This is a genomic window from Niallia sp. Sow4_A1 (assembly GCF_052116745.1).
In the GTDB taxonomy this organism is placed as follows: domain Bacteria; phylum Bacillota; class Bacilli; order Bacillales; family Cytobacillaceae; genus Niallia; species Niallia hominis.
Window position 1 is genome coordinate 1 of the sequence record NZ_JBQKKM010000019.1, and the last position, 57,219, is coordinate 57,219.

Here is a 57,219-nt window from a genome sequence, read left to right on the forward strand (position 1 = left end):
TACAGTTTTTTTGCCCACGCAAAAACACCTCCGAATAATGTCACAATACTTATCTCAAGTATTGCCATTTTGGAGGTGTTTTATATTGTCTCACTATTTTAGGTTAGTCCAGACGAAGGGCAGACTGCTCTTCGTTTTTTTATTGCCCCAAACAATTTTGGAAGGTGAGAAAAATCTTATTCTATGTGAAAAAGAACAACATTTGTGATTAAGGGCAAACGCTTCCAAATCCATTGTTGCTGTTACTGTCCTATGTTATAAATGATGTATCATAGTAAGGGAGGAAGACAATATGAAAAAATTTTCCGTTGTTATTGCAGGGGGAGGAAGCACATTTACTCCAGGGATTGTATTAATGTTACTTGATAATCTTGATAAATTTCCACTTCGAACATTAAAGTTTTATGATAATGATAAAGAGAGACAGGACAAGGTCGCTGGGGCATGTGAAATTATTGTGAAGGAAAGGGCACCAGAAATCGAATTTGTTTCAACAACCAATCCAGAAGAGGCATTTACAGATGTAGACTTTGTTATGGCCCATATTCGAGTCGGTAAATATGCGATGCGTGAATTGGATGAAAAAATTCCATTAAGACACGGGGTTGTAGGTCAAGAAACTTGCGGACCTGGTGGAATGGCATATGGAATGCGTTCTATTGGTGGTGTTTTTGAAATAATCGATTATATGGAAAAATACTCGCCAGATGCATGGATGTTAAATTACTCCAATCCAGCGGCAATCGTTGCAGAGGCATGCAGAAAGCTTCGTCCTAAATCAAAAGTACTTAATATTTGTGATATGCCTGTAAGTATTGAACGAAGAATGGCAGAAACACTAGGATTAGCATCGCGTAAAGAATTAGTTGTTCGTTATTATGGTTTAAATCATTTCGGATGGTGGACAGATATTCGAGATAAAGAAGGAAATGATTTAATGCCAAAAATAAAAGAGCATGTAGCTAAGAATGGATATGTTGTAACTAGTGGTGATAGACAGCATACGGAAGCAACATGGAATGATACTTTTACAAAAGCAAGAGATGTATTTGCTCTTGATCCCAATACATTACCGAACACTTATTTACAATATTATATGTTTCCAGATTATATTGTAGGTCATTCGAATAAAGAATACACACGTGCCAACGAAGTAATGAATGGGAGAGAGAAATTTGTCTTTTCCGAATGTGAAAAGATTGTTGCCAACCAATCAACAGAAGGTAGTGCACTTCATGTAGATATGCATGCTTCTTATATCGTAGACCTAGCACGGGCAATCGCTTATAACACACATGAAAGAATGCTACTAATTGTAGAAAATAAAGGAGCAATTGAAAACTTTGACTCAACAGGAATGGTTGAAATTCCTTGTATTGTAGGATCAAATGGCCCAGAGCCTTTATCGATCGGTAGAATTCCTCAGTTTCAAAAAGGTTTGATGGAACAGCAAGTGTCTGTAGAAAAATTAGTGGTAGAAGCATGGGAAGAGGGTTCTTACCAAAAATTATGGCAAGCATTAACTTTATCAAAGACAGTACCAAGTGCATATGTAGCAAAACAAATATTAGATGATTTAATCGAAGCAAACAAAGAGTACTGGCCAGCTCTAAAAACAGAAACAGAAGAACGAGAGCATGTATTAAACTAATGATATTCAACCCTCTTTATTTGTTGGAAGAGGGTTGTCTCTATTTGGGGTATTCGCATAAAGCATTTTCGATTTCTCCTCCAGTTTGTTTTATATTATGATAATAGTATATTAGGAGGGAAAATATGAAATTAGAAGAATTGATTAATAAAAACTATAACCAATTTCATGAAAATGATTTTCACATTTTGAAATATATTTTAAATAATCGCAGTACATGCTATAGATCCAACATAAATGAACTAGCGAACAAATGTAATGTTTCCCGTTCTTCTGTTCTACGATTAGCACAAAAATTAGGATTCAGCGGATATAGCGAATTTCGGGTCTTTTTAAAATGGGAAGATGAAGAAGAAGAAGTTAGTCAAAGCTATATCGGTACTTTAACAAATGATCTTGAAGCTACATTGAAACATTTGCAGGATAAAAACTTTGATGAAATCTGTGAGGTAATAGATCGATCGGAACGAATTTTTGTTTACGGAACAGGTTCTGCCCAATTAAATGCAGCCCATGAACTCCAACGTGCCTTTATCGTTCAGCACAGATATTTAACGATTATCCATGATGAAACAAAGTTTGAAGTTATCTTGCCTGATCTCAGCCCGACAGATTTAATGATTGTTATTTCTTTGTCTGGAGATACACCAACACTAATACCGAAGATTCAAAAGCTTGTTACGAAAGGAATTCCCTTTATTTCGATTACGAATATGAAAAATAACAATTTGGCACGAATGACTCCTCATAATCTATATGCTACAACTACTTCTGTTCCGACTAACAGTGGAATTGATTATACGTCATTAGCATCCTTTTTTATCGTTGGAGAAGTACTAGCAAGTCAATATTTGGAGTATAAGGAGAGCAAAAGAAAGGAATAGTGAGGTGCTAACATGTTTTTAAAATTTGCGGATAAAGAAACTGTTAATCAAAAAAGGGTATTTTCTATAAAAAATACTGCTATTTTAAATACTGCAAAATATGTTTGCTACACGATACCGATTTTATTTATTGCCTATATTTATCTAGCAGCTATACAGACAAATCAGCCATTTTGGCGATATATTGAACAAAATCCATTTATAACAATATTATTTGTTATAGCGATGATACAGCCATTTGTTAGCTTGGCTATTGAATTGGGCATCAAATCGTTAGCTAAGCCTACCTCTTTTATCTATGGGTCCTTTATTGTATTGGCTGCTGCTGAATTTTTGATGGGCAATATTCTTGCATGTGTGTTAATTGTATGGGGGATATTCCATTTTAGAAAACAAAGTCGAAGCACGAAAAATACACAGGAAATAACAAAAAATAACACGATGTATGTTTTCTTCAGTTTATCGGCTATTCTTTTCTTTTTGTCTTTTATCTGTATTTGGGCGTTCCTGCGAATTAGTGGAATATAAAGTTTAATTAGCTGTATTAGTAAATGGTGTCTTATTCATAGGCACTATTTTTTTCGACTAAGATAGGCAAAATCCACTTTTGTTACCTTTCTTCTATCCTAATACTTTCATCCCAATTCCTTATCTGCATGTTCAGCCAACACTTGAACGAATAATTTGTGTAATGAACTCCTTTTTCCTAATAATTAATTATCCCATTCGCCTATTTTTACATATAGTATAGCAAGAGCAAGTTTAGAAATGTGGAACGTTCATTGAAAATCTAGAATTTCTATGTAAATAATACGCAAATACAATGAATATTTCAGAATGGGGAGGGATGCAGGTTGTACAAATTAGAGGTAATAAAAAGTAGTAAGGTTTTTCGGAAAAATGGAAAAGAATTTTTCGCATTAAAGGATGCGAATTTGCAGATTCCAGAGGGGAAATTTGTCAGTATCATTGGTCCTAGTGGTTGTGGAAAATCAACGTTATTTAATATTATTGCTGGATTAATAAAACCATCTACTGGTCATGTCTTTTTAGACGGAAAAGATATTGTTGGTAAAAGTGGGCATGTCGGCTATATGCTCCAAAAAGATTTGCTCCTGCCGTGGAGAAATATTCTCCATAATGTGATTTTAGGATTAGAAGTAAAAGGTGTTCCGAAAAAAGAGGCAATCCAAAGAGCCTTGCCTTTGTTAGAAAGATACGGATTAGAAGGATTTGAGAAACATTTCCCAGAGGAATTATCTGGAGGGATGAGACAACGAGCAGCTTTGTTAAGGACTTTGCTTTATGATCAAGATGTTATTTTATTGGATGAACCTTTTGGAGCATTGGATGCACAAACGCGATTGCTTATGCAGGAATGGCTTTTACAAATATGGGGAGATTTTAAGAAAACGATTCTCTTTATCACACATGATATTGATGAAGCCATTTTTTTATCTGATGAAATATATATTCTCACACCAAGACCGGGAACGATTAAGGAAAAGGTATCCATTCATTTACCGAGACCACGAACTGAACAAACCCTTCTGGACCCTGCGTTTATTCAATTAAAGGAATATGTTCTACAAGCGCTGAAGTCGAATGAAGAAACAGAATAAGGAAGGAGGGCTATGTATGGAAACAAAAAGAGAATTTTATATCGAGGATGAAGAAGCCATTGCGAAAAGGAGAAAGAATTTTACCCGGATAGGACAATGGAGCTTTGGAATTCTTTTTCTTCTAGCATGGGAACTGCTGTCCAAATGGAAGGTTATTGATTCCTATTATTGGAGCAGTCCAACTACGATATGGAAAACAGGTTATATAGCTTGGACAGAGGGCTCGTTATGGAATGATTTAATATACACATCAGGGGCAACCATCTTTGGTTTTGGATTAGGAACCTTTTTTGGCGCCTTATTAGGGCTTTCCTTCTGGTGGTCCTACTATTATTCTCGTATTTCAGAACCGTATTTAATTGCATTTAATGCCGTCCCGAAGCTAGCTTTGGCACCGGTCCTTGTTATTTTATTTGGAATAGGCTTTGGCTCCAAAGTAGTTCTCGCTTTTATGATGACCATTATTACTACAGCTCTTGCGGCATATAGTGGTGTGAAGGCAGTAGATAAGGATTTGGAAAAATTAATGTATTCTCTCGGTGCCAAGAGATGGCATGTCTTCACAAAAGTTGTCATACCAACTACGATGCCATGGATTGTAAGTAGTTTGAAAATAAATATTGCTTTAGCTTTGGCAGGTACCATCGTTGGCGAATTTATAAGCTCCAGACAAGGCATTGGCAGAATGATTCTATATGCAGGCCAAATTATGAACATTAATCTCGTCTGGGTCGGAGTAGCAGTATTGTCCATCTTATCGATTGTTATGTACTTTGCTACTGTATGGATAGAAAAGCTTCTGTTAAAAGGGAGAAATGTTGAATAAGATATTTTCCTTTTGGAAAGCACATAATGAGAAAAAATGCTCCATATATATGAAATAGAATAGTTAGTTCCATCATCCACATTATACTTCTTATTCATCTTCCTTTTTCAATCCACTAATCATTTTTCCCATTCTATTTATATATAAAAAGGGGGCATTACCTTTGAAAAAGTGCAGGATTTTTTTACTTGCATGTCTTAGTATTGTGTTGATCCTTTCTGGATGTAGTTCACATGAGGGGGCAAATGAAACGAAGGATGGTTTGCGAAAGCTTGTTATCTCTGAGCCCGTTCACTTGATTGGCTATCTTCCACTATATGTTGCGATAGAGGAAGGTTATTTTGAAGAAGAGGGACTGGAGGTAGAAGTTATAACAGCAACAGGAGGTGCTCATGTTACTTCTGTTGTGAGCGGAGATGCTTGGGGAGTAATTGGCGGACCAGATTCCAATCAAATGGCGAATCTGGGAAGCTCTGATCCTATTCAGTCAGTAGTCAATGTTGTCAATCGAGCAAATGTCTATTTGATGGGAAATTCAGATGAACCAGTTGATAGTGAGAATGAGGAAGAGCTGGCAAATTATTTAAAAGGAAAAACGATTGCTGCGGGTCGATATGGAGGAAGCCCCAACCTGTTGACAAGATGGCTGTTAATGGAGTTAGGATTGGATCCTGAAAAAGATGTAACACTAGAAGAACCAGCTGATGCAAGTGCAGTTGTGTCCCTAGTGGAATCTGGGAATGCTGATATTGCAAACGGAGGAGAACCACAAATTACAGAAGGAATGAACAAAGGCGTCTGGAAAGAACCGTTTTATAGCTTCGCTAGTTTAGGAGATTATCCGTATTCAGTTGTCAGTGTCAAAAAATCCACAATAGAAAAAGAGCCAGAAGTAGTGGAGAGCTTTGTCAGAGCAGTATTAAAGGGATTAGAAACAGTGGAGGATAATCCGGAACTATCCATGCAAGTGCTAAAAGCGGAATTCCCTTCCACATCAGTGGAAAGTCTGCAGGCTTCGCTAGATCGAGCTTATGCAGATGAATTATGGAGTAAAGATGGCTATATTTCCGAAGAATCTGTAGCAAAACCAATGGATGTCGTAGAAAAGACGGGTGTATACACAGAAGGCTATTACTACGATGAATTAATCGACATGCAGTTTGTGGATAAATTGTCAGAAGAGTAAAGTAGTCTAGAAGTGTTCTATACTAGTTAGTTGAAAGGATACTCCAATACCTTTAATTAAAGAAAAATAGTGCTTTTTGTTAGAAAGGAAATAAGTTACAATAAAGAGCATAAGCATATATTGACTACTAGGGGTGCCAGGTGATGGCTGAGAGAAAAACCTGTTCGTTTTTTAACCCTAAAGACCTGATCTGGATTATGCCAGCGTAGGGAAGTAGCGGATTACTCTATTTCTTTTTGACTTTATCAGTCAGGTCTGTTTAGATCTGGCTTTTTTGTTGTGTGGAAAAGGTCAGAGTGCAAACAGACTTTAGCGCTTATTCTTTCCTGTATATCAGTCAGTGCCGTTACTTTTATGCTTAAAATGATTAAGAGGAGGAAATGAATTTGAAAAGAACGAAACTTCTAGTGTTAATGGCTATGTTTACTGCTATTGGCACATATGGTTCCACCCTTCTTTGGTTTCCAGCAGGTATTGCCAAAGCATACCCAGTTCAACATGCGTTAAATGTAATAGCTGGAGTCATACTCGGTCCAATTCCGGCAGTGATCATTGCCTTTGCAACTTCACTGTTAAGAAATTTATTAGGAACTGGATCTTTATTAGCCTTCCCAGGAAGTATGATTGGTGCACTTTTGGCAGGTTATCTATTTCATAAAACCTCGAAGCCGATTTTTGCTGCATTAGGAGAATTTGTTGGAACAGGAATCATTGCTTCTTTAGTTGCAGTGCCTTATGCTTCCGTTTTGTTAGGCACAAAGACAGGGGCATTATTTTACCTGCCATCCTTTGCTGTTAGTAGTTTTGCAGGGGCTATTATCGGTTTAGTGCTAGTCAGTCGTTTGGTAAAAATAAAGTCGTTTCAAATGTTAAACCAAAATTAATAGAATAGATATTAGGACCGGTTAGGAAAGTCATGTGACTTGTGCTAATCGGTTTTTTTGTGAGTAAGTCGACTGCTTTTGTGGATAAAATGTGGATAATATAGTAAATTTGGTGCTTCTGTGGAAAAATAAGTGGTAATGAGAAAGAAATATTCGGTCGGAAAACTGGCATTAGGAATTTATTGTGGAAAAAAACTGTTTGGTGAAGAGCTGAAAGGGTGTAATGTGGATTATTTGTGGAAAAAAGAGTTTTCATAAAGAGGATGAAAGCCATATTTAATAGGTTGGTTGAGAAAAAGGGTGTTCATAAAGAGCAAGCAAGCTTTTACTAGATTCGTATAGAAAAGAAGAGTTTATAAAGAAAAATAACTTTAGCCAAATCCCGGAGTAAAAGTCACCAGAAGTTACTTCATTAGAAAACCATCTTTTAATCCAGGCGGATATTTGTAGTAACAAATACCCACCTATTCTTACTAATTAATAATTCCGTTCAATGACAAAGTGCGCTCTGTCACCTCTATAAATCGTCTTTGAATATTCAATAGCTGTTTCATCCTCTGCATAAGCAAAAGTTTCCAATAAAAAACAAGGGGAGCCAGCTGGTATCTTTAACATCTTAGAAATCGTGTCATCTGCCAAAATCAATTCAAGATGCTCTACTGTTTTGCTTATCTTAATATTGTATTTTGTTTCAAGCATTTTATATAAGGATTTTTCACATGCCGAACTATCTAATCCAGGTACTTTATACCAGGGTAGATAAGAGATTTCATATTGAAGAGGAGCATCGTTTACATAACGCATCCGTTCTAGGCAGTTAACTGGTTCTCCTATGTTTTGGTTAAATTGTTTGGCAAGGAAGTCTGTGGCTTCTATGACTTTAAGCTGTAGTACTTTTATAGATGGATCTTTCCCCTGCATCATAATTTGTTCAGAGAACTGTTCCACTGTACTAGTTAAAGATTGTTTTACTTTATTTTCCGCAACAAAGGTACCTTTCCCTTGCACTCGGTACACATATCCTTCCACCGTTAGCTGTTGCAGTGCAGTGCGGATGGTTGTTCTACTAACTCCAAACGTTTTGCAAAATTCTGCCTCAGTTGGCAATTTAGTATCCGGTTGATATTCGCCACTTTTAATCATGTTGATAATAGACTCTTTTACAATGGAGTGCAGTGCAGCTTCTTTGTTTATTTCTTCCACAATCGTTTCCCTCCGTAATATCTATATGTATAGAATATCTTTTCTAATCTTAATAAGCAAACAATTAATAAATTTGTAATAACAAATAAAAATATATTGAAATATAAACAATTTGTTATTACAATATAGACAAGGGTTTTCCCTATTTCTTTATCTCACTTAAGAAAGCAGACTAGCCGAGGAATTCGCAAGTAAAATAATCAGAAGGGATATCCGTTTTTTTAAAATCAAAAGTCAGAATAATCTATCAATTAAAAGGGGATGAATTATTGAATATTCTATTATGTTGTTCAGCTGGAATGTCTACAAGTTTATTAGTTTCGAAGATGGAACAAAGTGCAAAAAAACAAGGGATAGACTGCAAGATTTGGGCGATAGCAACCTCTGAAGTGAATGACGAGATAGAGAACGCTGATGTCGTTTTGTTAGGCCCTCAAGTACGATTTCTATTGCCTCAAGTAAAAAAAGCAGGCGATCAAAAAGGGATTCCTGTTGCAACCATTAACCCGCAAGACTACGGACTATGCGATGGTGAAAAAGTGTTGGAACAAGCCACTACTTTAATTAAGGGGGAATAAAGAAATGATGGGATTTATTGAGAAATTTATTATGCCATTTGCATTAAAGCTCGGTAATCAAAGACATCTGCTTGCGATTAGGGATACATTAATTGGTATGATTGCTATTACTATTGTAGGTTCCTTTGCAGTACTTTTTAATAATCTTGGGCAAATTATTCCGCCATATGGAAGAATGATGGAAGCAATATTTGGTCCAAACTGGTCAACGCTAGGTGGGGATATATGGTTTGGAACATTTGCTTTTCTTTCTGTGTTTGCAGTGTTTGGTATCTCCTATAAATTAGCTAAATCTTATGGAGATGAGGGCTTTGAAGCAATGCTTATATCCGCAGCCTGTTTTTTCTTATTATTGCCCCAAACAGCAAATGTCACATTACCAATAGATGAAGCTGCGACTGAAACAGTTGCAGGTGGAGTCTGGGGGTTAGTCTCTGTTGATTATTTCAACGCCACTGCTCTATTTACAGCCATTATCGTAGCATTGATTACAACAGAAATTTTCTTACGTTTATCTAAAATTAAAGCATTGGTTATAAAAATGCCAGATGGGGTACCGCCAGCTGTTTCTAAGTCATTCGCAAAATTAGTGCCAGGTATGGGAACTATTTTTTTAGCAGGACTATTTGGGGTAGTTTTCAGAATGGTTACAGATGGAAAGGTACTAAATGATTGGTTAAATACAGTGATGTATCCCCATTAACAAATGCTGTTGATTCTCTTCCTTTTGCCATATTAAGTGTATTGTTAATACACTTATTCTGGATGTTAGGCTTACACGGGACAAATGTATTAGGTGGAATTACGACGCCTTTGTTTGAAAAAACAGGAGCTGAAAACATCGATTTAGCTCAAGCGGGAGTAAAAGCATTAGGAGAATATCATATCCTTGCAGGTTCATTTCTCGATGCGTTTGTGTTTTTAGGTGGAGCCGGTGCAACCTTAGGATTAATTATTGCCATGATTATTGCAGGAAGAAAACGATATAAGCAGATGATTGGGCTTGGTGGGGCTCCGGGTGTTTTCCAAATTAATGAGCCAATTCTATTTGGTCTACCAATTGTTTTAAATCCAATTTGGTTTATTCCGTTTGTACTTGGACCTGTTATTACAACTATTATCTCGTATCTTGCAGTTGAATACGGAATTGTCCCACCAGTAACTGCAAAAATTCCGTGGGTAACACCACCGATAGTCGGCGGCTACTTAGCGACTGGGGGAAGCTTTCTGGGGGCTGGCTTGGCTGCTTTAAATTTACTTATATCAACGGTTGTTTATTTACCATTTGTTTATGCGCAGGTCAAAATTGATTCAAAAAATAAAACAGAGCTTGCAAAAGATTCCGATTCTGTAAGTGTCTGAAAGAAAGTAGGGAAATAAGGTGAATACGGAAGAATTATACCAACTCTCCTTTCAGCTGATTTTACATAGCGGAAATGCGAGAAGCTTTGCGATGGAAGCCATACAGGATGCGAAAAAAAAGGATTTTCATGCTGCCAAAAAGAAGTTAACAGAGTCAGATACGGAACTATCAGAGGCTCATAAAATCCAGACAAAATTACTCCATCTGGAGGCTGGTGGGGACCAATTTATGATTCCGATTATCCTTATCCATGCACAAGATCACCTAATGACAGCAATGACATTGAAAGACCTTGCTCTTGAGATTATTGAATTGCGAGAAGAAGTTTTGCAACAGACAACGAGAAAGGGGATGGCAGAATGAGCCAAGGCTTAAAAATAGTTACTATAGGTGGAGGCTCAAGCTATACGCCTGAACTAATCGAGGGCTTTATTAAGTACCATGAAGAATTACCTGTAAAAGAAATATGGCTTGTTGATATTGAAGAAGGTAAAGAAAAGTTGGAAATTGTCGGCGAATTAGCGCGTAGAATGGTAGCAAAGGCGGGTGTTTCGATTGATATTTTTCTCACATTAGATCGGAGAAAGGCGCTTAGCGGGGCTGATTTTGTTACAACCCAATTGCGGGTGGGGCAGCTTGCAGCAAGAGCGCTTGATGAGAAAATTCCGTTGAAGCATGGCGTCATTGGTCAAGAAACAAACGGACCTGGCGGATTATTTAAAGCGTTTCGGACTATTCCAGTTATGTTGGAAATAGCGAAAGAGATGGAAGAACTCTGTCCCGATGCTTGGTTAATTAACTTTACAAACCCTGCTGGAATGGTAACAGAAGCAGTTTTGCGCTACAGTGGGATTTCAAAAGTTGTTGGTTTATGCAATGTACCGATTGGAATGGAACGAGGGGTTGCGGATTTATTGAATGTCGATCCTGCAAGAGTAAGAATAGATTTCGCAGGTCTGAATCATATGGTTTACGGAATTGATGTGTTTGTTGACGGCAAAAGTGTGAAGAGTGAGATAATCGAATTAATAACAGACCCTGACAAAGCAATTACGATGAAAAATATTCATGCGATGGGCTGGGAGCCTTCATTTTTAAGAGGATTAAATTTATTCCCTTGTCCATATCACAATTATTATTACAAAACAGGAGATGTACTTGCACAGGAGTTAAAGGATGCGGAAAAAGGGGAAACTCGTGCGGAAGTGGTGCAAAAATTAGAAGCGGGATTATTTGAATTATATAAAGACCCAGAACTTGCTATAAAACCTCCCCAGTTAGAAAAACGTGGAGGCGCATACTATAGCGATGCTGCTGTTCGTCTAATTCGTTCTATGTATATGGATAAATGTGATATCCAAGCAGTCAATACAGTGAACCATGGTGCAATTACGGGAATTCCATATGAATCAGCAGTGGAAGTCAGTTGTATTATTACGAAAGACGGTCCGAAGCCGATCACGGTTGGAGAGCTTCCAATAGCGGTTCAAGGATTAGTTATGCAAATCAAATCCTTTGAAAGAGTAGCTATTGAAGCAGCTATTTCTGGCGATTATGAGAAAGCGCTGCTTGCCATGACCATTAATCCACTCGTGCCAAGTGACCGAGTTGCTAAGCTAATTCTTGATGAAATGCTAGAAGCACATAGAGCGTATTTACCACAGTTTTTCCGGAAAAAAGTGTTTGTATAAAAAAAGCTGAGCTGTGTATATAAATTGATGGCTCCATAGGCTTTAAAAGGAGACGAATCCATGACAAAAGTGATTATTAATGCAGATGATTTCGGTCTTAGTCGAGGAGTTAACTATGGAATCATTGATGCCCATCTCAAGGGACTTGTTACGTCTGCAACGATGATGATGAATGCAAAGGCAACAAAGCATGCCATTTCCTTAGCTAAAGATACACCATCTTTAAAGGTAGGTGTCCATCTTGTGTTAACATGGGGAAGGCCGCTTTTAGAGGATGTTCCAAGCCTTATAGATGAAGCGGGGAATTTTAAAAAGCAAATCTTTGTTTACGGAAATCCGGTTTCAATAAGCTTGGATGATCTAGAAAGAGAATGGACAGCGCAAATTGAAAAATGCTTTGATGCCGATCTTACTCCATCACATTTAGATAGTCATCATCATGTGCATGGAATAAAAGAATTTTATCCAGTAATAAAAAAGCTTTCAGAAAAATACGGGTTACCTGTAAGAAATGCAGGCACTCATTTTACGGATATTCAAACATTAACAGATGTCTTTTTAGATGATTTTTATGGTGATGGAGTTACGGATAGCTATTTTGAAAATTTACATGAGCAAGTAGAAGGTGGAAAAAGCATCGAAATAATGACCCATCCTGCTTATTTGGATGAAACATTAATGAAGGAATCTTCTTACAATATGCAAAGGCTCAAGGAAACAAGGATTTTAATGGATGCAAAGTCTATAAAACAGAAAATATAGCAATAACAAGGAACTTTTGAAGGAGGAGCACTCTTTTGAAAGGTCTTTTTTGGTTTGTAATTTGATAAGAACGCCCTATTTAATGACAACAAGCCAATCTTTTAAAGGAGCTAATAGAAGATCATTAATGGAAAATAACCGATCCTTCGACTACACAACTTTGTTAGCTTTTATAAAAGTGGCAGAAGGAGCGAAGGGAAAATTAGTTTATGTATTTTTCTAAAGATTCTTATTGTTGAATGCCCTCCAAACAAGATAAAATATAGATAACGTTTTGAACGATTTCAGATTGTTTTTTGGAAAGGGGTAGATGAATGACAAGTGAGCCGCGAAATCCGTTTAGAAGGGATATGTATGATTCCCTCGAAAGCTTTGCAGATCATGTTAGTGAGCTATTAGGATGTCCTATCACGTTGGAGGATCCCCATCATCGTGTGTTAGTATACAGCAGTCATGACGAAGAAACGGATATGGTCAGAATTTCTACCATTATTAGTCGCAGAGTTCCAGAGAAAGTAATCAATCGCTTTTGGAAGGATGGAGTGATTCCACAGCTTCTTCAAAGTAAAAAGCCAATTCGGATTAAGGGGAAAGAGGATATTGGTCTTGGAAACCGGGTTGCTGTTTCCATTTGGAGAGGGGATGAGGTAATCGGATATATTTGGGCCATCGAAATGGGAACCCCCTTAACGGAGGAAAAGATGGGGTTTTTAGAGAACGCGGCATCGGTAGCACGGCATCTTTTGTCCCGTTTTACAACAAGCAAAACCCCTACTTTACAGGATAATCAAGAATTCTTTTGGAGGATGTTAACGGGATATGTGAAAGAGACGGACGTTAACGAAAAATTAAAAGAAATGGGGGTACCTTCCTTAGCTTGTTTTACGGTGATGATTTTCCCGTTTTCTAAAATGATTACAAAGGAAATAGAAAAGCATATACTTTATCTACTGAAAGTATCCCAGGATGTGAAAATTTCCTTCTCAACTATTGAAGATAATGAATTAGTTATTTTGGCAACACCTCTTGAGGATAACGGGAATTCAATTGCTTGTTTTACAAAATTCATCTGTAGTTTTCAGCAAAACTTAGAAGACAGATTTTCTATTAAAGAAGTGAAGGGTACCTTTGGGGGAGTTTACAAACAGTATCGAGATGTACCAAAAAGTTTCAGAGAGGCGAGAACTGTTTTAGAGGTGCGAGAGAAATTTCCTCAGGAGGCAGGTGAGTTTTACCATTATCAAGAACTAGGTATCTATCAGTTTTTAGATATCCTTTTAGAAAAGAGAAGGCAGGATGGATCGGAAAATATCGCTATTCGAAATCTAAAAGAATATGATAAAGCGCATAATACAGAATTATTAGCAACACTAGAAGCATATTTAGATGAAAGTGAAAATATACAAAAGACTGCCGCTCGTCTGCATATTCATCCCAATACGCTTGCATATCGTTTAAAGCGGATGGTAGAAATTATGGAAGTTGATTTATCAATGCCTAATCAAAAGTTTATGATCTATTTAGATTTAAAATTAATGCATTGGCAGAAAGAATAGCGATTGGGCACGACAACCAGTCCTCTTTTCTCTTTGTGTTTTTTCACAAAGGAGTAGTTTTTGATTCATTAATTTTAACAAAGATAATTTTCAGAATTCGTCCTATTATATTAATAAGATATCTAACAAAATATGTTAGATTTTATAACAAGGAGGAATTCTGATGATTATTGGTATCCCAAAGGAAATTAAAAACAATGAAAATAGGGTCGCAATTACTCCTTCCGGTGTGTCTTATTTAAAAAATGGTGGCCACGAAATTTTAGTAGAACAAAATGCAGGATTCGGAAGTGGCTTTACAAATGAAGAATATGCTGCAGCAGGTGCGAAAATAATCGATTCAGCAGCTCAAGTATGGAATACAGCAGAAATGATTATAAAAGTAAAGGAACCATTAGCATCCGAGTACCAGTATTTCCGTAAAGGACTTATTTTGTTTACGTACTTACATTTAGCAGCAGAACCGGAATTAGCTAAAGCTTTAACGGATAACGGTGTAATTGGAATAGCTTATGAAACGATAGAAGCAAATGGTAAATTACCATTATTAACACCGATGAGTGAGGTTGCTGGAAGAATGGCTGTCCAAATTGGTGCTCAGTTCTTAGAAAAGCCGCATGGAGGAAAAGGAATCTTATTAGCGGGCGTTCCTGGTGTGAAAAAGGGAAATGTAACAATCATTGGTGGCGGTATTGTTGGGATGAACGCTGCAAAGATAGCGATTGGATTAGGAGCAAATGTAACGTTATTAGACTTAAATCCTGAAAGATTAAGAGAATTAGATAATCAATTTGGTGCAAGCTTAAGCACTGTAATTTCTAACCCTGCGAATATTGAAGACGCAGTTGTGAATGCAGACTTAGTAATTGGTGCTGTATTAATTCCAGGTGCAAAAGCACCGAAACTAGTAACGGAAGAAATGGTCAAGAAAATGATGCCAGGTTCTGTTATTGTGGATGTGGCAATTGACCAAGGAGGAATTTTCGAAACAGTAGATCATATTACAACACATGATAATCCTACCTATGTGAAGCATGGAGTTGTGCATTATGCTGTTGCTAATATGCCTGGTGCGGTTCCAAGAACATCTACAATTGCTTTGACGAACGTAACAATGCCATACGCACTTCAAATTGCAAATCTGGGAGCAGTAGCAGCAATTGAGGGTAATTATGCTATTAAACAAGGTGTAAATACATTTGCCGGAAAAATCACCTATGCTCCTGTAGCAACAGATCTTGGCTATGACTATACACCTGTCCAAGAAGTTATTAATAATTTATCAACAGCAACTGTCTGAACAAAATAAATGGAAGCTTATCCACAACCGTTCTCCTTTAAAAAACAAGGGAGAGCGGTTTTTTTAGATGGTTTCAGGAAAATTACAATGAGAGTGGGAGAAAGGCAATACTTTTTGCGGGTAAATATTTTCCAAAAAAGTTCAATTAATTGAAACTTTTTCTAGTAAAAATCGTATTAGTAAAAGAAATGTGTAGTAATACATCTTATGGGGAGCGAAAGAGGTTTATAGTGATGATATAGAAGGGAGAAAAAGATGAGCTTAAATGCATTGGAAGTCAAAAATCTTACAAAAAGAATCAAAGGTAGGAATATTGTTGATGATGTGAGTTTTTCTGTTGAAAAAGGAGAAATATTTGGGCTGTTAGGACCTAATGGAGCAGGGAAGACAACCATTATCCGAATGATTGTTAGTCTGATTAATAGAACAAATGGTAGTGTTGTTATTGATAATTATAATCTTGATAATAACTTTTCAGAAGCAATGAGCAGCTTAGGGGCAATTGTAGAGAACCCAGAGTTCTATAAATATATGAGTGGATATAAGAATCTAAAGCATTATGCCAGGATGGCGAAGGAATCAATAACCGAAGATCGCTTCAATGAAGTTATTAAATTAGTAGGATTAGAAAATGCCATCCATCAAAAAGTAAAAACCTATTCGCTGGGCATGAGACAGCGTCTTGGAGTAGCACAGGCATTATTACATAAACCAGCTCTTCTGATTTTAGATGAACCAACAAATGGGTTAGACCCACAAGGGATTCGGGAGTTTCGAGATTATTTGCATTTATTAGCAAGGGAAGGAATTTCTGTTTTAGTGTCTTCCCACCTTTTATCGGAAATGCAGTTAATGTGTCATCGGTTTGCAATTATTGAAAAAGGAAAGTTAATTCATATTTCAAATATGGACGAAACAGTTTCGGAGGAAGAAGTAAGTGTAAGAGAAGTAACGTTTGAAATAGAGGAACTAGAAAAAGCTGTTGATTTGCTTGCAAGTAGTGGAATGAAAGTAGATGTTATGTCTCGAAAAGATAGTGCGTTGGTCGTGAAGGTGGCTAAAGAAGTGATTCCGCTAGTAAATAAGCTGTTTGTTGAAAATCAAATTGCTGTATACGGAATTTATGTAGTAAAAGCAACGTTGGAAGACCGTTTCTTAGAAATTACCAATCAGAAGCGAGAGGAGGAAATAAAATGATTGGGTTAGTACAAAATGAATTAATCAAGATTTGGGAAAAGAAAAACAGTTGGATATTCCCTATTATACTAATAATTGCCCTTATTGGTGGAAGTGTTCTAGAGATGAAAATGACTCCGCAATATAAAGGGGATGACTGGCGTGCAGCAGTCCAGTCAGAAATAACAAAGCTTGAAAAGAAATTGCCTACAGCGAAGACGGAAGAAGAATTAATGAACAGTGAAGGAATTTTTGATTGGGAAGATACAAAAGAATCAATTGAAATGAACATTCAAGATTATAAAACTAATTTAGAGAATGATGTTAGTCCCTATACAACCGCTTGGTCAAATATGAACGGAATGGTTATTGGAATGAAATCTTTAATTACCTTATTCGTGGTAATTATTTGCGCTGGAAGTGTATCCTCTGAATTCTCTGATGGAACAATTAAGCAATTACTTATTAGACCACATAAACGCTGGAGAATTCTCTTGTCCAAATATATTGCTGTATTAATTTATACTGCCAGTTTAATTGTCTTTTTAATGATTGTCGGGTACTTGATAAGCATAGCATTCTTTGGCATAGGAAGCTTTGGAGATAATGTGCGTGTTATGGGGCAGAGTGGTGAAATCATCGCAAATGGTGGAACGCTATTTTTGAAAATGATTCTTTATTACTTGCCTGGATTAATGCTTGTATTAAGCTTGTCCTTTATGCTATCCACATTATTTAAGAATCAGGCGATAGCTGTTGGGGTCGGGGTGTTTGTGTTGTTTGTTTCCTCAACAATTGGTCAGATTATTCAAATGTTAGCGACGGAATACGCTTGGTTAAAAGTATTGCCATTCCCACATTTGGATCAAACCATTTTCCTATTCCAGGACAAAATAATCGAGACAATAACGATGCCAGCCTCTTTAGGTATCCTATTTATCTATTATGCTCTATTTATGATAATCACCTTTTGGTTTTTCCAAAAGAAAGATGTTAGTATTTAATTAATAAGGGTCATCTATTCCAATCCTGCATTTACGGGAATTAGGATAGATGGCCTTTTTTTGTTAGAGTATTAAAAAAATTCAAACGTTCACTTGCAGTAATGGAAGTATTCTTATAAAATGATGTTAGATTTATTAACAGCAGATAGGAAGAAATATCACTTGGTTGGAGAAGTTTATGGAAGTGAAGCGGAAAAATTTAATGCGGAGCAGATTCGAGTCTAAATAAAACGCTAAAATAAAAGATGGGGATCTCATAAACCTTGTTTGGTTTGGAGATCCCCATATATAAAGAACATGAATTGTGAAGGTTATACAGTTTATTTAGCTATTTTGAACCATTCGAAGAAGTTCGTGGGCGTGTTCACCAGCAACCTCTGCTAAGTGTTCCCAAATCTCGTCTCTCATAAGATCCAGCTCCACAATCTTTTTAGCTAAATCAACTGCTTCTTTGGTTATCATGTAAGAAGGCTCCTCTCCGTTCATAAAAATAATACCTAATACCTATTCCTTGCAAAGAACTTCAAGTAATAGTTTATACATTTAGCATTTTAACGGAAAATAAATAAAAAATCATTAAAAATGTAAGGAAATCTTACCTATTTTTTGATTTTTGTGTTAGGAAATATAACAAATAGTGTTCTGTTTTATCTGAAAAGTATTATAATTAAAATAAGAGAGATTAATATTTAACTTCATGAGGTGAGATGTAATGGATCATGAGCCATCCTATAAGAAAAGAAAGGTAATAACGATTGGTGTCGTAAGTGAACTAACTGGTTTAACAGAAAGACAGATTCGATATTATGAACAAAGAAAATTAATTTTTCCAGAGAGGCCAGAAAGAGGAAATCGAAAATATTCATTCTCCGATGTAGAAAGACTCATAGAGATTGCTAATAAACGAGAAGAAGGCGTTCGTACACACGAAATCAGACAAGAAATTATGAAAAAGAACAAAGAAGAAGAAGAGCGCAAAATAAAAAAACAAATGCTTCGTGGTCAAATTAATGCGAGATTTGGGATTCAGAACGATTAGTGAAAACGAATATATGTCCTTTTGTTAAGTCCATTTTAATACGATAATGGACTTTTTATTTTGGAAAAAAATTTTTTCACCTTCCTTTTCTTCTCTGTAAAAATTCCATCATTTTAATTCTGCTCAAATATTGATAAAATAACCATATTTCATATAAACTGTAATTTGTTGATAAAGATCCAAAAGTATATTTTAGCGTACACGATTATTCTAAAAGATAAGTGTCGTTTCGATAGAAAATATTATGAAGTATTGCGGAGCATGCTAAATGCATAGGCCAACTAAAAGGGCAGTATATGTAGGCCCATTGAACAACATTTATTTTTACAAAAACATCCCGATAGAATGACTTGGATGTAAATTTTATGAGAATTGCTTTGCACCAAATGACATGTAAACGTAATTGATCTTTCATACATAGATGTAGACAATAGCTGTTCCTATTTGTATTTTATGGCCAGTTTGCTATCTTTTATTTTTACAGCGATTGTCTGTTAAAGTGGTGCCAATGCTTTTCTTCAATGGAGAGATAGTATGACATATATTTCGGTGGAAAAAACATACGACATTATGGAGATTTGCATATTAGCAGGGAGTATCATGTTACAGAATGGTGCAGAAACACATCGGGTGGAAGATACGATGACAAGAATTGCCACTGCTTATGGGGTGAAAGACTCCGATTGCTTTGTTACGCCAACAGGCATTATCTTATCGTTAGAAGGAGAAGAACCAACAAAGACAAAATTAAATCGCATTATTGAGCGAACTACTAATTTAGAAAAGGTTGTTCGAGTAAATGATATATCTCGTAGAATAAGTACGGGGACGGTAGGCATGAATGAAGCATACCATTTATTGAAAGATGTAGAAGATGAAAAATGTACGTATTCTGATTTGTTTCAAGTAATGGCCGCAGCTATTGCAAGTGGCTGTTTTTTAATCATGTTCGATGGTGTTTGGCGAGATTTTATTCCAGCATTTATAGCAGGTGGGCTAGGGTTCTTGTGTTCCTTGTATTTTCACAAAGTCTTGCAAATAAAGTTCTTTGCTGAAGTCTCTGCCGCTTTCGTGATTGGAGTGGTTGCTTTTCTTGCTGTTTCGACTGGATTTGGCTCGGAAGTGGATAAGATTATTATTGGGTCTGTGATGCCTCTTGTTCCAGGCTTGCTCATAACAAATGCAGTAAGGGATTTGATGGCTGGACATTTAGTATCTGGTATCTCAAAAGGAGCGGAGGCGATTTTAACCGCTACAGCTATTGGTTCAGGAATTGCTGTTGCATTTTTGGTTTTTTAAGGAGAGGAAATAGAAATGAGTGAATTTTTTGCACAGGCAATCACTAGCTTTGTTGCGACATTTGGCTTTGGAATTATCTTTCATATTCCTCGAAAGCTATTAGTCCAATGTGGGTTTATAGGGATGCTTGGCTGGATGGCCTATTGGGCAATTGTATTTTTTTATCATAATGAGGTGCTAGCAGCGTTATCGGGTTCCTTTCTTGTAGCGGTTATAAGTCAACTGTTTGCTAGAGTATACAAATCTCCAGTGATTATTTTTAGTGTTGCTGGGATTATTCCATTAGTACCCGGAGGAGCAGCCTATAATGCGATGCGTCATTTTGTAGAGAATGACTATTATGTAGCTGTTAGTCTTGCAGCGAAGGTATGTTTAATATCTGGTTCCATTGCAATGGGACTAATGTTTTCAGAAGTTATCAATCAATTAATATTTAGGGCGCATGCTCGGAAGAAGGGGCTAAATAAGGTGTAAATGACCTTTATTCAGCTCCTTTTTTGTATAAAATATTCCTTCTAATCTTTATTGAAACACAGCGTTCCTATTTTGGAACACGTTCCATTCTGTGTGAAAAAGTCCTAAAGATCCTGATTCTATTTACTTAAAATGGGTTAGAAGGTAACGTTGTATACGAAAAAACACTTGCGGGCTGTTAAATTTGTAAGGGATTGCAAAAATAAAGGGAAGAAGGCGATCGGTTGTGAGAAAAGGAGTTAAAATTGTTACCATCGGCGGAGGTTCGAGCTACACACCTGAATTGGTAGAAGGTTTTATTAAAAGATATGATTCATTACCTGTTCGTGAACTATGGTTAGTAGATATTCCTGAAGGGGAAGAAAAGCTAAATATTGTAGGGAATTTGGCAAAAAGAATGGTGCAAAAGGCTGGAGTACCGATTGATATTCATCTAACATTAGATCGAAGAGAAGCGCTTAAGGATGCTGATTTTGTTACAACACAATTTCGTGTTGGTTTGCTTGCTGCTCGTGCAAAAGACGAAAGAATTCCATTAAAATATAATGTAATCGGCCAAGAAACAAATGGTCCAGGAGGATTGTTTAAAGGTTTACGAACAATTCCGGTTATTTTGGATATTGTAAAGGATATGGAAGAGCTTTGTCCAAATGCTTGGCTCATTAACTTTACAAACCCAGCAGGAATGGTGACAGAAGCAGTTCTTCGCCATAGCAACTGGAAGAGAATCATTGGGCTATGTAATGTGCCGATTTCTATTCAAATGGGTGTTGCAAAGCTTTTAGAAGTTGAATCTAGCCGGGTACATGTAGATTTCGCGGGGTTAAATCACATGGTATTTGGGCTAAATGTATACTTAGACGGCAAGAATATTACGCAAGTATTTTTAGAGGAAATGACGAAGCATAAGAGTGATACGATGAAAAATATTGCAGCCATCGATTGGGAACCAGATTTTATTAAAGCGTTAGGGGTTATTCCTTGCGGATATCATCGTTATTATTATAAACAAGCAGAAATGCTTCAAAATGAGTTACAAGAGGCGGCAGAACAAGGTACTCGTGCTGAAGTAGTTCAGCAATTAGAAAAAGAACTATTTGAGCTTTATAAAGATGAAAATTTAGCGATAAAACCACCGCAGCTAGAAAAAAGAGGAGGAGCATACTATAGTGATGCTGCTTGCAGCCTTATTGATTCGATGTATAACGATAGAAGAGACATTCAACCAGTGAATACAATAAATAATGGGGCAATTGCTAGTATTCCAGATGAATCAGCAGTAGAAATTAGCAGTATTATTACGAGAGATGGACCAAAGCCAATTGCTATTGGCGATTTACCTGTAGCAGTACGCGGACTGGTTCAACAAATTAAATCCTTCGAAAGGGTGTCGGCAGAAGCGGCAGTGACCGGAAATTATCACACAGCATTGCTAGCAATGACAATCAACCCATTGCTTCCATCTGATAAAGTAGCAAAACAAATTTTAGATGAAATGCTAGAGGCACATAAAGAGCACCTACCACAATTCTTCAAAGAAGAAGTAATTTACTAAAAGAAAAAATGGCTATATATTCGGGCAACCGCTTATATAGCCATTTTTTCCTTTGTATATGTAAATTCGCCCTTATCGATTAGGGAAGGAAGAATAAGAATCAATTCCCCGTAAAAACTAAAGAAATCATTGAATGGAAAGAAGGGACATGAAGATGACCAGAACTTTTGATTGCATTATTATTGGCGGTGGCATTGCTGGATTACAGGCGGCAATTCAATTAGGAAGATATAACCATGAAGTGCTTATTATCGATGCAGAAGATGGTCGCTCTACTTTATGTAAAAGCTATCATAATATATTGGGTTATCCAGATGGCATAAGTGGTGATGAATTGCGAAGCTTAGGAAAAAAACATGCAGAGAATTTAGGAGTAAAGTTTATTAAAAGTACTGTCATGGCTATAAAAAAAGAAGGGAATTATTTTACTGCTCAAACAGAAACAGATATTATTCGTTCTCGAAAAATCTTGATTGCAACAGGAGTAATGGATAATATACCTCCCTTTCCTGAATTGTATCCTTGTCTAGGAGTAAGTGTCTATTTATGCCCAGATTGTGATGGCTATGAAGTAAAGGATAAGAAAACAATCGTAATCGGTAACGGAAATGTTGGCGCAAATATGGCAATGACTTTAATGTATTGGACAAAGGATATTCTATACATTAACCATGGGGGAGAAGCGGTAGAGGAAAAATTGGAAAAGCAATTGGCCGCAAATAATATTCCTATTTTTACAGCAAAAATAAAACAAGTGATAGCAGATGATTCCCAAATAAAGGGCTATGAATTAGAGGATGGAAAGAAAATAGAAGCACAATCTAGTTTTATTGCATTTGGTGGGAATAAAGTAAAATCAGACCTTGCAGTTCCTTTAGGAGTTGAAATAATGGCAAATAATCACATTATCGTAAATCCGCGCACGAAAATGACGAATATAGATGGGGTTTGGGCGGCAGGAGATGTAGTTGCCCATTCTGAACAGGTTACAATCGCAATGGGAGAGGGTTCACAAGCAGCTATTTGGATTCATAAAGCTTTATTACAAGAGGGTGGAAAATAAAAAGAGGTCTCTTAAATAGGAGAACCTCTTCCTTCTTAAAGGCTAGCTCGATATACACGGTAGCCGATTATATTTCCATACGTATAAAGAATATAGGAGTGATCCATCAGCTTTCCTTCTAACTGCATATTAACAGGCACAGATGTATCGATTGCTTCGTCCTCTGGTTCCATTCCTGTCATCATATGAGAAAAAACAGAGTGGCCAAGCGTTACTTCTACTTTTGGGAATCCTGCTTCCTTCATCAAATTGATCCATTCCTTTTCTGTATAAACTTTCTCAATCCCATATACTTCACACATATTCTGGTGTTCCACTGCATAAAGAGCTCTTTCAGCTGTCATTTCTACCAAAAGAAGGACACCACCAGGTTTTAGCACTCTTTTGATTTCGGCAAGAGAGTTTTTGCAATTAGTAAAAATAAGCACGGATTCTACTAATATAATGTCGAAACTATCGGAAGGAAAGGGCATTTTTTCTAAGCTGCCTTGAACTAATTGGATGGAAATATGCTCTTTTTCAAAACGTTTATTTGCTCTTTTTACCATAGTGGGATGGTAGTCAATACCTGTTACAGAACAAGGGTAATTCTTTTTTATATAGGCAGCTGTCTGGCCAGTACCACAGCCGCCATCTAGGAGTGTTGTTTCTTCGGTGATTTTTTCCTGCTCTAATAAGAACTTTGTTAACGTTAATCCACCTGGATGTGCACCACTTACCCCAAAATAAGCTAGGGCATCTTGATAGGTCGGTTTCATCTTTTTCCTCCCAACAAGTCAATTTCTACTTTTCCATACTATATGAGGAATAAGCTGCATTGGTTCGAGATTATTTAACACTCCTTTTCACTTTGTTATGATAAGGTTTAATAAGGGAAGAATTTACACTTAGTGGGGAAAGGAAGAGAATACATGGCTATTACTAAAACAAATGCAATGCGAATATTGGACGCCGAAAAGATTCCATACAGTATTCATACATATGACAATAAGGATGGGAAAATTGACGGCGTTTCCGTTGCGGGCAAGATTGACAAAGAAATAGAAATGGTGTACAAAACACTTGTGGTGAAAGATGGTGGCTCGGGAGTTTATGTATTTGTTATCCCTGTTGCAGCAGAGCTTGATTTAAAAAAAGCAGCTAAAGTAGTAAAGGCTAAAAAAATCGAAATGATTGCAGTGAAGGATATTCAAAAGTTAACTGGCTATATTCGGGGAGGCTGTTCACCAATTGGTATGAAGAAAAAGTATGAAACCATCTTAGATAAAAGTGTGGACAAGCAATCTGCGATCATTGTTAGTGGCGGAAAGATTGGTGTTCAAATCGAAATAGCTGTTGAGCTGTTAATCCAGGTTACAGATGCAAAGGTGGAAGAGGTTATTCATTGAGGAAATGGTTCGGCTCATGCACTTAACTAATCTCTGTGCTTGAGCCTATAACTTTACTAAATCGGCTTCTCTGCTAATTCTCTTTCTGTGCTTCTACGTTTAAGAGAAAGCAATAAAATGGTGGTTAAAATAAAAAAAGCGCCTATCCATTCATATATATTAAATGGAACCTTTAACCATATAACGGCAAGGAATGCTGCGGATAATGGCTCTGCACATGATAGCAAACTAGTCTCCGCTGCCTCCAAATGCTTTAAGCTTTCTAAATAACAGAAGAAGGCGATCAAAGTACCAAATAATATGACAAATACAATTGCTAGGATAGAAGATAAGGTAAATATCCCATCTCCGGTCTTCCAAGGCGGATAGAAAAACGACATTCCAAAACCACCAAGGATCATTCCCCATGCGACAACCACTGTAGAGCCGAATTCCTTCAACAACTGAGCAGGCTGTAAGGTGTACAGGGCAAGAAAGAAGGCAGAGCTTAATCCCCAGGCTAAAGCTTCAGGTTTAATGGAAATGGTCGAAAAACTCCCAGCAGATACTAGAAAATAGGTCCCTAATAAAGCAGTAATGATTCCAACTATATGCTGAAAGGGAGGGATAGCTTTTCTGATAAGAGCAGTATAAAGAATAATAAGGACAGGTGCTAAGTACTGCAATAACGTGGCTGTTGCTGCATTGCTGCTTTCTATCGCAGCAAAATAAGTAAACTGAACTCCAGCCATTCCCAGCAGTCCGAAAATAAGTATATTTACCACGCTAGCTCTTCTTTTCCAAATACCCCATATGTCTGTTTTACTTGTTAAGCCTAAATAAAGCAGTAGTAAAGCACCGCTAGTAAGAAGGCGAATACACACAAGCCAGCCAGTGCTAAATTGCTTGTGAGTGAATAAAAATTGTGCTACAGAGCCAGAAACTCCCCATGAAATAGCGGCAGTTAGAACAAGGAATATCCCAATAGACTTTCGTTTCATTTATATTTCCTCTTTTGTCGTAATAGATTTTGTTCCTATTATATAAAAAATATAGAAGTTTGAATATACAGAAAAGTATATTTTGTTCTTACATCTTTGGGGTCTAAAAGAAATAGGGAATCGATCGTTTATTCGGAGTAGTTTTCATCCATTTCTTTTCATAACGGGAGGCGATCTTCGATAGAAAATCGCCTCCCATTATGATAGATGAAAATCTGGATGGTCTAAGGCATACAGGTTTTGATAGCGGCTACTTGTTTCAAGAAGTTCTTTGTGGCTTCCTCTTAGAACAATTTCGCCATGATCCATAAAAATGATTTCATCCATTTCTTCCACACCTACTAAATGGTGGGTAATCCAAATCAACGTTTTTCCATTTAATGAGGAAAAGATTGTATTAAGTAATGCTTTTTCTGTCTTTGGATCAAGACTCGCATTTGGTTCATCCATAAGGACAATAGGAGTTTTTTGTAGCAAAATTCTTGCTAATGCTACTCTTTGTCTCTCTCCGCCAGAAAAGCGTTGCCCAGTTTCCTCCATAAAAGTATCCAAGCCGTTCGATAAAGAGGAAACCAAATCCTCTAATTGTGCCAATTTAATGGCGTTTGCCAGTTCTTCCTCTGTCGCTTCTTCTACACCTAGTAAAATATTATTTCGGAGCGTCGTAGCAAACAGGTGAGGTGTTTGATTTAGTACAGAAATAATGGAAGAAGTATCTGCCTGAAAGGAAGCAGCTGATTCTCCGTTAAATGTTACACTACCTGCTGTTGGCTCGATAACTCCTTGTATTAATTTTAATAAGGTCGACTTACCAGCACCACTTCGTCCAATTACGGCTATTTTTTTTCCTTGTGGAATGTCCAAGCTTACATTTGATAGAGAAAATGCTTGCTCTTGATCATAGCGGCAAGAAACTTGATTTACCTGAATATCCACCTGATCCGTTTCGATTGCTACACGATTAGGTGCCTTTTTTTGTATAGGTACTTCTAGCTTTCTAAGTCTGGCTAGAGAATCTTGATAAGCAGGCAGCTTTTCAAACGCGTCAGATACGACTAAAAAAGCATCGAGAATTGGTAAGGCAACAAGAATGATAGCAGCAATTAAGGTAACAGGTATATTTCCTTCTACATATTGTTGACTAGACCAGAATACGAGAGAAAGGATAATAAGGGCAGCAACTGCCTGTGAAACTAAGTTGCGCCAAAGAGTAAATTGAACAAGCTGATGATTGATCTTTGCAACAATCGCTTCCTCTTTTTCGTACTCTTTTATAAAGCTTTTGGAACGACCACTAATCACCCAATCACTTATTCCTAAAATACTATCTGTTAGTTTTTGATAGAGTCCATTTCTTCTTTGTTTAAATGCTCTTTGTTTTTGGCGCATAAGTACTAAAGAAAGAACAGGGAAAAAGAATAATAACAATCCTAAATATAGTGCCATAAGGAAAGCGAAAGGAACATCTAAAATGCCAATCGCACAGACAACAATGATATACAATACGATTGTTGCAAAAGTCGGGAAAATAGTCCGCAAATAAATATTTTGTAGCTTCTCAATATCTTCAGAAAGAATACCTAACATATCGCCTACTTTAAATCTGTTCTTTAAAAATAAAGCCTGTGGTTCTAAAATTTGGTAGAGCTTTAAGCGCATTTTCGATAAAATACGTAGGACGGTATGATGACCAGCTAACTTTTCCAAATAGCTAAACACAGCTCGGCTAATACCAAAGGTTCTTACACCAACAATCGGCACATATACCATCAAAATATTTTCAACAGGAATGGCTGATTTAGAAATAAGATAGCCAGACGTAAAGGTAAGCATCGCAGCTGTAAGTAAAGCAAGGATACTCAAAAAAAGTATGAAGGTAATACGGCTTTTATTTGCTTTTAGAAATGGGAAAATCCATTTGTTTTCATTCAACTGAGCTCCTCCTTACTGCTGTAATAGCTTATAATAGTAACCTTTGGCTACCATTAATTCTTCATGTGTGCCTGTTTCTACAATTTCGCCTTGATTCATAACAAAGATATAATCCATGTCTTTCATCCAGTGAAGTCGATGTGTCGCAAGGAAAACAAGCTTATCGCTAAATAGTGGCAGCATCGTTTCCTTTAATTCAAATTCAGTTTCGATATCTAAATGGGAAGTAGGTTCATCTAACAGCATGATTTTTCGATTCGTTAAAAACGCTCTAGCTAAAGCAATTCTTTGTTCCTGTCCACCACTTAAATTCCTTCCCCCATCGCCTAGCACTTCATCTAGACCATTAGGGAAGGTTGTGAAAATATCATATAAACCAGTTGCTTTTAATGCTTGGATAATTTCTTCATCTGTAGCTTCTGGATGGTAAAAAGCAATATTCTCCCGTAATGTCATGCTAAAGATATAAGGAGATTGTGGGATATACGTAGTAAGCTGTCTCCATTCATCTGCCATTAGACTAGGAATAGCATCGCCATTTAAAGAAATGGTCCCATTACAATGGTTTGAAAATCCGCTTAGCAGATCAATAAGAGTAGACTTACCAGCACCACTTTCACCGACAATGCCAATTTTTTTATATCCATCAATCATAAATGAGAGATTTTTTAAAGTTACTGCTTCCTCTGGACGGTGTCGAAATGCAACGTTATGAAAGGCAAGGGATGGTTTGTCACCTAGAGAAATGGATGGACCAGTTCCTTGTTCAGGTGTTGGAATTTGAATGATTTGTTGAATTGCTTCCCCAGCTTCCTTTCCGTCTAATGTTGCATGAAAATCTGCTCCAACCATCCGCACGGGTAGAAAGAATTCTGGTGCCAAAATAAGAATCATTAAGGCGGGCAATAACACTAATTCACCATTTATTAAGCGCAAACCTAAATTAACAGCAACAACTGCAACAGAAAGGGACGTAAAGAAGTCTAAGGAAAAAGAGGATAAAAACGCTAATCGCAATGTTTTCATCGTTGCTCCCCGATATTGTTCACTAACCTTTTCGATTTTTTCACTGTGCTGTCTGCTTCTTCCTAAAAATTTAAGTGTTTCTAACCCTCTTAATGAGTCTAAGAAATGATTGGATAGGACTTTGTATGTTGCTAGTTGGCGATCCATTTGACTGCTAGCTGCCATGCCAACAAGTATTAAAAAAACGATTAAAATCGGCATTGTAACTGTTAGGATTACACCTGAGAGCCAGTCATTCCAATATACAAATAGAATAATCATGCCAGGAATAACCCCTGTAGCAAGCATTCTTGGTAAGAAAAGTTCCAAGTAGGTTCTATATTGAGTTACGCCTTCAAGGACAAGGGTCGCAATGTTCCCGCTGCCTTGTTTTTTTGTGTATTTTGGCCCAAGCTCGAATAGTTTTTGCATTAAATGAAAACGTAGCTCCTTGCTTGTTTTTTTAGCAAACGATGTCGCGATATTTTGTTGAACCGTGTGCAAGAAGTGTCTGCCTAAAAAAGCTAATAAGAACAATATGATTTTTACATACTGCTCTTGAAAGGTGTTTCCGTTATATAAAGAGGCTATTATTTCTGCAAGCCATTTGGCCTGCAGAATAATAGCAGCTCCTTCTACAATTGTTAATATTCCAATAAGAACAAGAATCGGCTTGATTCCATTAAGTTTTAATAGATTTTTATCCATTAGTATTCTAAATGGGACTTTTCAGTAATACGTTTCCGGAATACAATATAGCTCCAAATCTGATAGCCTAAAACAAAAGGCAGAAGAGTTAAAGCCACAATCGTCATTACTTTTAAAGAGTAGTTACCGGAAGCTGCGTTTTGAATCGTTAAGCTAAAAGCATCACTTATCGAACTAACCATTACTCTAGGAAATAAGCCGATGAAAATAGAGGCAAAGGATAAAGTGATAACTGCACCAGTCATTCCGAAAGCCCAGCCGTCCATTTTTCGAGAAATAAAGAATCCACCAACTACAAAGGCAATAACCCCTAAAGAGAAGATAAAGGAAAGGATTAAGCCACGTTCTTCGAAAATATCTGTTTTGATATACGTTAGGGCAGAAAACAATGTTAATAAGATACCTAGTAAAGGTAAAAGTTTTTGTGCTAAGTTACGTGCTCTTTCTTGTAAATCACCAACAGTTCGTAATGTGGTAAATACTAATCCATGTACAAGGCATAGGACAAGGACAGTAAGACCGCCTGTTAATGTATAGTAGTTTACAACATCAAAGAAGCCTGCTTTTAATTCCATATTTTGATCAATTGGCAAACCTTGCATGAAACAAGCAAATACCACTCCAAATAATAATGGAGGAAGGAAACTACCTAAGAAAATACAAACATCCCAGGTTTTTTTCCATGTTGGATGGCTATCTTTTGCACGGAATTCGAACCCTGTGGCCCGAACAATCAGTGCTAATAAAACAACTACAAGTGGTGTATAAAATCCACTGAACATTGTAGCATACCAATGAGGGAAGGCTGCAAACATGGCACCTCCTGCAGTAATTAACCACACTTCATTAGCGTCCCAATAAGGACCAATCGAATTAATGAGAATCCGTTTTTCTACATCGTTTTTTGCTAATAGTTTTGTTGACATTCCGACACCAAAATCAAACCCCTCTAAAAAGAAGAATCCGATAAATAAAACCGCGACTAAAATAAACCAAAGGACATTTAACTCAAGCATGGAAACCCTCCTTCGCAAACGGGTCATTCGTAACTTTTGCATCTTCTTTTTCCATCATGTATGGCCCTTTTTTAATAACTTTTACATATAGATAAACCATGATTGCACCTAATACAGCATAGATCGTACAGAATGCAATAATAGAGAATAATACTTGACCTGCTGAAACACTTGGAGAAATACTATCTTCTGTTGTCATTAATCCGAAAACAGTCCACGGCTGTCTGCCAATCTCCGTCATAATCCATCCGGAAGTATTTGCAATAAAAGGAAGAGATATCCCTGCAACCATCAAACGGTAGAACCATTTATTTGGCTTAGCCACTAATTTCTTTTTCCATGCTAAAAATACGCCATAGATGCCGAGGAGAATCATTGCTACTCCTGCTGCAACCATTATTCTAAAGCTCCAGAAAGTAGTTTTGACTGGAGGAATATAATTACCGTCCCCATATGCCTGAACATACTCTGCTTGAAGCTCATTCATCCCTTTCACACTTCCATCTAATGTGTTATAAGAAAGAATGCTCAATAGATAAGGAATCTTTAGTTCGGCACTATTTTCTTTATTTTCTACATCGATATTGGCAAAAACAGTCCAAGGTGCTGGATCTTCACTGTTCTCCCATAATCCTTCACTAGCAGCCATTTTCATTGGTTGTGTTTCTACTAAAAATTGTGCTTGAGCATGCCCTGCAACAAGTGTTAAGAATGTAGAAGTTAAGGCGACTGTAATACCGATTTGAAAGGATTTCTTAAAGAAATCTACATCTTTTTTTCCTAATAATTTAATCGCACTAATTCCACATACTAAGAATGCCCCTGTAGCTAATGCGGCAAATACGGTATGAGGGAATTCGACAAGAACCTGGCCGTTTGTAATAAGTGCGAAGAAGTCATTCATTTCTGCTCGACCATTATTAATCTCAAAACCAACTGGCCGTTGCATAAAACTATTTGCTACTAGAATCCAGAAGGCAGAAATAGTTGTTCCAAATGCAGTTAACCAAATACATGCCAAATGTACTTTTTTCGATAAGCGATCCCAACCGAATATCCATAATCCGATAAAGGTACTTTCCATAAAGAATGCAAGTAATGCTTCAATTGCAAGTGGTGCACCGAAAACATCACCAACAAAACGAGAGTAATTAGACCAGTTCATTCCAAACTGAAATTCTTGAAGAATTCCTGTAACAATTCCGATAACAAAGTTGATTAAAAATAATTTGCCCCAAAATTTAGCCATTTTCTTGTATTCTTCATTTCCTGTCTTCACATAAAAAGATTCCATGATTGCGATAATAAATACTAAACCGATTGAAATAGGAACAAAAAGAAAGTGGAAAATGGTCGTTGAAGCAAATTGCAAACGTGATAGAAAAATCATATCCAAGGATTTCTCCTCCTTTTTTTGGTTTTTTGAATAAAATTGTGAATCTTATTGTGCGCAAAAGCGATAAAAATCATTGCATAAGATGAATAGGAATAAGCTGCATGCTAAATAGGAAGCTTGAATAACAGATAAAATTGTTATTTTCTTGATGATCATCCTATGTAATTAGATGATGAAAAACGTCGATAAACATTGTTGTGAAAGGTTTTAACAGGTTTCTTTTTCCGATCGTCCCCTTTAGGTGAATGATAGATATATCATAATGAAATTTTGATTGTTTGCGGTAAACTTCACTCATTGTTTGAAAAATGTTCACATATTCGTTCACAGAAATGACAAAAACGAGAGTGGGTTTAGTAGGAATGGTAAGGAGGGAAGGAAAACAGAGAGGCTAGTTGGTTGGTAAATAAGGAGAATGGTGAAAGAGTAGCGGTGGCGAGAAAAGTGGTGGGAGTTTGCGAGTAAGTTGTGAAGTTGCAAGGAAAGCTGTGGAAATGGCAAGGAAAGATGTGGAAGTGGCAAGAAAAGTTGTAGAAGTTGCAAGAAAAGATGTGGAAGTTGCAAGAAAAGATGTGGAAGTGGCAAGTAAAGATGCGGAAGTCGCAAGTAAAGTTGCAGAAGTTGCAAGTAAGTTAAGAAAGTCGCAAGTAAAAATGCGAAAGTTGCAAGTAAAAATGCAGAAGTTGCAAGAAAAGCCGCAGAATCCGCAAAATAATTTACAAAAAGACAAGCGACTCTTAAAGTTCTCTTCCTTTTGTTGCTTGTTCTTTCATGATATGATGATACAGGAGTATGAGAATTCGAAAATAATTAAGATGAATAAAAGATTTGAGGGTGTTTAGATGATTAGATGCATAGCGATTGATATGGATGGTACGTTATTAACATCCACGCAAGAAATTACAGAAGAAAATCGAGAAGCAATTAAAGATGCACAAGCTAAGGGTGTAGAAGTAGTAATTGCTACTGGCCGTGCGTATGAAGAAGCTGGAGATCTTTTAAAGGATGCTGGAATTATCACACCGATGATTTGTGCAAATGGGGCAGAAATAAGAACAAATGAGCATGTCATCGTTGATACGAACCCATTAAGTAAAGGTCTAGCGAGACAAATTGCGGAACTTTTACATAAACATCAAGTATATTATGAGGTTTACACCAATAGAGGTACGTATACAGTAGATAAAACAGTAGCCAGATCCCTTATTATGGATATCTTTACTGTGAGTGGCCATGTTAAGGATATGGAAGAGATAAAAAGAGCGGCTGAAGAACGATTAGCGGTTATTCACCAATTAGATAGCTATGAAGAATTATTTGAAGATGATGACCAAATTATTTATAAATTATTAGCCTTCCATTTTGATCCAATCGTTTTAGGCAATGTTAGAGAAGAGTTGACTAAGCTTGTAGGGGTAGCAATAAGTGCTTCTGGTAAGGAGAACTTAGAAATTACTTCTGTTCATGCACAAAAAGGAGTGGCCCTAGAGAAGTTTGTGAACGCTCGTAATATTTCTCTTTCAAACACGATGGCAATTGGGGATAATTATAATGATGTTTCCATGTTTCAAAAAGCAGGCAGAGCAGTAGCAATGGGTAATGCAGTGGAAGATATTCAACGTCAATGCCATTTTGTGACAGGAACAAATGAAGAAAGTGGCGTAGCTCAAGCGATTAGAAAAGCATTAGAGGTATAAGAGGCAGCAAATTTTTTGCTCGCATTAAAAAATGGTGGATGAACTTAGTATTAATGAGTTCATCCACCGTTTTTTTTATAAGAATGGCCTATTCACGAGGTTTTAATCCAAAAAGAATAAACTGAATGGTTCGTTCGATTTCCTCTTCGTCATCCCACTGTATATCGGGAAGGAGGATATGGCGAGCGATAAAGTAACCAATAATCGAAGTAACTGTTAGACGAACAGAGCTAAAAGAAGGAATAGAAATAATCTCTCCCTTTTCTTTATAGGATTCCATGATTTCTTGAAAACGACCAAAGATTTTCACGGCAATCTGATTTTTAAATGTTTCACGGAGATCATCATGAAAGGGGATTTCTTGTATTAAAATTTTAAATAATGTATTATTTTTTTGCAGAAATTCCATTCTATTTTTTACAATTGCGCGTAGAAAATCTTCAAAGTTATGATGAGAAACATTTAACACTTTGTCAAAATCTTTAATCACTCTTGGTGCAATCAATGTGCTTAATAGTGGAGAGAGAAGCGTTAGCAGTAAATCTTTTTTCGTTTTGTAGTGACGGAAAATCGTCCCTTCTGCCACACCTGCCATTTTTGCAATTTCACTAGTAGAGGTGGCTGCATAACCTTTCTCAGAAAACGCATCAATGGCAGCTATCAATATTTTTTTCTGCTTATCTGTTATCGATTGTTCTTCTTTTAAAATAATCTCTAATATATTCTCGCTATTATTCATAGGAAACTCCTTTATCCATACAATCTACTCTAATTATATAAGATAGTGAAGGGAAAATGTAATAACTTAGATACTGCGATATTTTTTCAAAGCAAAGATATTAATAATCATCAAGACAATGGAATAGCCAAGCAATATAACGAGATATCCTACTATTTCCATAAACCCGTTGCCACGAATCATTACTTCTCGCAGGGCATCTGCTGCATAATATAGAGGAGTTAAGTAAGAAATCCAACTAATAGCAGAAGATATCGTATCTAAGTTAAATAATCCAGAAAAGAATACTTGTGGTACAACGACAATAGGAATAAATTGAATCATTTGTAATTCATTATTGGCAAAGGACGATAGGAGAATTCCTAATGTAAGTGCTACTAATGCCAGCAGTAATGTAATTAATAATACATATAAAATGGAACCAGCGTTTGACATATGAAGTACATAAACCGAATAAAGGACGATGATTCCTGATTGCACCATTGTGAATAAACCAAAGCCAATGATATAAGAGAGAACAAGCTCCCATCTTCTAATAGGGCTCGAAAGCAATCGTTCTAATGTACCCGTTGTTCTTTCTCTTAAAAAGGATACACCGGCTACTAGAAAAACAAAGAAGAATGCAAAAAATCCAAGTAAAATAGGACCGAATGCATCAAATTGTTTCATATCAATAGAGCCGTAAAGTGCGTCTACATCAATTGCTGCTTCATTAGGAGATAGACTTTGCATGGCTCCCTGTATCTTTGCTGTGGTTGCTTTGCTAATGGAGGGATCGCTTCCTTCTACCATTAATTTGGTCTTTCCATTTTCTACAGCGAAATAAGCATCGATGTCCCCAGCCTTTAACGAGGCTATTGCTGTTGCTTCCGATTTATAGATGGAGGTTCGTAAATCTTCTTTTTCAAAGGCTGTACTTATAGGTTCAGGCACATTAATTAAGCCTATTTTTGTTTCATAGTCATCCCCATTAAATACTAGATTTACTAAAGTTAATATGAGAATAGGAGCTAAAATCATCAATGCAAGGGTTCGTTTGTCACGGTAGAACTGTTTTATAATGCGCAATACTAGTGCATTAATTCTCATTTGCTAAACCTCCATAATATAAAAATGCTTCTTCCATCGTCTGTGCATTACAGTTACTCATCAAGTTGCTTGGAGTATCGATAGCAATAAGTTGACCATTTCTTATCATTCCTAGTCGATCGCATTTTTCTGCTTCATCCATAACATGTGTAGTTACAATAATCGACGTCCCATTCTCTTTAAGCTTGTTGAAGGTTTGCCAGATAGCTTTTCGGAGAATTGGATCAATCCCTACTGTAGGCTCATCTAAAATAAGAAGCTTTGGATTGTTTAACAGTGCAATACAAATAGATAACCTTCTTTTCATTCCCCCTGAATACTGGGATACAGGCTTGGAAAGATGTTCAGACAACTCTACTAAAATGGCAGTACTTTCGATTCTATTTTTCTTCTCTATTCCTTTTAATCCATATAATCTAGCAAAGAAATCAAGATTTTCTCTAGCGGTTAAATCTTGGTATAAAGCGTCAGCTTGTGCCATATATCCGATTTTTGACATTATGTTCAGATTTGGCATTTTTTCATCCAATACATGAATGGAACCATTATCAGGTAAATCTAAACCAATAATCTCTTTTATAAGTGTTGTTTTTCCAGCTCCGGAAGGACCGAGCAATCCTAAAATTTCGCCAGGATAAACTTGTAAGTCGATAGCATTTAAAATTCGTTTTTTTTCAAATGATTTGGAAAGATTTTTAACAGAAACAATGGATGGTACAATCATATAAAGACCACCTTTCTAAATTTGTGAGTGATTACTCACTTCACATATTACAATAGAAGAAGCAGTTTGTAAAGTGAGTAATCACTCATTTTCAATAAATATCTGCTTACATTCCATGGAACTTTTGAAATCAATTATTCAATTCCATATGGTATTCGCTATAATAGAAATAATTAAATTAAAAAAGAGAGATCCTATTGAGGTGGAAAAATGGCTGATTTTAATGCGAGTGTAATTATTTGTGAGCCCATTGAAGAAGTGTTTGCCTATTTTGCAGATATGGCAAATGCTCCAGAATATATGAATAAAGTGGAATCAACAGAGAAAAAAACAGATGAGCCGATAGGCGTCGGTACAAAATATACAGAAGTTAGAAATGTGCGGGGTAATAAGGTGTATGCAGAAATAGAATATTTATCTTATGAAAAAAATGTAAGGTTTACACGACGTAGTAGCTCGAATGGATTAACTATTGACTATGCATATCGTTTTTCAGAGATTCCTGAAGGTACTCAAGTAGAGTTTGCAGGAACCGTTCATGTTAAAGGGCTCAAAATGCGACTAATGAGAAGCTTTCTTGTGAAAATGGTGAAATCAGAAGATAGTGATCATGTCCAAAATGCAAAAGAAGTGTTAGAAGGGGTAGTAGAAAGTTTGTAATAGTGTGAAGAGCTGAGGCAAAAGGTTTTTAGAAAAGACTTTTTATTCAGCTTTTTTTTTAAAATAGGTTGACTTAAAGAAGGGAAATGGGTATTATAAAATTAAGTTGTGCACAATTTAATTTTATAATTTTTAACCATAAGTTATAAAAATGTTACTCTCTATGCTAATGAGAAGAAATCATATAGCGAATAGGAGTAAAAAATTTTAATTATTTTAGTTGTGCACAATTTAATTTTAGAAAATTATAAGGAGCAGATAATCATGAAAAACAAACATCAAATTATATTAGAACCAGCGGCTAAAAAGTTTACAGAAGATACGGCTAACTCTCCATATTTATTCGATTTGGAGCCAGAACAAGGAAGAGTCGCAGTAGATGAAGTACAATCTGGAGAGATAGAAAAATTACCTGTGGAAGTAAAGGAATTGTTTATTGAGGGTGGACCAACGAATCAAGTTTCCATTAAAATTGTCCGTCCAGAGCATACATCTGCAGTTAAACTACCAGTTATTTTATATACACATGGTGCAGGATGGGTATTTGGAAATGCCCATACACATGATCGTTTAATTCGTGAACTAGCGGTTGGGTCAAATGCAGCGGTTGTATTTACAAATTACAGCCTATCTCCTGAAGCGAGATATCCGATTGCAATAGAAGAAGTATTTACAGTATTGGAATGGATTGCAGAAAAAGGAGCAGACTATTACTTTGATACAAATAATATTTTTGTCGCAGGTGATAGTGTCGGAGGGAATATGTCTGCGGCAATCACGTTAATGGCAAAAGAACGTAAAGGTCCCGTTATAAAAAAGCAATTGTTATTTTATCCTGTAACAGATGCATCTTTTGAAACAGAATCCTATCAACAGTTTGCAGAAGGTTTCTTTTTAAGAAAAGATGGAATGCAATGGTTTTGGGACCAATACACTACAAACGAAGAAGAAAGAGCGGAAATTACAGCATCCCCTTTACGAGCAACAAAAGAGCAATTAAGTGGTCTGCCAAAGGCTTTAATCATTACAGCAGAAGCAGATGTATTAAGAGATGAAGGGGAAGCCTATGCCAATAAGCTTCGTGAGGCAGGAGTAGATGTAACAGCTGCTCGCTTTGGTGGAATCATTCATGACTTTGTGATGCTCCATGCATTAGCTCATACAGAAGCAGCGAAAGGAGCTCTAATGCTTGCTAATGCTTGGCTAAAGGCATAACAATGAAATATAGTAAAAAAGCAAGCACAGAATAATTTTCCGTGCTTGCTTTTTTCATATTAAAATTTATAGGTCCAATATCTCTCGGTATATAATCGAGTTAAAACATCAGCTTCTTGATTATTTAGCCCTTCTTGAAGAGTGGCTGCATATTGTTGTGTTTGGGAAAGATGGGCAGCAATGGTTGCGACCTTCTGCTCTGCAAAATTTTGAACATCGATTTCAATATCCGGTTGTCCTAGGTCTTCTTCACAGTTTTTGGAAAAGGCTACACAATAAAGTGTTGGTCGTTTAGATGCTTCTCTTTTTTCAATTGCTTTTACAACAGCTGCTCCTGTAGCATCATGATCAGGGTGAACAGAATATCCTGGATAGAAGGTGATTACTAAAGAAGGATCTAATTCATCTAGTAACGCGGTAAATTCATTGACTAGAACTTCCTCCTTTAAGAATTCGATCGTTTTATCTCGATACCCTAGCATACGAAGGTCCTCTAAGCCCATTGATCGGGCAGCTTCCTGTAATTCATTTTTGCGAATTTCTGGCAAGGATTCTCTTGTGGCAAATGGCGGATTTCCTAAATTTCTTCCCATTTGCCCTAGTGTTAAGCAAGCATAAGTAACTGGAACACCTTCGTGTATAAATTTAGAAATCGTTCCGGATACACCAAATGCCTCATCATCTGGATGGGGGAAAATAACTAATACTTGTCTTTCTGTCTCCATTATATAATCCTCCTTTCGTAGAATGGTAAAAACTACACACTCGTTCTATTGATTATTCAAAGGGTGTTTCACTTATTTCTAGTGCTACTGCTAATTTCCCCGTAAAATCTAAGCCTGCTAATAACAATCTATTTTTATCATCTACTTCATAATGGGTAATACCTTCAGCATAAACCCAGCCAATAGCGGTTTTTAAGCCAATTCGATAAGGGCCGTTACCTGTAATCTTGCCGTATTCATAGGATAGCTTTGCATTACGGATATAAGCACCAGAGTTAAAGAAGGTTTCATCATTATGATTTGCATAGGCACCATTTGTCGTTTCTAAGTGAATATATATTTCTTTTTCGCTTAAACGATCGATTACTTTTTGTACTTTTTCGATTTGTACAAATTCCAAAAAACATCCCTCCTTTTTACTAGTTTATGGATTGGACAAAAAGTGGTTAGGCATTCTCTCGTTTTTACTAGCAATTATTTATCTATTAAAAAGGAGATATGCCATACATTCATTGTTTTAGAGGCTCTTACTTCACGCTAAGTTTTTCTTTTTCATTACGATATGCTCCGTGCATAGTTGGTCCCACATACTCATTTAATTTAAAACCATTGCGGATAGCTGCAGTAATAAAGTCTTTTGCTGTCTGAACAGCTTCTCCTACTGAAGCTCCTTTTGCTAGTTCAGCCGTAATAGCCGCAGAGTTTGTGCAACCTGCTCCATGTGTATACGTAGTATCAATTAGTTCGCTTTCAAAAATCGTAAATTCTTTTCCATCATATAGAAGGTCAATCGCTTTTTCATGTCCTAATTTGCTTCCACCTTTAATTAGAACATATTTTGGTCCAAGTGCATGGATTTTTACAGCAGCCTCTTTTAAATCTTCCACTGTTTTAATTGGTTTATCTGTTTGAGCAAGCTGCCATGCTTCAAAAAGGTTAGGTGTTACGATAGTTGCTCTTGGTACAAGCAGTTCACGAAGGGCATCTGCCGTTTCTGGATGAAGTACTTCATCTTCCCCTTTACAAATCATAACTGGGTCGATGACAACGTTTTTAATATCATTCTCATCAATTAGCTTTGCAGCAGCTTCGATGATTTCAACAGATCCAAGCATTCCTGTTTTCATGGCATCAATTCCAACAGATAACACGGTCTCTAATTGCGATTTAACTGTATTGATATCTTGAGGAAAAACATTATGATGCCAATGGTTCTTTGGATCCATTGTAACAATCGTTGTTAAGGCAGTCATCCCATAAACACCGAGTTCTTGAAATGTTTTTAAATCTGCTTGAATACCTGCACCACCGCTTGTGTCAGATCCTGCTAAAGTTAATACTTTCTTCATTTGTTATGCCTCCTATGTAATTGCCATTTTTAAGTGAAAAGTAATTTTGTTTGATTGAATAATTGTAGACCATTTTAATGAAGGTTACAACTTTTCCGTCTTCTTTCTTAGTTTGGTTTACAGAACCTTTTTGCATACCATTCACGAAAATTGTGTAAGAGGAGAGAATAGTGAGAGAATTCTGTCTACATTTATGGTAATCTATATATATACTTGATGATAGTTCGATAAGAAAAGAGTAAAACGGATGCAGGAAGAAAGGAATCTATATGAGTTTTGAAATAATAGATCATCCAATTAATATACAAAATGTTATGGATAAAGTAATAAGAAGAAATGCAGGTGCTGTGACTACTTTTATTGGTACAGTGAGAGAAATGACCGCAGGAAAGAAAACACTCTATTTATCATATGAAGCATATATTCCAATGGCAATAAAAAAAATGGAACTAATCGGCGAGGAGGTCAAGGAAAAGTGGGGCGATATTGAAATTGCGATATCACATCGAGTAGGGAAGCTTGAGATTAGTGATGTGGCAGTAGTTATTGCTGTTTCAACCCCTCATCGCAAGGATGCCTATGAAGCAAATCAATATGCAATAGAAAGGATAAAAGAGATTGTTCCAATTTGGAAAAAAGAGCATTGGGAAACTGGTGAAGAATGGATTGGAAATCAAAAGGGTACCAAAATGTATGTAAATGGCAAGCCAAGTGAGGAGGATTTTGGATGATAACATTGCTTTTTTTTGCAGGAGTGAAAGAAACGATAGGTAGTGAAACGTTAAAATTAGAGGGGGAGCAACAGACGATAGCCGAAATTAAAGAACACTTACAACATACTTATCCTACTCTATCTCTTCAAGGAGTAATGGTTGCAATTAATGAAGAATTTGCAATGGATGAGGATATCGTTAAGGAAAACGATAGAGTAGCATTTATACCACCTGTTAGTGGAGGGTAAAGGAAGGAGAAGAGCGAAGTGGAGCAAAGTAGGTATTCCCGGCAGATGTTATTCAACTCTATTGGAGTAGAAGGACAGAAAGTAATAGGAGAGAAGCATGTCTTCATAGTAGGGGCAGGCGCCTTAGGTTCGTCTCTTGCAGAGATGCTATGCAGAAGTGGGGTTGGGAGTCTTACCATTATAGATAGAGATTATGTGGAAAAAAGCAATCTACAGCGCCAGCAATTATATACAGAAGAAGATGCGAAGGAACGAATGCCGAAAGCTATTGCTGCTGAAAGAAGATTAAAGGAAATTAATCGGGAATGCAATGTTCAAGGAATTGTTGGGGAAGCGACAGTCGAGTTATTAGAACATCTAGCTAAAAATGTGGATTTAATAATAGATGCAACAGATAATATGGAAATTAGAATGATCCTAAATGATTTAGCTGTAAAGCATGGTATTCCATGGATATATGGCGCATGTGTGGGAAGTTCAGGAATGAGCTACACGATTATACCAGGAGAGACCCCTTGTTTACATTGTCTATTACAATCAATGCCTATGACCGGGATGACTTGTGATAGGGTAGGAATCATTGCTCCAGCTGTTCAACTGGTGGTTTCTCATCAGGTAACCGAAGCGCTAAAGCTGTTGATTGGGGACATTGTCTCATTACGTGGAACTTTTTTGACATTCGATTTATGGAAAAATGACTACCAAAACATAAAAGTTAGTCGTGCAAAGAGAGTAGATTGTCCTACATGTGGAGATAATCGGACCTATCCTTTTTTGGAAAAAGAAAACCAAACGAAGGTAGCTGTGTTGTGCGGAAGAGAAACCGTGCAAATTCGTCCAGTCATTCCTAAGGATATTCCTTTTCAACAACTTGCAGAAAGTTTTCAAAAGAAAGGATATGCAGTAAAACAAAATCCATTTCTATTGTCCGTTCAGCTAGAAAGAAACAGAGTTGTGTTTTTCCGAGACGGAAGAGCCCTGATACATGAAACAAATGATAGCATATATGCAAAAACACTATACGATCAATTACTCGGTTAGATAGAAAAAGAGGCTGGGACATAAACATTTCAGCTACAATAAATACGAACGATTATGCGGTAAGTTTACATGATCGTTCGTATTTTGTATTTTAGAAAAAGGTTTAAAAATGAAGTGAAATGGAGCGGAGGACGGTCGACTCCTGCGGGAAATAGAGGAAAGGCTGAGACCCCGCAGCGCGAGGGCACTGAAAAAGTCTAGTTCTCCAAATAAAATGAGGTTTTATTTATTTGAAAGCGAATAATAAGTTGGTTTGGAGAGGTGTCCGCTTGACTCCTATGGGAGCAGCGAGAAAGTCCGAGACCCTGCAGGAGCGTAGCGACGAAGCGGCTCGGCGCTCGCCCCATGGAAAGCAAGTGGTCACCTCGGAAAACAATTTACACATCTAAGTTTAAAAGGCGGTTACGACCAAGCATCAATAGCTATCAGTTTTTCAGTGGTCTCCGCAGCGCAGCGAGGAGGCTCAGCTTCCTCCCCGGCGCATCGACCGTCTGTAGCGCAATGGAACGACTTAGTTTTTACACTTGAATATATTTAAAACCATAAATAACTAATATGAAAAAGTAGCTTTATTTAAGAGCTAAATTAGAGATTGTTCGTCTTTAAAGATTAGTTATTTAGATTTGTCCCAGCCTCTTTTTCTTATTGTTCGAGCGAACCAACAATAACTAACTTACCTGTATCCAAAACTTCCTCGTATTTAGATGCTTCTGCTTCAGTTAAGCCGACTGATTGCATTTTAGAACGCAATTCGTCTCCTCTTTTTCGGAAAACATTGCTGATAGAATCAAGTAATCCTTGTTCCTTCATGGATACATTTCCTGTTTCTGTCGCATTTGATAAATCTTCTGATCGGTCTTTATCATGTGCGAAAATATAAATATTTTCCTTTTTATAGCCTTGGTTTTCTAACGAATTAATAATATTACTTGCTTGTACACCATTTTCTACTACTTCAACTTTATACATAATGATAACCTCCTATTATAATAGTGGAATTTATCTATGTATTTTATATAGCCTTCTATAAACAAGATGAAACACCTAATCTATTGGTAATATTTTCATCTTTCGACATTTGGGAAATTGTACATAGATAAATATCCCCACAATCGACAAATTTCCTTATATAATAAAAGAAGAGATTAATAGAAACAGGAGGGGTCGAATGGTAAGCAAAAGAGAAAAAGAACAAATTAATCGAGAACTACGAGCAGGAAAAAAGGAGCAAGCAAGTGCAACAATGGAGATAAATAACAGAAGGGGGATTCGTTTTCCCTCATTTGGTTTATATAAAGTAAAGAGAAGGCTAAATAAAAAAATCATGCTTTTTTTAAGTATTTTAATCATACTTTTAATAGTTGGGATAGTTGGATTGTGGAAAATTGCTTTTCCGAAAGAGCCTGTTGTAAAAACAGGAGCGTATTTAGAACAGATGAAAGATTTATCGACATTAGCCACTTCTCAAGCCTTTGTAAAAACGATCTTAGAAAAAGAAGATAATGAGATTTTTGGAAAAGAGATTGAGACAAATATTCCTGGAACAAAAAGAAAGATATTGTTAGTTGTACCGGGAACACTTACAGCAGGAGTCGATTTATCAAAATTAACGGAAGACCAACTTAAAATCAACGAAGAAGAAAAATCGATCACCATTTTATTACCTAAAGCAGCTTTTCTTCAAGATCCTGCTATTAATTTTGATGAAGTAGAGACTTATTCTGTTTCTGGAATTTTTAGAGGAGATGTGGAATGGGAAGAAGCCTATAGTTTAATGGATGAAGCAAAGGAAGTCATGAAGGAAGAAGCAATAGACCAAGGTATTTTAGTGAAAGCGGAGGAAAATGCTGAAAAAATATTGAAGGAATTCTATGGAAGACTAGATTATTCTGTTCAAGTAAGCTTTGAAGGGGAATAAAGGAGGGAGACGGGATGGCTACATCCTGGGAACAGCTATTAGAAAAGGAGCGCCAAAAGGATTACTTTATCCAATTAGAAGCATTCTTAGAAAAGGAATATAGTGAATTCACTATTTATCCAAAAAAGGAAGACATCTTTAATAGTTTATCATACACAACTTATGAAAAGGTGAAAGTAGTCATTTTAGGACAGGATCCTTATCACGGTCCAAATCAGGCACATGGATTAAGCTTTTCTGTTAAGCCAGAAGTGAAAATACCGCCATCCTTAAAAAATATTTATAAGGAGCTATATCATGATTTGGGCTGTCCGATTCCAAATCATGGCTATTTAAAAAGCTGGGCCGAGCAAGGGGTACTATTGCTAAATACGGTTTTAACGGTTCGCACAGGTCAAGCTAATTCTCATCGTGGAAAAGGGTGGGAAAAATTTACAGATCAAGTGATACACATGTTGAATGAGAGAGAGGAGCCAGTCATTTTCGTGTTATGGGGTAATCCAGCTCAAAAAAAACTTGCTCTCATCAACCAAGAAAAGCATGGCATTATCTTATCAACACATCCAAGTCCCCTTTCAGCCCATCGAGGGTTTTTAGGAAGCAGGCCGTTTTCTACCATTAATAGAATGCTTGAAAATAGAGGGAAGACTCCTATTAATTGGTGCATAGATGATTTTTTAGTAAAAGAATAATATAATAAAGGAAATATATAGGCTGTGGATTATAGCACTAGCTTTCAAAAAAAGCTAAAAAAGCCCAAACAAAGAAAGTATGCGGATTTTTGTTGGCTACTTCGTTTTCTGGTTTATTTTAAAGCTGGGATACTTATGTCCCAGCTTCTGCTTGTGTTTTTCTTTAATGGATTAAGAAAGGGTATGGAATGGAAAAGAATAAGGTAAATTGTTATAAATGTAAGTTCTACTATGTAACATGGGATAGTCAGTTCCCTAAAGGATGTAAGGCGTTTCAATTTAAAGGAAGAACGATGCCTTCCGTTGAAGTAAAGAGAGCATCTGGACAAGAGTGCCTTCGTTTCCAGGCAAAAGGAGGGATGAAATGAATATATCTGTACAGCAATTGTTAGCTAAAATAGAGGATCAGTTACTAGAAGCAAAGACAAGCGATTCGGATGCAAGAATAAGGGAAAGAGTTTACGCTATTAAATCCTTATGCGAATTAGTACTTGAACAAGAGGGGAAAGAAAGCATAACCTACCAGCACCCTGTGCAAAAGCCATCCTTCCAAGCTATGCAAGCACCATTAACCATTCCAAAACAACAACCGATACAGACACAAACAAATAAAATAAAGATGGCTGAAGGAAATGGCGATTCTTTATTTGATTTTTAGATCGGATAGTTTTGTAAATGAAGGAATTTCATGATACCAATAATCTGCAAGAAAAAGGAGATAAAAATGAAAACTTTTATCATTATTGGAGCCATCAATGCATTATTGTCCGTTGGTTTAGGAGCCTTTGGTGCCCATGGTCTAGAAGGTAGAATTCCAGATAAATATTTGGAAACATGGAAAACGGGAGTAACATATCAAATGTTCCATAGTACAGGCTTAATACTAATTGGCTTGCTCTTAGGGAAGTTTCCAGCAAGCAGCTTGTTAAACTGGGCAGGGTGGCTAATGTTTATTGGCATTATTCTATTTGCAGGAAGCCTATACATATTGGCAGTTACCCAGATCAAAGTACTAGGAGCTATTACACCAATAGGTGGCGTAGCATTTTTGACCGCGTGGCTATTAGTTATTATCGCTGTATGGAAGTGGATGTAAGAAGATAAATAAAAAAGGATAGGTGAGCAGAAGATAAAATGTTCTTACCTATCCTTTTTTTCTTGATTGAAGGATAAAATTTTTAGTAGAGAGGATGCTCTTGAAACAAATGATTAAAAAATTTACGGAAATAAGCAAAAAAATGAAAGGCTTTATTAGTATCGTTTTACTTACCTTTATAGGCTCGATTATTTTTGTTCATAATAACTACTCTTTTTATGAAAGGCCTATAGTGGAAGTAGTAAAAACGGAACTACTAAACCAAGCTGAAATAAAGGATCATGTAAATAATAAAGATAAATTATTTACACAGCAGATTATTGGAGAAGTAAAAAACGGAGAGGAAAAAGGGAAGCAAATATACCTAACGAATGAATTTACTTCCTCCAAGGCTAATAATGATGAATATCATATTGGAAGCGAGTTATTCGTTCATATCGATTCCGAGGTAAGAGAATGGATACCTCAAAGGAAGTGTTGACGATGTAAAACGGGATAAATATTTGTTGATGATTACGTGGGTTTTTATTTTTTCCTTATTATTTGTAGGTAAATGGCAAGGACTGTTTTCTCTGTTTAGTTTAGTCATTAATGCCATTATATTATCGATTGCATTGGATGTTTATGTAAACACTTCAGAGAAAAGTCTCCTTATAATTTGTAGTATCAGTGTTATTATATTTACGATTATTTCTCTTATACTCGTAAGTGGACGAAATGAAAAAACATATGCAGCGATTATAGCAACCTTATTAGGTACTTTTCTTTCTTTAGCCATTACTTACTTCGTTTTATGGGTAACTTCAGAAAAAGGTCTTCGCTATGAGGAGCTACAATTTATTACTCGTCCTTATAAATTGGTTTTTCTAGCGGGATTATTTCTTGGGTCGCTCGGTGCTGTGATGGACGTAGCTATTACGATGTCTTCTTCCATATTTGGATTATATGAAAAGAATAACAATATATCAGTTAAAGCGCTAATAACATCAGGAAGAGAGATTGGAAAAGATATAATGGGAACCATGACGAATATTTTGCTCTTTGCCTATATTAGTGGAACAATACCAATGCTTATCCTTTATTTTAAAAATGCGTCGCCATTAGGTTTTACACTCTCGATGAATCTATCATTAGAATTGGCACGAGCGCTAGCTGGCGGTATAGGAATTGTGTTAACGATTCCGATAGGTTTATATATAACTATTTTTTTCGTTAACAGAAAGCGAGCAAGCGAATGAATGTATTAGTGGTGCTAGGTATTATTTTATTTATCTTAATGAGCATTATAGGTGGAACGAAGGGAGTAAATTCGTTTTTTGCACTATTCTTTAACTTTAGTGTGGTTATTATTATTACGATTTTCATGACTAACCCAAGCATAAATCCGATTATCCTAACCTTATTTGCAAGTATAGTAATTAGCTGTATCAACCTATTTTATATTAATGGAGTGAATATCAAAACAAAGACGGCATTCTTATCCACCATGATTACGATTATTCTTCTGCTCGTGTTTATTCTCTACCTATCGAATAAAGCAATGATTCAGGGATTTGGGGTCGAAGAATTAGAAGAACTTAGTATGTTTTCCTTTACTATCAGTGTAGATTTTATTAAAATTGGCACTTCTGTAATTATCATGAGTACAATTGGTGCCATTACAGACACAGCCATGGCCATCTCATCGCCAATGCGTGAAATTCATTTTCACAATCCTCATATTAGTAGAGGGGAATTATACAGGGCTGGATTAAGTATTGGCAAAGATATTCTAGGAACAAGTACAAATACATTATTTTTCGCTTTCTTTGGCGGATATATTGCCCTGCTAATTTGGTTTAAGGACTTATCCTATTCAATAGGAGAAATCATCAATTCAAAAATATTCAGTGCAGAAATGATTACAATTCTGAGTGCAGGAACTGGTGTTACACTTGTCATTCCTATTACTGCATGGATAACTGCTTACTTTTTGGTGAAGCATAAAATATCTAAATAGCTTGTATAACGTAAAAAAGGGACTTTTTCCATTCCCTTTTTTATAAGCTGAAAGTATTATAAAACAAAAAAAGTACACCACTATATAAGTGATGCACTAATAATATTTTAATAACATAGGCGCTTTTGACTTATCTAGGCGGATATGTAGTTAGATTTGGTGCTGCAACGCCATACGGATATTCATACTCAATTTCTTCGTCAAATGTAACGTAATCCACATATAGCATTGGAATTAAATAGCGAGTTCCTGTTTGTGGATCACTTAAGATAAGATGATCTCGCCCTGCAGCTTCAATAATGCCTTTAAAGATTTTTGCATTCCATTCTCTGTTGTTTTCAAATGTTGCATATACAGTTGCTATTTTCCCTTTGTTTAGGCGTAAAATATTCTCAATATAAGACGCTTCAATTGGCAGCTGTCCTGGCAAGGTAGTAGGTGTTGCACTTGGTGTAGGTGCAGGAGTAGGTGTAGGTACTCCTTGCTGAATCGGTGCTTGTGGCTGATACATTTGCTGATTCCCGTAGGTAGGAATTTGTCCGGGGAAATTCCCGTAGCCCTGCGGATAACCATAGTTTCCATAATTAGATTGACTCATTTTCATCCCTCCATTGTCTTTTATCCAATCTTCACAACATACTTCCAAGCATCGAAGTTGACCATAAAATGTAGAAATTAGAAGTAGACGGTGAATGTTAATTCATTCATAGGTCATCGCTCACTATTTCATCCTATGAGGAAACAGAATAAGTTATGACAAGGAGTTGCAATTTAAATAGAAGAGGTTATTAAGAAGGACTAGGTGAGGAACGTATATTGCCTTTAAGAGGCTTCAAGCAATATGAATTTTAACAATTGCTTAAGGTATATGATATATAGAATGTAGGTTTAAGAAAGCTATATGCGTTAAAAAAGGAGCGTTCTCTAAAAGTTTTGCTCCGTCATAGATTAAAAACTATACAAAGTTAAATTCTTTTAGAGAACTACTCCCATTTATTCATTTACATGTAGATAGTCTGTTATTGCCTCTTGTTTAAGAATGGTTCCTACAAAGAAAGAGCCGAATTCACCATAGCGAGCGCTCACTTCATCAAAACGCATTTCATATACTAGTTTTTTGAATTGAAGAACATCATCAGAAAATAATGTTACTCCCCACTCATAATCATCAAAGCCAACAGATCCCGTAATAATCTGTTTTACTTTCCCAGCATATTGTCTACCAATCATCCCATGGCTACGCATTAAGTCTTTACGATTTTCCATCGGAAGCATATACCAGTTGTCTTCCCCTTGACGACGCTTATCCATTGGATAGAAGCATACATAATTGGATGTCGGAAGGATAGGGTATAATCTTGCTTTCACATATGGATTTTCATACGGGTCTTTATCAGAATCCGATGGTAGATAATTGCTTAATTCTACAACAGACACATAGGAATGAGCTGGAATTGTAAATTCAGCTAGCTTTGTTTTGTTGAATTCTGTTTCTAGTTGCTGTAATTCTTCCATAGTTGGGCGCAGAATCATCATCATAAAGTCTGCTTTTTGTCCAACGATTGTATATAGGGCATGGCTGCCGCTAGTATTTTCCTGAACAACGTTCCATTTTTCCAAGAGTCCTTGAAATTCGTTGATTGCTGCTTGTCTCTCTTCATCAGGTAACATTTTCCAGGTTGTCCAATCTACAGTTCGGAAGTCATGAAGACAATACCAGCCATCTAATGTTTTTGCCGCTTCACTCATTTATATGTTCACTCCTTATTTAATAACGTTTATATGATTTTAACTATATCATAGTTTCTCCAGATACAAACGGAATAAACCTTGAGTAAATTGTGAACAAATTGTGACTGATATAAAAAGAAGTTTGAAATAGCACAATAAAGTATAAGGAAGATAATTATAGGGAAATATCAGATTGTATAAAGGGAGCATTTCATCCATATTTACTTTTATCTCATATGTATGAGGAACGTGAACTAATCGTGTTTTTGGGGGATAAAATTAGAAAAAAGTAAGGAATATTCCTTGAATTTTTACCATGGTAGAGTATCCTAATAAGTGTACATAAAAAGGAGGAAGAAATTTAATGAGTGATTTATTTACAAGTTTAAAAGAAAAAGTAACTGGCCAAAACGTGAAGATTGTTTTCCCAGAAGCATTAGATGAAAGGATTTTAAAAGCTGCTGGTCGTTTAGCAGAAGATAAAATTTTAATACCTGTTTTAATTGGTGACATAGAAGAAGTTCAAGCTAAAGCAAACAATCTAGGTGTTTCTTTAGAAAACGCTGAAATTTATGATCCAAAGAAATATGCTCAGTTCGATGCACTTGTTGCTTCTTTTGTAGAAAGACGTAAAGGAAAAGTAACAGAAGAAGATGCTCGTAAAATCCTATTAGATGAAAACTATTTTGGAACAATGCTTGTATATGCTAACCAAGCAGATGGTTTAGTAAGTGGCGCGATTCATTCAACAGCTGATACTGTTCGTCCAGCTTTACAAATCATTAAAACAAAACAAGGCGTGAAAAAGACTTCTGGTGTATTCATCATGGTTCGCGAAGACGAGAAATACGTATTTGCTGATTGTGCAATCAATATTACTCCAGATAGCCAAGACCTTGCGGAAATTGCTGTGGAAAGTGCAAAGACAGCAAGAATGTTTGACATTGATCCACGTGTTGCGATGTTAAGCTTCTCTACAAAAGGATCTGCAAAATCACCAGAAACAGAAAAAGTAGAAGGTGCTTTAGCGGAGGCTAAATTAAGAGATCCATTATTAGTTATTGATGGTGAATTCCAATTTGATGCTGCATTTGTTCCGTCTGTAGCAAAACAAAAAGCTCCAGATTCTCCAATACAAGGGGATGCAAATGTATTTGTATTCCCAAGCTTAGAAGCTGGAAATATTGGCTATAAAATTGCACAGAGACTAGGTAACTTTGAAGCAGTTGGACCAATTCTTCAAGGACTAAATGCTCCTGTAAACGACCTTTCTCGTGGATGTAACGAAGAAGATGTTTATAAATTAGCTCTAATTACAGCAGGTCAAAGCTTAACGAAGTAATTTTTTAAGAAGGGCGTCTCCTTAAAGTTAGGGAGGCGTCTTTTTTGAGTTTCGCTATTTATCCCTCCCCTTATCCCACTTATGCAGAAGGATCATTATAAAATTTTAAAAAGGAATAATTAATAAAGAGTAGCAACTATGCTTTAAAAAGCTGATATTATTTAAAATAAACATTACCCATAAATAGAGAATCATAAGGAAATCAAGGAAGGGAGTTATAAGATTTATGGAAATAAGATGGAAAAGGGAAGACGTTGTTTTTGAAACATTATGGGAATCAGAAGTGTGGGCAGATTCAATAGCTAATGAGATTTATGGAAGAACTATTGATGGATATATAACTCTTGATTATAAAATAGCTTATGCTCTTTCTTTTTTCTTAGGATCCGTTCCTCATTTTGTTGTACATACCGAAAAAAAGGTATTAGACAATGTTTTTATATACAAAGTTTGGGTAACCCCTGGGCCAAACTAAATGAAAGTCTATCAATTTTTTTACTATTGGAGTGAAGATTTTTCTTCTAGGTTTATTTATAACTGAATTTGTTTATACTGTTTTTTTGAAAATAAACGGAAAAATTCCGTTTAAATGGGGAAATATCCATACTTCCTTAAAAATAAGGGACATTTTTTCGTTTATCGTATCCAAATCTTTGAATTTTGTCTTATTTAGAGCAGTTATTCGGAATATCTCCGCTTATATCTGCTGATTATGCTCGCTCTATATACATTAGCCGGAAATTCTCCGCCTATTTTTTTCATATTACAAGAAAATAAATAATAACAGAGCCTTCTTTTAAAAAAATAATATGAAAATTACCAACAAAAACGAGAAGATATCTTTTGAAATAGCTCTAATTTCGTTATAATAAATCATTGTGAATGAATAATAAGACTATATCTTTAAAAAAGAGAATAGATGGTTGTTTAAACAAAAAGGAGCTAAGTGATGGTCGGCAATACTAGTTTGTTAAAACAGGATAAATGGAGAATCATCGATCAGTCCACAACAGGTTTACATGTATCAGCACTGCATTCATTTGGAATGGATGATACTTTATGTTCTTCTGTTGGAAGCGGGATAGTACCTGCTACAGCAAGAACTTGGGTACATGATCGGACGATTGTATTAGGGATACAGGATACGAGGCTACCTCATTTAAAAGATGCGTTAGCTTTTTTAAAAGAACAGGGCTACCAATATATTGTTCGTAATTCAGGTGGTTTAGCTGTTGTTTTAGATAAAGACGTGCTAAACATATCTCTTATTCTTCCAGAGCAGGAGAAACGAATTGATATTAACAGTGGCTATGAAACGATGTTCGAATTGATTCAATATATGTTTCAGGATTATGGCAAATGCATGGAAGCAAAGGAAATTGTGGGTTCCTATTGTCCAGGAAGCTATGATTTAAGCATAGATGGCAAAAAGTTTGCGGGAATTTCACAGAGACGCTTAAGAAGCGGAGTAGCTGTTCAAATTTATCTTTGCGTAAATGGAAGTGGGCAGGAAAGAGCGGACATCATCAAACAATTCTATTCTTCTGGTCTACAAGGAGAAACGACAAAGTTTGAATATCCAGAAATAAATCCTGAAGTAATGGCATCTTTAGCAGAATTGTTAGGAGTGTCTTTAACAGTCGATCAAGTGATGACTAAATTGCTACTCGCTTTAAAAGATCATGCCGAGTTTTTATTTGCAGATCAATTACAGGAAGAGGAACTACCGCTATTTGAATCCTATTATAATCGAGTTGTGGAAAGAAACGAGAAAATCATGCAGGCATTTCGATAAAATCAAAAAGAGGATAAGGAAGGGAATTTTAGTGAAAATATCCCTTTCCTTATCCTCTATTTATAATCGAGAATTTGTGTTGCCATCTCCTATTTCTCTCTTTTTTACCCAGTCCCATTCCGCTTTATGATCAATCCAGCTCTGGCGCCTATCAGCTAGCAAACTTCAGTAAGTCAACATCGGTTCACTAGCGTTCACCGTGTTTCCTTTATCTCAGGAAATGCTGCTCCACCCCACACGCCGCTAAACGGTCCCATTCCGCTTTATGATCAATCCAGCTCTGGCGCCTATCAGCTAGCAAACTTCAGTCTCCTCCCTACGATAAGTCAACATCGACTCACTAGCGTTCGTCGTGTTTCCTTTATCTCAGTCGAAGCCCTCCAGTTTGAACGCTGATAAGCAAGGCGCCTCCGCTTTTTAATTAATCCAGCTCCAAGGGACCAACGGCTGATGGGCTTCTCACCATTTCCCTACGATAAGTCAACATCGGTTCACTAGCGTTCACCGTGTTTCCTTTATCTCAGGAAATGGCGCTCCACCCCACACGCCGCTAAACGGTCCCATTCCGCTTTATGATCAATCCAGCTCTGGCGCCTATCAGCTAGCAAACTTCGGTCTCCTCCCTACGATAAGTCAACATCGACTCACTAGCGTTCGTCGTGTTTCCTTTATCTCAGTCGAAGCCCTCCAGTTTGTACGCTGATAAGCAAGGCGCCTCCGCTTTTTAATTACTCTGCGACTTTTTCGAGGTTTCCGTTTCTGTCCATTTTAAATTTGGTTGGGCGCTCGTCTTCTTCTAGTACTACTAGTTTTCGGGCTCTGTTCATGATTTTCATGAGTGTTTCGTAATCTTCTTGTATTGTTTCTGAGTTATTTTCGATTTGATGTAGTTTTTCTTCTAATTCTTTGTTCCGGCTTCTAATTGTGTCCATTTCTCTTTTTAAACGCTCATTCTCGCTTTTTAAGATTTCTAGCTGTATAGGGGCATTGCGGAAATTTTGTAAATAGGAAAGAACAGTGTCAAAATTTAGTGTACCAGCTTGGCTATGGTTTCCTGCTGGATAGGCAGGCGCTTTTTTTGTTTCGTATACTGGAATTTGCTGTACTTCTTCCTCTGTTTCCTCTTCTGATTGATAGTTTACAAGCTCTTCTTCTTGTTGACTAGTAACATTTGTATCTAATGTTTCTGTTGTAAATAATGTATCCATAGCATCCATATCCACGTCCATCGAGCCCATTTCTAAGCTTGTGGAAGCAGTAAGAGCTTCGAGATCATCCACTGTTGGTACTGGTGGTGAATATAATAGTTTCTTCTTTCCACCTTGATCTTTTCCTAAAATTCGTTGTCGTTGCTTACGTTGCTTTTTGGCAAGCTGAAGTGCCTTTTCATATTGATGGCGAACGACTGCGTTCCAGCGGAATCCACATGCTGCTGACGTTCTATTTAATTTATCCCCAACTTCTTCAAAGGCGTTTAGCTGTGTGCTTCCTTCTCTAACATGTCTTAAAACCGTTTCTGCTAATAAAAGATCATTTTCTTCAGACCATGCGTCTTGTCTAACTTTCATTTCTAACCCAACTCCCAACTTAATCACGATAAATAAATATTTCTAGTTTCATCATTTCCAGAAAAGTATTTGTTTATACAAAAGAAATACAAGGATAGTAGATTTTTTTATAGTTTAGGAAAAATACAAATAAAGAGGATAAAAAAACAGTCGGCCATCAAGCCAACTGTTTTGAATAAAATATTTACGCTCGCTTCTCAACTAAGGCTCCTTCATTTTGAATGAAGAAGGCAGAAATAAAGGCAAATATACTTACAATAAATCCAAAGAGGAAGAGATGGTGAATACCCTCCATAAAGGTGGAGCCACTATTTAATAAGGAGCCCATAATAGTAACACCAATCGCGGTTCCCATGTTTCTGCAGAACATAAAGAAAGAGGTGGATATTCCTTTTTCATGGTTTCCAACTAATGCTTGAGAGCCGATAACACCAACAGTGCTTAGCAAGCCAAATGCTAGTCCCTGAATAATCATTAAGATAAAAACATACCAGAACCCATTTGACTCATTTAATAATACTAATAAAATTCCTGAAAGCAAAAGCAACGTATTTCCGATTATTAATAGAATGCGATAGCCATATTTTAATATCCATTTACCAGCTGGAACCGACATAGCCATCCATCCAATCGACATACCAAGGAGAGAAACACCGCTCCATAAAACAGAGAGCCCTGCCTGATTTTGCAGGAATAAAGGAATATAGCTTGATGTTGCAAACAAAGCTAATGTTCCTACAAATCCGTTAAGAAAAATCCAGGTGATGGTTTTACTCCTAAAAATGGATAGTGGAACAATTGGTGAAGCTTGTCTTTTTTCGAAAAAATAAAATGTGATTAATAGAAGAATACCAACTATAGCAAAAATAAAAAGATAACTTTCTAGCACGGTAACTAGTAATACACAAGTTATTCCGCTTCCAAATAGTGCTGCGCCAATATAATCTACCTGTGCCTTTTTAGGCTGATAGACTTCTTTATATGGAATCAACGTAAGTAGGGCAATAATACAAACTGGTAAATTAATATAAAAAATCCATCTCCAACTTAAAAATTCTACAAAAAGAGAACCGAGTGTAGGGGCCAATACAGCAGATAATGCCCACATGCCAGTAAACAACGCCTGGATTTTTCCTCTTTTTTCAATAGAAAAAAGATCTCCAGCAATGATTGCAGGAAATGGCATCATGAATCCAGCACCCATTCCTTGCAACGCTCTAAAAATGACTAGCTGAGGCATAGTTGCTGCGATTCCGCATAAGAGAGAACCAATTAAAAAGACAATAATGCCAAAAGCAAACAGCTTCTTTCTTCCAAAAAGATCAGAAAGTCTACCGGCAATTGGCGAAAGAATGGTACTTGCTATCATATAAGCAGCAAAAGACCAGGCATATAATTCCGTACCGCCAAGCTCCTCTGCAATAATAGGCATGGTTGTGTTCATTATGGTCGTATCAATAGAGGCAATCAGCATAGCAAGAACAATGCTGCACATTACTAATATTCTACTTTTATTCATTTCAAAACCTCCCTATATTTCAAGAGAAAATTATAACGTATATTTCCTAAATAATATAGAGAAGGGAAGTGGTTTTAATTTTCGAATAAAAAAATAAGATCTAATAGTCAAGAGATACAAAGCGTAACCGTGCAGTTTTGTTAATAATTCGTCACTTTTTTACAATCTTTTGCATCTTGCATTGCAAGTTCAGAAGGGGTAAAATACCATATAGTAATGAGTGAGAATGTTGTCGATTTGATTGTCGATCACTTTTTTTGAGCATTTATAGAAAGGGTTGTCCAAATGGCAAACGAATTTCGTGTTTGCGACGATTGTCAGGCAGTGAATTTAAAAACGTTAGTACCACGTTTAAAGCAAATAGATCCAGAGGCAAAAATAGATATAGGCTGTCAATCCTATTGCGGACCTGGTCGCAAAAAAACATTTGCTTTTGTCAATAATCGTCCACTAGCTGCATTAACAGAAGAAGAGTTAATGGATAAAATCAATGCGAAGTTAAAAAAATAATAGAAACCTGTCTATTATTTTAACTTTCGATAGCAACAAACTTTACGAACATAGCCTTGTAAAACCAGAGGAGTTTCCACTAGATAGTTATTTTATGGAGAAAAAGATTATTTTTCCCTTTTTAAAATGCTTAAACGGAACCCTCTTTTTCTATCTTTAGAATATGGAGTGTACTCTAAATTACTAGAATAAATAAAAAATAGTCAATAGAACGAAAGAGAGTGAAGAAAGATGCCATATTCGACGGATAAGCTAAACGAAGAAAAAGTATTTAAAGATCCAGTCCATCGCTATATACATGTGCGCGATCGAGTAATATGGGATTTAATAGGAACAAAAGAGTTTCAGCGCCTGCGAAGAATTAAACAGTTGGGCACGACTTATCTTACCTTTCATGGTGCGGAACATAGTAGATTTAACCACTCTCTAGGAGTATATGAAATTGTTAGAAGAATAATCGATGATGTCTTTGAAGGCAGAGAAGAGTGGAATAATAACCAAAGATTGCTTTCTTTATGTGCTGCCCTCTTGCATGATTTAGGACACGGACCTTTTTCTCATTCATTTGAAAAAGTGTTTGATCTTGATCATGAAGAATTTACGCGTAGGATTATTCTTGGCAAGACAGAAGTAAATAAAGTTTTAACAAAAGTGGAAAAGGATTTTCCAAAAAAGGTTGCCGAAGTAATTGCAAAGACCTCGAAAGAAAAACTAGTAGTCAGTTTAATCTCCAGTCAAATTGACGCAGATCGCATGGATTATTTACTAAGGGATGCCTATTTTACAGGGGTTAGCTACGGGAATTTCGATATGGAGCGAATTTTGCGTGTGATGCGTCCCCGTGAAGATCAGGCTGTTATTAAGAAAAGTGGAATGCACGCAGTAGAAGATTATATTATGAGCCGCTATCAAATGTACTGGCAGGTATATTTTCACCCAGTAACAAGAAGTGCGGAAGTAATTCTTACAAAAATTCTACATAGAGCAAAATACTTACACGAGCAGTTCTACCCCTTTAAATATCACCCAATTCATTTTTACTCACTCTTTGAAGAAGAGACATCTTTAGAAGACTATTTGAAATTGGATGAAGCTATTATTCTCTATTATTTCCAAATGTGGCAAGAGGAAGATGATGTCATTTTAAAGGATCTTTGCCGCAGGTTTATGAATCGAAATCTTTTTAAATATGTAGAGTTTGATCCAGCTAAAGAGTATAAAAAACTTCAGGAACTATCTGGTTTATTTCAAAAAGCAGGATTAGATCCAGAGTATTATTTGGTTGTGGATTCCTCTTCCGATCTTCCT

Annotated in this window: 60 protein-coding genes, 1 pseudogene and 1 riboswitch (1 of these 62 only partly in view); of the genes and pseudogenes, 42 read left to right on the plus strand and 19 right to left on the minus strand. The window is 36.5% G+C overall.

Annotated elements, in window-relative coordinates:
- Window positions 1-292: 292 nt before the first annotated feature.
- From ACTQ5K_RS11930 to thiW, 7 genes are all read left to right on the plus strand, one after another.
- The gene (locus tag ACTQ5K_RS11930) at window positions 293-1,651 is read left to right on the plus strand and encodes a 6-phospho-alpha-glucosidase (RefSeq protein WP_441131942.1); all 1,359 of its coding nucleotides are present in this window, start codon (window positions 293-295) and stop codon (window positions 1,649-1,651) included.
- A 125-nt stretch (window positions 1,652-1,776) separates the two neighbouring features.
- On the plus strand, window positions 1,777-2,535 hold the full coding sequence (locus ACTQ5K_RS11935) for a MurR/RpiR family transcriptional regulator (protein ID WP_441131940.1): 759 nt from the start codon (window positions 1,777-1,779) through the stop codon (window positions 2,533-2,535).
- Window positions 2,536-2,547: 12 nt separating this feature from the next.
- Window positions 2,548-3,063 carry a hypothetical protein gene (locus ACTQ5K_RS11940; RefSeq protein ID WP_441131939.1) on the plus strand — a complete coding sequence of 172 codons (516 nt, stop codon included), beginning with the start codon at window positions 2,548-2,550 and terminating at the stop codon, window positions 3,061-3,063.
- Between the two features lie 326 nt (window positions 3,064-3,389).
- Window positions 3,390-4,157, plus strand: coding sequence for an ABC transporter ATP-binding protein (locus ACTQ5K_RS11945; RefSeq protein WP_349205098.1), 768 nt, complete (start codon window positions 3,390-3,392; stop codon window positions 4,155-4,157).
- A 16-nt stretch (window positions 4,158-4,173) separates the two neighbouring features.
- The gene (locus tag ACTQ5K_RS11950) at window positions 4,174-4,983 is read left to right on the plus strand and encodes an ABC transporter permease (RefSeq protein WP_031537682.1); all 810 of its coding nucleotides are present in this window, start codon (window positions 4,174-4,176) and stop codon (window positions 4,981-4,983) included.
- A gap of 163 nt (window positions 4,984-5,146) precedes the next feature.
- A complete protein-coding gene (locus tag ACTQ5K_RS11955) occupies window positions 5,147-6,169 on the plus strand; it encodes an ABC transporter substrate-binding protein (RefSeq protein ID WP_441131937.1) in 1,023 nt (340 codons plus the stop codon).
- A 119-nt stretch (window positions 6,170-6,288) separates the two neighbouring features.
- Window positions 6,289-6,398, plus strand: a riboswitch (TPP riboswitch).
- 157 nt (window positions 6,399-6,555) lie between these two features.
- Complete coding sequence (gene thiW, locus ACTQ5K_RS11960; RefSeq protein WP_048717435.1) at window positions 6,556-7,053, plus strand: energy coupling factor transporter S component ThiW; 498 nt, start codon at window positions 6,556-6,558, stop codon at window positions 7,051-7,053.
- Between the two features lie 477 nt (window positions 7,054-7,530).
- Here the strand turns inward: thiW and ACTQ5K_RS11965 are convergent, their stop codons facing one another.
- Window positions 7,531-8,256: a GntR family transcriptional regulator gene (locus ACTQ5K_RS11965; RefSeq protein WP_048717433.1), complete on the minus strand. Its 726-nt coding sequence runs from the start codon at window positions 8,254-8,256 to the stop codon at window positions 7,531-7,533.
- Window positions 8,257-8,525: 269 nt separating this feature from the next.
- Between ACTQ5K_RS11965 and ACTQ5K_RS11970 the strand changes: the two genes are divergently transcribed.
- The 10 genes from ACTQ5K_RS11970 to ACTQ5K_RS12015 all read left to right on the plus strand — a co-directional run bounded on the left by ACTQ5K_RS11970 (window position 8,526) and on the right by ACTQ5K_RS12015 (window position 17,686).
- Window positions 8,526-8,834, plus strand: coding sequence for a PTS sugar transporter subunit IIB (locus tag ACTQ5K_RS11970; RefSeq protein WP_048717431.1), 309 nt, complete (start codon window positions 8,526-8,528; stop codon window positions 8,832-8,834).
- 4 nt (window positions 8,835-8,838) lie between these two features.
- A complete protein-coding gene (locus tag ACTQ5K_RS11975) occupies window positions 8,839-9,537 on the plus strand; it encodes a PTS transporter subunit EIIC (protein WP_441993958.1) in 699 nt (232 codons plus the stop codon).
- Complete coding sequence (locus tag ACTQ5K_RS11980; protein ID WP_441993959.1) at window positions 9,507-10,196, plus strand: PTS transporter subunit EIIC; 690 nt, start codon at window positions 9,507-9,509, stop codon at window positions 10,194-10,196. The genes ACTQ5K_RS11975 and ACTQ5K_RS11980 overlap by 31 nt, the downstream gene beginning before the upstream one ends.
- Before the next feature lie 19 nt (window positions 10,197-10,215).
- Window positions 10,216-10,560 carry a PTS lactose/cellobiose transporter subunit IIA gene (locus ACTQ5K_RS11985; protein WP_048717427.1) on the plus strand — a complete coding sequence of 115 codons (345 nt, stop codon included), beginning with the start codon at window positions 10,216-10,218 and terminating at the stop codon, window positions 10,558-10,560.
- A complete protein-coding gene (locus ACTQ5K_RS11990) occupies window positions 10,557-11,888 on the plus strand; it encodes a 6-phospho-beta-glucosidase (protein ID WP_048717424.1) in 1,332 nt (443 codons plus the stop codon). Before ACTQ5K_RS11985 ends, ACTQ5K_RS11990 begins: the two co-directional genes overlap by 4 nt.
- Window positions 11,889-11,948: 60 nt before the next feature.
- Window positions 11,949-12,650 (plus strand): chitin disaccharide deacetylase, encoded by a 702-nt coding sequence (gene chbG / locus ACTQ5K_RS11995; protein ID WP_109768777.1) that lies wholly within the window; start codon window positions 11,949-11,951, stop codon window positions 12,648-12,650.
- 314 nt (window positions 12,651-12,964) lie between these two features.
- A complete protein-coding gene (locus tag ACTQ5K_RS12000) occupies window positions 12,965-14,206 on the plus strand; it encodes a PucR family transcriptional regulator (protein WP_441993960.1) in 1,242 nt (413 codons plus the stop codon).
- A gap of 163 nt (window positions 14,207-14,369) precedes the next feature.
- The gene (gene ald, locus ACTQ5K_RS12005) at window positions 14,370-15,506 is read left to right on the plus strand and encodes an alanine dehydrogenase (protein WP_031537689.1); all 1,137 of its coding nucleotides are present in this window, start codon (window positions 14,370-14,372) and stop codon (window positions 15,504-15,506) included.
- A 255-nt stretch (window positions 15,507-15,761) separates the two neighbouring features.
- Window positions 15,762-16,703, plus strand: coding sequence for an ABC transporter ATP-binding protein (locus tag ACTQ5K_RS12010; protein ID WP_251629018.1), 942 nt, complete (start codon window positions 15,762-15,764; stop codon window positions 16,701-16,703).
- On the plus strand, window positions 16,700-17,686 hold the full coding sequence (locus tag ACTQ5K_RS12015; RefSeq protein WP_441131933.1) for an ABC transporter permease: 987 nt from the start codon (window positions 16,700-16,702) through the stop codon (window positions 17,684-17,686). Before ACTQ5K_RS12010 ends, ACTQ5K_RS12015 begins: the two co-directional genes overlap by 4 nt.
- 324 nt (window positions 17,687-18,010) lie before the next feature.
- On the opposite strand, the gene ACTQ5K_RS12020 is transcribed toward ACTQ5K_RS12015, so the two are convergent.
- A complete protein-coding gene (locus ACTQ5K_RS12020; RefSeq protein ID WP_192840934.1) occupies window positions 18,011-18,148 on the minus strand; it encodes a hypothetical protein in 138 nt (45 codons plus the stop codon).
- A gap of 250 nt (window positions 18,149-18,398) precedes the next feature.
- Between ACTQ5K_RS12020 and ACTQ5K_RS12025 the strand changes: the two genes are divergently transcribed.
- The 5 genes from ACTQ5K_RS12025 (at window position 18,399) to ACTQ5K_RS12045 (ending at window position 23,116) form a co-directional block, all read left to right on the plus strand.
- Window positions 18,399-18,725, plus strand: coding sequence for a MerR family transcriptional regulator (locus tag ACTQ5K_RS12025; RefSeq protein WP_016202571.1), 327 nt, complete (start codon window positions 18,399-18,401; stop codon window positions 18,723-18,725).
- A gap of 534 nt (window positions 18,726-19,259) precedes the next feature.
- A complete protein-coding gene (locus ACTQ5K_RS12030; protein ID WP_048717417.1) occupies window positions 19,260-20,024 on the plus strand; it encodes a threonine/serine exporter family protein in 765 nt (254 codons plus the stop codon).
- A 15-nt stretch (window positions 20,025-20,039) separates the two neighbouring features.
- Entirely contained in the window at window positions 20,040-20,498 is a 459-nt protein-coding gene (locus tag ACTQ5K_RS12035) for a threonine/serine exporter family protein (protein WP_031537695.1), read from the plus strand.
- Between the two features lie 226 nt (window positions 20,499-20,724).
- The gene (locus ACTQ5K_RS12040; protein WP_031537696.1) at window positions 20,725-22,053 is read left to right on the plus strand and encodes a 6-phospho-beta-glucosidase; all 1,329 of its coding nucleotides are present in this window, start codon (window positions 20,725-20,727) and stop codon (window positions 22,051-22,053) included.
- A 154-nt stretch (window positions 22,054-22,207) separates the two neighbouring features.
- Window positions 22,208-23,116 (plus strand): NAD(P)/FAD-dependent oxidoreductase, encoded by a 909-nt coding sequence (locus tag ACTQ5K_RS12045; protein ID WP_048717413.1) that lies wholly within the window; start codon window positions 22,208-22,210, stop codon window positions 23,114-23,116.
- A 35-nt stretch (window positions 23,117-23,151) separates the two neighbouring features.
- On the opposite strand, the gene ACTQ5K_RS12050 is transcribed toward ACTQ5K_RS12045, so the two are convergent.
- Window positions 23,152-23,874 (minus strand): class I SAM-dependent methyltransferase, encoded by a 723-nt coding sequence (locus tag ACTQ5K_RS12050; protein WP_251629020.1) that lies wholly within the window; start codon window positions 23,872-23,874, stop codon window positions 23,152-23,154.
- 153 nt (window positions 23,875-24,027) lie between these two features.
- On the opposite strand from ACTQ5K_RS12050, the gene ybaK reads away from it, so the two are divergent.
- Window positions 24,028-24,504, plus strand: a complete 477-nt coding sequence (gene ybaK / locus ACTQ5K_RS12055; RefSeq protein WP_048717411.1) for a Cys-tRNA(Pro) deacylase — start codon at window positions 24,028-24,030, stop codon at window positions 24,502-24,504.
- A 56-nt stretch (window positions 24,505-24,560) separates the two neighbouring features.
- Here the strand turns inward: ybaK and ACTQ5K_RS12060 are convergent, their stop codons facing one another.
- The 5 genes from ACTQ5K_RS12060 to ACTQ5K_RS12080 form a co-directional block, all read right to left on the minus strand.
- Window positions 24,561-25,484: a DMT family transporter gene (locus tag ACTQ5K_RS12060; RefSeq protein ID WP_048717409.1), complete on the minus strand. Its 924-nt coding sequence runs from the start codon at window positions 25,482-25,484 to the stop codon at window positions 24,561-24,563.
- Window positions 25,485-25,682: 198 nt separating this feature from the next.
- The gene (gene cydC, locus ACTQ5K_RS12065; RefSeq protein ID WP_048717407.1) at window positions 25,683-27,416 is read right to left on the minus strand and encodes a thiol reductant ABC exporter subunit CydC; all 1,734 of its coding nucleotides are present in this window, start codon (window positions 27,414-27,416) and stop codon (window positions 25,683-25,685) included.
- A 12-nt stretch (window positions 27,417-27,428) separates the two neighbouring features.
- A complete protein-coding gene (cydD, locus tag ACTQ5K_RS12070; protein WP_048717405.1) occupies window positions 27,429-29,129 on the minus strand; it encodes a thiol reductant ABC exporter subunit CydD in 1,701 nt (566 codons plus the stop codon).
- Window positions 29,129-30,145 (minus strand): cytochrome d ubiquinol oxidase subunit II, encoded by a 1,017-nt coding sequence (cydB, locus tag ACTQ5K_RS12075; protein WP_031537709.1) that lies wholly within the window; start codon window positions 30,143-30,145, stop codon window positions 29,129-29,131. Before cydB ends, cydD begins: the two co-directional genes overlap by 1 nt.
- Window positions 30,138-31,535 (minus strand): cytochrome ubiquinol oxidase subunit I, encoded by a 1,398-nt coding sequence (locus ACTQ5K_RS12080; protein WP_396953887.1) that lies wholly within the window; start codon window positions 31,533-31,535, stop codon window positions 30,138-30,140. The genes cydB and ACTQ5K_RS12080 overlap by 8 nt, the downstream gene beginning before the upstream one ends.
- Window positions 31,536-32,035: 500 nt before the next feature.
- Between ACTQ5K_RS12080 and ACTQ5K_RS12085 the strand changes: the two genes are divergently transcribed.
- Window positions 32,036-32,383, plus strand: coding sequence for a hypothetical protein (locus tag ACTQ5K_RS12085; protein ID WP_441993961.1), 348 nt, complete (start codon window positions 32,036-32,038; stop codon window positions 32,381-32,383).
- Window positions 32,384-33,238, plus strand: a complete 855-nt coding sequence (locus tag ACTQ5K_RS12090) for a Cof-type HAD-IIB family hydrolase (protein WP_031540208.1) — start codon at window positions 32,384-32,386, stop codon at window positions 33,236-33,238.
- Window positions 33,239-33,326: 88 nt separating this feature from the next.
- On the opposite strand, the gene ACTQ5K_RS12095 is transcribed toward ACTQ5K_RS12090, so the two are convergent.
- The 3 genes from ACTQ5K_RS12095 to ACTQ5K_RS12105 all read right to left on the minus strand — a co-directional run bounded on the left by ACTQ5K_RS12095 (window position 33,327) and on the right by ACTQ5K_RS12105 (window position 35,790).
- The gene (locus ACTQ5K_RS12095; RefSeq protein WP_048717713.1) at window positions 33,327-33,977 is read right to left on the minus strand and encodes a TetR/AcrR family transcriptional regulator; all 651 of its coding nucleotides are present in this window, start codon (window positions 33,975-33,977) and stop codon (window positions 33,327-33,329) included.
- Window positions 33,978-34,043: 66 nt separating this feature from the next.
- Window positions 34,044-35,066 (minus strand): ABC transporter permease, encoded by a 1,023-nt coding sequence (locus ACTQ5K_RS12100; RefSeq protein WP_031540210.1) that lies wholly within the window; start codon window positions 35,064-35,066, stop codon window positions 34,044-34,046.
- A complete protein-coding gene (locus ACTQ5K_RS12105) occupies window positions 35,056-35,790 on the minus strand; it encodes an ABC transporter ATP-binding protein (protein WP_031540211.1) in 735 nt (244 codons plus the stop codon). Before ACTQ5K_RS12105 ends, ACTQ5K_RS12100 begins: the two co-directional genes overlap by 11 nt.
- A 210-nt stretch (window positions 35,791-36,000) precedes the next feature.
- Here ACTQ5K_RS12105 and ACTQ5K_RS12110 point away from each other — a divergent pair, with 210 nt between their 5' ends.
- Window positions 36,001-36,450 carry an SRPBCC family protein gene (locus ACTQ5K_RS12110; protein ID WP_031540212.1) on the plus strand — a complete coding sequence of 150 codons (450 nt, stop codon included), beginning with the start codon at window positions 36,001-36,003 and terminating at the stop codon, window positions 36,448-36,450.
- Window positions 36,451-36,714: 264 nt separating this feature from the next.
- The gene (locus ACTQ5K_RS12115) at window positions 36,715-37,665 is read left to right on the plus strand and encodes an alpha/beta hydrolase (RefSeq protein WP_441993962.1); all 951 of its coding nucleotides are present in this window, start codon (window positions 36,715-36,717) and stop codon (window positions 37,663-37,665) included.
- A 59-nt stretch (window positions 37,666-37,724) separates the two neighbouring features.
- Here the strand turns inward: ACTQ5K_RS12115 and bshB2 are convergent, their stop codons facing one another.
- The 3 genes from bshB2 to pdxK all read right to left on the minus strand — a co-directional run bounded on the left by bshB2 (window position 37,725) and on the right by pdxK (window position 39,739).
- Window positions 37,725-38,390 carry a bacillithiol biosynthesis deacetylase BshB2 gene (gene bshB2, locus ACTQ5K_RS12120; protein WP_031540220.1) on the minus strand — a complete coding sequence of 222 codons (666 nt, stop codon included), beginning with the start codon at window positions 38,388-38,390 and terminating at the stop codon, window positions 37,725-37,727.
- A gap of 52 nt (window positions 38,391-38,442) precedes the next feature.
- Entirely contained in the window at window positions 38,443-38,790 is a 348-nt protein-coding gene (locus ACTQ5K_RS12125; RefSeq protein ID WP_031540221.1) for a YojF family protein, read from the minus strand.
- 127 nt (window positions 38,791-38,917) lie between these two features.
- Window positions 38,918-39,739, minus strand: a complete 822-nt coding sequence (gene pdxK, locus ACTQ5K_RS12130; protein WP_031540222.1) for a pyridoxine/pyridoxal/pyridoxamine kinase — start codon at window positions 39,737-39,739, stop codon at window positions 38,918-38,920.
- Between the two features lie 269 nt (window positions 39,740-40,008).
- On the opposite strand from pdxK, the gene ACTQ5K_RS12135 reads away from it, so the two are divergent.
- From ACTQ5K_RS12135 to ACTQ5K_RS12145, 3 genes are read left to right on the plus strand one after another with little or no spacing between them, the layout of a single operon-like run.
- The gene (locus ACTQ5K_RS12135; RefSeq protein ID WP_031540223.1) at window positions 40,009-40,470 is read left to right on the plus strand and encodes a molybdenum cofactor biosynthesis protein MoaE; all 462 of its coding nucleotides are present in this window, start codon (window positions 40,009-40,011) and stop codon (window positions 40,468-40,470) included.
- Window positions 40,467-40,700 carry a molybdopterin converting factor subunit 1 gene (gene moaD, locus ACTQ5K_RS12140; protein WP_031540224.1) on the plus strand — a complete coding sequence of 78 codons (234 nt, stop codon included), beginning with the start codon at window positions 40,467-40,469 and terminating at the stop codon, window positions 40,698-40,700. Before ACTQ5K_RS12135 ends, moaD begins: the two co-directional genes overlap by 4 nt.
- Window positions 40,701-40,718: 18 nt before the next feature.
- Complete coding sequence (locus ACTQ5K_RS12145; RefSeq protein ID WP_109769433.1) at window positions 40,719-41,741, plus strand: MoeB/ThiF family adenylyltransferase; 1,023 nt, start codon at window positions 40,719-40,721, stop codon at window positions 41,739-41,741.
- Window positions 41,742-42,383: 642 nt separating this feature from the next.
- Here ACTQ5K_RS12145 and ACTQ5K_RS12150 read toward each other — a convergent pair.
- Window positions 42,384-42,710, minus strand: coding sequence for a general stress protein (locus tag ACTQ5K_RS12150; protein WP_031540142.1), 327 nt, complete (start codon window positions 42,708-42,710; stop codon window positions 42,384-42,386).
- A gap of 199 nt (window positions 42,711-42,909) precedes the next feature.
- Between ACTQ5K_RS12150 and ACTQ5K_RS12155 the strand changes: the two genes are divergently transcribed.
- From ACTQ5K_RS12155 to ACTQ5K_RS12185, 7 genes and pseudogenes are all read left to right on the plus strand, one after another.
- A complete protein-coding gene (locus tag ACTQ5K_RS12155) occupies window positions 42,910-43,659 on the plus strand; it encodes a DUF4230 domain-containing protein (protein WP_441132283.1) in 750 nt (249 codons plus the stop codon).
- A gap of 14 nt (window positions 43,660-43,673) precedes the next feature.
- Window positions 43,674-44,351 carry a uracil-DNA glycosylase gene (locus tag ACTQ5K_RS12160; RefSeq protein ID WP_251629982.1) on the plus strand — a complete coding sequence of 226 codons (678 nt, stop codon included), beginning with the start codon at window positions 43,674-43,676 and terminating at the stop codon, window positions 44,349-44,351.
- Between the two features lie 188 nt (window positions 44,352-44,539).
- The gene (locus ACTQ5K_RS12165; RefSeq protein ID WP_031540148.1) at window positions 44,540-44,719 is read left to right on the plus strand and encodes a hypothetical protein; all 180 of its coding nucleotides are present in this window, start codon (window positions 44,540-44,542) and stop codon (window positions 44,717-44,719) included.
- On the plus strand, window positions 44,716-45,009 hold the full coding sequence (locus ACTQ5K_RS12170) for a YwdI family protein (protein WP_031540149.1): 294 nt from the start codon (window positions 44,716-44,718) through the stop codon (window positions 45,007-45,009). The genes ACTQ5K_RS12165 and ACTQ5K_RS12170 overlap by 4 nt, the downstream gene beginning before the upstream one ends.
- A gap of 66 nt (window positions 45,010-45,075) precedes the next feature.
- A complete protein-coding gene (locus tag ACTQ5K_RS12175) occupies window positions 45,076-45,447 on the plus strand; it encodes a DUF423 domain-containing protein (RefSeq protein ID WP_441993963.1) in 372 nt (123 codons plus the stop codon).
- 100 nt (window positions 45,448-45,547) lie between these two features.
- A pseudogene (locus tag ACTQ5K_RS12180) lies at window positions 45,548-46,685 on the plus strand (YibE/F family protein).
- A complete protein-coding gene (locus tag ACTQ5K_RS12185) occupies window positions 46,682-47,446 on the plus strand; it encodes a YibE/F family protein (RefSeq protein ID WP_441132278.1) in 765 nt (254 codons plus the stop codon). Before ACTQ5K_RS12180 ends, ACTQ5K_RS12185 begins: the two are co-directional and overlap by 4 nt.
- A 130-nt stretch (window positions 47,447-47,576) precedes the next feature.
- On the opposite strand, the gene gerQ is transcribed toward ACTQ5K_RS12185, so the two are convergent.
- Window positions 47,577-48,044: a spore coat protein GerQ gene (gerQ, locus tag ACTQ5K_RS12190; protein WP_441132277.1), complete on the minus strand. Its 468-nt coding sequence runs from the start codon at window positions 48,042-48,044 to the stop codon at window positions 47,577-47,579.
- A gap of 395 nt (window positions 48,045-48,439) precedes the next feature.
- Complete coding sequence (gene hemQ / locus ACTQ5K_RS12195) at window positions 48,440-49,195, minus strand: hydrogen peroxide-dependent heme synthase (RefSeq protein WP_031540155.1); 756 nt, start codon at window positions 49,193-49,195, stop codon at window positions 48,440-48,442.
- Between the two features lie 346 nt (window positions 49,196-49,541).
- Between hemQ and pta the strand changes: the two genes are divergently transcribed.
- From pta to ACTQ5K_RS12210, 3 genes are all read left to right on the plus strand, one after another.
- On the plus strand, window positions 49,542-50,519 hold the full coding sequence (gene pta, locus ACTQ5K_RS12200) for a phosphate acetyltransferase (protein WP_031540156.1): 978 nt from the start codon (window positions 49,542-49,544) through the stop codon (window positions 50,517-50,519).
- Window positions 50,520-50,751: 232 nt separating this feature from the next.
- On the plus strand, window positions 50,752-50,994 hold the full coding sequence (locus tag ACTQ5K_RS12205) for a hypothetical protein (protein ID WP_031540341.1): 243 nt from the start codon (window positions 50,752-50,754) through the stop codon (window positions 50,992-50,994).
- 474 nt (window positions 50,995-51,468) lie between these two features.
- Window positions 51,469-52,314 carry a lipoate--protein ligase family protein gene (locus tag ACTQ5K_RS12210; protein WP_031540340.1) on the plus strand — a complete coding sequence of 282 codons (846 nt, stop codon included), beginning with the start codon at window positions 51,469-51,471 and terminating at the stop codon, window positions 52,312-52,314.
- A 728-nt stretch (window positions 52,315-53,042) separates the two neighbouring features.
- Here ACTQ5K_RS12210 and ACTQ5K_RS12215 read toward each other — a convergent pair.
- Window positions 53,043-53,882 carry an RsfA family transcriptional regulator gene (locus ACTQ5K_RS12215; protein ID WP_441993964.1) on the minus strand — a complete coding sequence of 280 codons (840 nt, stop codon included), beginning with the start codon at window positions 53,880-53,882 and terminating at the stop codon, window positions 53,043-53,045.
- A gap of 184 nt (window positions 53,883-54,066) precedes the next feature.
- Window positions 54,067-55,401: an MFS transporter gene (locus ACTQ5K_RS12220; RefSeq protein ID WP_251630128.1), complete on the minus strand. Its 1,335-nt coding sequence runs from the start codon at window positions 55,399-55,401 to the stop codon at window positions 54,067-54,069.
- A 285-nt stretch (window positions 55,402-55,686) separates the two neighbouring features.
- On the opposite strand from ACTQ5K_RS12220, the gene ACTQ5K_RS12225 reads away from it, so the two are divergent.
- Together ACTQ5K_RS12225 and ACTQ5K_RS12230 are read left to right on the plus strand one after the other, a co-directional pair.
- A complete protein-coding gene (locus ACTQ5K_RS12225; protein ID WP_031540080.1) occupies window positions 55,687-55,911 on the plus strand; it encodes a DUF1450 domain-containing protein in 225 nt (74 codons plus the stop codon).
- 231 nt (window positions 55,912-56,142) lie between these two features.
- Window positions 56,143-57,219 carry the 5' portion of an HD domain-containing protein gene (locus ACTQ5K_RS12230; protein WP_031540079.1) on the plus strand. The gene runs 225 nt beyond the window's last position, so only the first 1,077 of its 1,302 coding nucleotides appear in the window; the start codon lies at window positions 56,143-56,145; its stop codon lies off the right edge, out of view.

Excerpts from the sequence above, each read along its gene's own strand:
- ACTQ5K_RS12215 (WP_441993964.1), bottom strand. The coding sequence starts at position 53,882 with ATGAAAGTTAGACAAGACGCATGGTCTGAAGAAAATGATCTTTTATTA.
- ACTQ5K_RS12150 (WP_031540142.1), bottom strand. The coding sequence starts at position 42,710 with ATGTATAAAGTTGAAGTAGTAGAAAATGGTGTACAAGCAAGTAATATT.
- ACTQ5K_RS12000 (WP_441993960.1), top strand. The coding sequence starts at position 12,965 with ATGACAAGTGAGCCGCGAAATCCGTTTAGAAGGGATATGTATGATTCC.
- ACTQ5K_RS12085 (WP_441993961.1), top strand. The coding sequence starts at position 32,036 with ATGGCAAGGAAAGATGTGGAAGTGGCAAGAAAAGTTGTAGAAGTTGCA.
- ACTQ5K_RS11930 (WP_441131942.1), top strand. The coding sequence starts at position 293 with ATGAAAAAATTTTCCGTTGTTATTGCAGGGGGAGGAAGCACATTTACT.
- ACTQ5K_RS12100 (WP_031540210.1), bottom strand. The coding sequence starts at position 35,066 with ATGAGAATTAATGCACTAGTATTGCGCATTATAAAACAGTTCTACCGT.
- gerQ (WP_441132277.1), bottom strand. The coding sequence starts at position 48,044 with ATGAGTCAATCTAATTATGGAAACTATGGTTATCCGCAGGGCTACGGG.
- ACTQ5K_RS12175 (WP_441993963.1), top strand. The coding sequence starts at position 45,076 with ATGAAAACTTTTATCATTATTGGAGCCATCAATGCATTATTGTCCGTT.
- chbG (WP_109768777.1), top strand. The coding sequence starts at position 11,949 with ATGACAAAAGTGATTATTAATGCAGATGATTTCGGTCTTAGTCGAGGA.
- ACTQ5K_RS12020 (WP_192840934.1), bottom strand. The coding sequence starts at position 18,148 with ATGATAACCAAAGAAGCAGTTGATTTAGCTAAAAAGATTGTGGAGCTG.
- hemQ (WP_031540155.1), bottom strand. The coding sequence starts at position 49,195 with ATGAGTGAAGCGGCAAAAACATTAGATGGCTGGTATTGTCTTCATGAC.
- ACTQ5K_RS11990 (WP_048717424.1), top strand. The coding sequence starts at position 10,557 with ATGAGCCAAGGCTTAAAAATAGTTACTATAGGTGGAGGCTCAAGCTAT.
- ACTQ5K_RS11975 (WP_441993958.1), top strand. The coding sequence starts at position 8,839 with ATGATGGGATTTATTGAGAAATTTATTATGCCATTTGCATTAAAGCTC.
- ACTQ5K_RS12225 (WP_031540080.1), top strand. The coding sequence starts at position 55,687 with ATGGCAAACGAATTTCGTGTTTGCGACGATTGTCAGGCAGTGAATTTA.
- cydB (WP_031537709.1), bottom strand. The coding sequence starts at position 30,145 with ATGCTTGAGTTAAATGTCCTTTGGTTTATTTTAGTCGCGGTTTTATTT.
- moaD (WP_031540224.1), top strand. The coding sequence starts at position 40,467 with ATGATAACATTGCTTTTTTTTGCAGGAGTGAAAGAAACGATAGGTAGT.
- ACTQ5K_RS12165 (WP_031540148.1), top strand. The coding sequence starts at position 44,540 with ATGGAAAAGAATAAGGTAAATTGTTATAAATGTAAGTTCTACTATGTA.
- ACTQ5K_RS12045 (WP_048717413.1), top strand. The coding sequence starts at position 22,208 with ATGACCAGAACTTTTGATTGCATTATTATTGGCGGTGGCATTGCTGGA.
- cydD (WP_048717405.1), bottom strand. The coding sequence starts at position 29,129 with ATGGATAAAAATCTATTAAAACTTAATGGAATCAAGCCGATTCTTGTT.
- ACTQ5K_RS12080 (WP_396953887.1), bottom strand. The coding sequence starts at position 31,535 with ATGATTTTTCTATCACGTTTGCAATTTGCTTCAACGACCATTTTCCAC.
- ACTQ5K_RS12050 (WP_251629020.1), bottom strand. The coding sequence starts at position 23,874 with ATGAAACCGACCTATCAAGATGCCCTAGCTTATTTTGGGGTAAGTGGT.
- ACTQ5K_RS12090 (WP_031540208.1), top strand. The coding sequence starts at position 32,384 with ATGATTAGATGCATAGCGATTGATATGGATGGTACGTTATTAACATCC.
- ACTQ5K_RS12135 (WP_031540223.1), top strand. The coding sequence starts at position 40,009 with ATGAGTTTTGAAATAATAGATCATCCAATTAATATACAAAATGTTATG.
- ACTQ5K_RS12010 (WP_251629018.1), top strand. The coding sequence starts at position 15,762 with ATGAGCTTAAATGCATTGGAAGTCAAAAATCTTACAAAAAGAATCAAA.
- pta (WP_031540156.1), top strand. The coding sequence starts at position 49,542 with ATGAGTGATTTATTTACAAGTTTAAAAGAAAAAGTAACTGGCCAAAAC.
- ACTQ5K_RS12110 (WP_031540212.1), top strand. The coding sequence starts at position 36,001 with ATGGCTGATTTTAATGCGAGTGTAATTATTTGTGAGCCCATTGAAGAA.
- ACTQ5K_RS12060 (WP_048717409.1), bottom strand. The coding sequence starts at position 25,484 with ATGAAACGAAAGTCTATTGGGATATTCCTTGTTCTAACTGCCGCTATT.
- bshB2 (WP_031540220.1), bottom strand. The coding sequence starts at position 38,390 with ATGGAGACAGAAAGACAAGTATTAGTTATTTTCCCCCATCCAGATGAT.
- pdxK (WP_031540222.1), bottom strand. The coding sequence starts at position 39,739 with ATGAAGAAAGTATTAACTTTAGCAGGATCTGACACAAGCGGTGGTGCA.
- ACTQ5K_RS12025 (WP_016202571.1), top strand. The coding sequence starts at position 18,399 with ATGGATCATGAGCCATCCTATAAGAAAAGAAAGGTAATAACGATTGGT.
- ACTQ5K_RS12095 (WP_048717713.1), bottom strand. The coding sequence starts at position 33,977 with ATGAATAATAGCGAGAATATATTAGAGATTATTTTAAAAGAAGAACAA.
- ald (WP_031537689.1), top strand. The coding sequence starts at position 14,370 with ATGATTATTGGTATCCCAAAGGAAATTAAAAACAATGAAAATAGGGTC.
- ACTQ5K_RS12115 (WP_441993962.1), top strand. The coding sequence starts at position 36,715 with ATGAAAAACAAACATCAAATTATATTAGAACCAGCGGCTAAAAAGTTT.
- ACTQ5K_RS12035 (WP_031537695.1), top strand. The coding sequence starts at position 20,040 with ATGAGTGAATTTTTTGCACAGGCAATCACTAGCTTTGTTGCGACATTT.
- ACTQ5K_RS12170 (WP_031540149.1), top strand. The coding sequence starts at position 44,716 with ATGAATATATCTGTACAGCAATTGTTAGCTAAAATAGAGGATCAGTTA.
- ACTQ5K_RS12185 (WP_441132278.1), top strand. The coding sequence starts at position 46,682 with ATGAATGTATTAGTGGTGCTAGGTATTATTTTATTTATCTTAATGAGC.
- ybaK (WP_048717411.1), top strand. The coding sequence starts at position 24,028 with ATGGCTATTACTAAAACAAATGCAATGCGAATATTGGACGCCGAAAAG.
- ACTQ5K_RS11950 (WP_031537682.1), top strand. The coding sequence starts at position 4,174 with ATGGAAACAAAAAGAGAATTTTATATCGAGGATGAAGAAGCCATTGCG.
- ACTQ5K_RS12155 (WP_441132283.1), top strand. The coding sequence starts at position 42,910 with ATGGTAAGCAAAAGAGAAAAAGAACAAATTAATCGAGAACTACGAGCA.
- ACTQ5K_RS12210 (WP_031540340.1), top strand. The coding sequence starts at position 51,469 with ATGGTCGGCAATACTAGTTTGTTAAAACAGGATAAATGGAGAATCATC.
- ACTQ5K_RS12160 (WP_251629982.1), top strand. The coding sequence starts at position 43,674 with ATGGCTACATCCTGGGAACAGCTATTAGAAAAGGAGCGCCAAAAGGAT.
- ACTQ5K_RS12015 (WP_441131933.1), top strand. The coding sequence starts at position 16,700 with ATGATTGGGTTAGTACAAAATGAATTAATCAAGATTTGGGAAAAGAAA.
- ACTQ5K_RS12220 (WP_251630128.1), bottom strand. The coding sequence starts at position 55,401 with ATGAATAAAAGTAGAATATTAGTAATGTGCAGCATTGTTCTTGCTATG.
- ACTQ5K_RS12105 (WP_031540211.1), bottom strand. The coding sequence starts at position 35,790 with ATGATTGTACCATCCATTGTTTCTGTTAAAAATCTTTCCAAATCATTT.
- ACTQ5K_RS12030 (WP_048717417.1), top strand. The coding sequence starts at position 19,260 with ATGACATATATTTCGGTGGAAAAAACATACGACATTATGGAGATTTGC.
- ACTQ5K_RS11935 (WP_441131940.1), top strand. The coding sequence starts at position 1,777 with ATGAAATTAGAAGAATTGATTAATAAAAACTATAACCAATTTCATGAA.
- ACTQ5K_RS11940 (WP_441131939.1), top strand. The coding sequence starts at position 2,548 with ATGTTTTTAAAATTTGCGGATAAAGAAACTGTTAATCAAAAAAGGGTA.